The organism is Halomonas shengliensis (genome assembly GCF_900104135.1).
In the GTDB taxonomy this organism is placed as follows: Bacteria; Pseudomonadota; Gammaproteobacteria; order Pseudomonadales; family Halomonadaceae; genus Halomonas; species Halomonas shengliensis.
Window position 1 is genome coordinate 222,071 of record NZ_FNIV01000001.1, and the last position, 55,910, is coordinate 277,980.

52 protein-coding genes and 1 pseudogene (2 of these 53 running past the window's edge) are annotated in these 55,910 nt (G+C 69.7%); 26 read left to right on the forward strand and 27 right to left on the reverse strand.

Annotated elements, in window-relative coordinates; genetic code table 11:
• The 7 genes from BLP95_RS01040 to BLP95_RS01070 form a co-directional block, all read left to right on the forward strand.
• Positions 1 to 1,615, forward strand: partial view of a TRAP transporter permease gene (locus BLP95_RS01040; protein WP_089676342.1) — the 3' portion only. It extends 980 nt beyond the left edge of the window; 1,615 of the gene's 2,595 nt are visible here — the last part of the coding sequence; the start codon falls outside the window, past its left edge; the stop codon is at positions 1,613 to 1,615.
• Between the two features lie 13 nt (positions 1,616 to 1,628).
• A complete protein-coding gene (locus BLP95_RS01045; protein ID WP_089676343.1) occupies positions 1,629 to 2,057 on the forward strand; it encodes a universal stress protein in 429 nt (142 codons plus the stop codon).
• Between the two features lie 277 nt (positions 2,058 to 2,334).
• Complete coding sequence (locus tag BLP95_RS01050) at positions 2,335 to 3,162, forward strand: DUF2189 domain-containing protein (protein WP_089676344.1); 828 nt, start codon at positions 2,335 to 2,337, stop codon at positions 3,160 to 3,162.
• Between the two features lie 146 nt (positions 3,163 to 3,308).
• Complete coding sequence (locus BLP95_RS01055) at positions 3,309 to 3,806, forward strand: putative pterin-binding protein (protein ID WP_089676345.1); 498 nt, start codon at positions 3,309 to 3,311, stop codon at positions 3,804 to 3,806.
• A gap of 27 nt (positions 3,807 to 3,833) precedes the next feature.
• Complete coding sequence (locus BLP95_RS01060; RefSeq protein WP_089676346.1) at positions 3,834 to 5,978, forward strand: ATP-binding protein; 2,145 nt, start codon at positions 3,834 to 3,836, stop codon at positions 5,976 to 5,978.
• 77 nt (positions 5,979 to 6,055) lie between these two features.
• Positions 6,056 to 7,219 carry a nitric oxide-sensing protein NosP gene (gene nosP, locus BLP95_RS01065; protein ID WP_089676347.1) on the forward strand — a complete coding sequence of 388 codons (1,164 nt, stop codon included), beginning with the start codon at positions 6,056 to 6,058 and terminating at the stop codon, positions 7,217 to 7,219.
• Positions 7,197 to 8,537, forward strand: coding sequence for an ATP-binding response regulator (locus BLP95_RS01070; protein ID WP_245678646.1), 1,341 nt, complete (start codon positions 7,197 to 7,199; stop codon positions 8,535 to 8,537). The genes nosP and BLP95_RS01070 overlap by 23 nt, the downstream gene beginning before the upstream one ends.
• Here BLP95_RS01070 and BLP95_RS01075 read toward each other — a convergent pair.
• Complete coding sequence (locus BLP95_RS01075) at positions 8,510 to 9,190, reverse strand: response regulator (RefSeq protein ID WP_089676349.1); 681 nt, start codon at positions 9,188 to 9,190, stop codon at positions 8,510 to 8,512. The genes BLP95_RS01070 and BLP95_RS01075 overlap by 28 nt on opposite strands.
• A 133-nt stretch (positions 9,191 to 9,323) precedes the next feature.
• Here BLP95_RS01075 and exaC point away from each other — a divergent pair, with 133 nt between their 5' ends.
• Together exaC and adhP are read left to right on the forward strand one after the other, a co-directional pair.
• Positions 9,324 to 10,844, forward strand: coding sequence for an acetaldehyde dehydrogenase ExaC (gene exaC / locus BLP95_RS01080; RefSeq protein WP_089676350.1), 1,521 nt, complete (start codon positions 9,324 to 9,326; stop codon positions 10,842 to 10,844).
• 144 nt (positions 10,845 to 10,988) lie between these two features.
• On the forward strand, positions 10,989 to 12,014 hold the full coding sequence (adhP, locus tag BLP95_RS01085; protein WP_176760200.1) for an alcohol dehydrogenase AdhP: 1,026 nt from the start codon (positions 10,989 to 10,991) through the stop codon (positions 12,012 to 12,014).
• Positions 12,015 to 12,132: 118 nt separating this feature from the next.
• Here adhP and BLP95_RS01090 read toward each other — a convergent pair whose 3' ends face one another.
• From BLP95_RS01090 to BLP95_RS01150, 14 genes and pseudogenes are all read right to left on the reverse strand, one after another.
• Positions 12,133 to 12,555, reverse strand: a complete 423-nt coding sequence (locus tag BLP95_RS01090) for a TlpA disulfide reductase family protein (RefSeq protein WP_218118503.1) — start codon at positions 12,553 to 12,555, stop codon at positions 12,133 to 12,135.
• Positions 12,556 to 12,928: 373 nt separating this feature from the next.
• Complete coding sequence (locus BLP95_RS01095; protein WP_218118504.1) at positions 12,929 to 14,350, reverse strand: alpha-amylase; 1,422 nt, start codon at positions 14,348 to 14,350, stop codon at positions 12,929 to 12,931.
• Positions 14,351 to 14,456: 106 nt separating this feature from the next.
• Positions 14,457 to 14,615: pseudogene (locus BLP95_RS17025) on the reverse strand (sulfite exporter TauE/SafE family protein); the annotation flags it as partial.
• A gap of 5 nt (positions 14,616 to 14,620) precedes the next feature.
• The gene (locus BLP95_RS17030; protein WP_089676352.1) at positions 14,621 to 15,124 is read right to left on the reverse strand and encodes an integrase core domain-containing protein; all 504 of its coding nucleotides are present in this window, start codon (positions 15,122 to 15,124) and stop codon (positions 14,621 to 14,623) included.
• Complete coding sequence (locus BLP95_RS01105; protein ID WP_342670377.1) at positions 15,121 to 15,462, reverse strand: CreA family protein; 342 nt, start codon at positions 15,460 to 15,462, stop codon at positions 15,121 to 15,123. Before BLP95_RS01105 ends, BLP95_RS17030 begins: the two co-directional genes overlap by 4 nt.
• Positions 15,463 to 15,494: 32 nt before the next feature.
• Positions 15,495 to 17,246, reverse strand: a complete 1,752-nt coding sequence (dauA, locus tag BLP95_RS01110; RefSeq protein ID WP_089676353.1) for a C4-dicarboxylic acid transporter DauA — start codon at positions 17,244 to 17,246, stop codon at positions 15,495 to 15,497.
• 164 nt (positions 17,247 to 17,410) lie between these two features.
• Positions 17,411 to 18,082, reverse strand: coding sequence for a hypothetical protein (locus tag BLP95_RS01115; RefSeq protein ID WP_089676354.1), 672 nt, complete (start codon positions 18,080 to 18,082; stop codon positions 17,411 to 17,413).
• A gap of 92 nt (positions 18,083 to 18,174) precedes the next feature.
• Positions 18,175 to 18,888: a response regulator gene (locus BLP95_RS01120; protein WP_089676355.1), complete on the reverse strand. Its 714-nt coding sequence runs from the start codon at positions 18,886 to 18,888 to the stop codon at positions 18,175 to 18,177.
• Entirely contained in the window at positions 18,885 to 20,321 is a 1,437-nt protein-coding gene (locus BLP95_RS01125; protein ID WP_089676356.1) for an ATP-binding protein, read from the reverse strand. The genes BLP95_RS01120 and BLP95_RS01125 overlap by 4 nt, the downstream gene beginning before the upstream one ends.
• A gap of 91 nt (positions 20,322 to 20,412) precedes the next feature.
• Positions 20,413 to 21,339, reverse strand: coding sequence for a LysO family transporter (locus BLP95_RS01130; protein WP_089676357.1), 927 nt, complete (start codon positions 21,337 to 21,339; stop codon positions 20,413 to 20,415).
• 85 nt (positions 21,340 to 21,424) lie between these two features.
• Positions 21,425 to 22,165 carry a hypothetical protein gene (locus tag BLP95_RS01135; protein WP_089676358.1) on the reverse strand — a complete coding sequence of 247 codons (741 nt, stop codon included), beginning with the start codon at positions 22,163 to 22,165 and terminating at the stop codon, positions 21,425 to 21,427.
• 94 nt (positions 22,166 to 22,259) lie between these two features.
• Complete coding sequence (locus BLP95_RS01140; protein ID WP_089676359.1) at positions 22,260 to 23,633, reverse strand: nicotinate phosphoribosyltransferase; 1,374 nt, start codon at positions 23,631 to 23,633, stop codon at positions 22,260 to 22,262.
• The gene (locus tag BLP95_RS01145) at positions 23,630 to 24,208 is read right to left on the reverse strand and encodes an isochorismatase family protein (RefSeq protein ID WP_218118505.1); all 579 of its coding nucleotides are present in this window, start codon (positions 24,206 to 24,208) and stop codon (positions 23,630 to 23,632) included. Before BLP95_RS01145 ends, BLP95_RS01140 begins: the two co-directional genes overlap by 4 nt.
• Before the next feature lie 78 nt (positions 24,209 to 24,286).
• Complete coding sequence (locus BLP95_RS01150; protein WP_089676360.1) at positions 24,287 to 25,234, reverse strand: 2-hydroxyacid dehydrogenase; 948 nt, start codon at positions 25,232 to 25,234, stop codon at positions 24,287 to 24,289.
• A 259-nt stretch (positions 25,235 to 25,493) separates the two neighbouring features.
• Here BLP95_RS01150 and doeA point away from each other — a divergent pair, with 259 nt between their 5' ends.
• The 10 genes from doeA (at position 25,494) to BLP95_RS01200 (ending at position 38,998) form a co-directional block, all read left to right on the forward strand.
• Complete coding sequence (doeA, locus tag BLP95_RS01155) at positions 25,494 to 26,693, forward strand: ectoine hydrolase DoeA (RefSeq protein WP_089676361.1); 1,200 nt, start codon at positions 25,494 to 25,496, stop codon at positions 26,691 to 26,693.
• A gap of 201 nt (positions 26,694 to 26,894) precedes the next feature.
• Positions 26,895 to 27,908, forward strand: coding sequence for a N(2)-acetyl-L-2,4-diaminobutanoate deacetylase DoeB (doeB, locus tag BLP95_RS01160; protein ID WP_089676362.1), 1,014 nt, complete (start codon positions 26,895 to 26,897; stop codon positions 27,906 to 27,908).
• Between the two features lie 16 nt (positions 27,909 to 27,924).
• Entirely contained in the window at positions 27,925 to 28,401 is a 477-nt protein-coding gene (locus BLP95_RS01165; RefSeq protein ID WP_089676363.1) for an Lrp/AsnC family transcriptional regulator, read from the forward strand.
• Between the two features lie 173 nt (positions 28,402 to 28,574).
• Positions 28,575 to 29,444: a carbon-nitrogen hydrolase family protein gene (locus tag BLP95_RS01170; protein WP_089676364.1), complete on the forward strand. Its 870-nt coding sequence runs from the start codon at positions 28,575 to 28,577 to the stop codon at positions 29,442 to 29,444.
• A gap of 24 nt (positions 29,445 to 29,468) precedes the next feature.
• Entirely contained in the window at positions 29,469 to 31,052 is a 1,584-nt protein-coding gene (locus BLP95_RS01175; RefSeq protein WP_245678647.1) for a biotin carboxylase, read from the forward strand.
• Positions 31,053 to 31,083: 31 nt separating this feature from the next.
• Entirely contained in the window at positions 31,084 to 32,085 is a 1,002-nt protein-coding gene (locus BLP95_RS01180) for a C45 family autoproteolytic acyltransferase/hydrolase (RefSeq protein WP_089676366.1), read from the forward strand.
• A gap of 50 nt (positions 32,086 to 32,135) precedes the next feature.
• A complete protein-coding gene (locus BLP95_RS01185; RefSeq protein ID WP_089676367.1) occupies positions 32,136 to 34,913 on the forward strand; it encodes an aminotransferase class I/II-fold pyridoxal phosphate-dependent enzyme in 2,778 nt (925 codons plus the stop codon).
• Between the two features lie 209 nt (positions 34,914 to 35,122).
• Entirely contained in the window at positions 35,123 to 36,622 is a 1,500-nt protein-coding gene (locus BLP95_RS01190; protein ID WP_176760201.1) for an NAD-dependent succinate-semialdehyde dehydrogenase, read from the forward strand.
• A 124-nt stretch (positions 36,623 to 36,746) separates the two neighbouring features.
• Positions 36,747 to 38,174, forward strand: coding sequence for an aminotransferase (locus tag BLP95_RS01195; RefSeq protein WP_089676368.1), 1,428 nt, complete (start codon positions 36,747 to 36,749; stop codon positions 38,172 to 38,174).
• A gap of 140 nt (positions 38,175 to 38,314) precedes the next feature.
• Positions 38,315 to 38,998: a haloacid dehalogenase type II gene (locus BLP95_RS01200; RefSeq protein ID WP_089676369.1), complete on the forward strand. Its 684-nt coding sequence runs from the start codon at positions 38,315 to 38,317 to the stop codon at positions 38,996 to 38,998.
• Positions 38,999 to 39,097: 99 nt separating this feature from the next.
• Here the strand turns inward: BLP95_RS01200 and BLP95_RS01205 are convergent, their stop codons facing one another.
• The 3 genes from BLP95_RS01205 to BLP95_RS01215 all read right to left on the reverse strand — a co-directional run bounded on the left by BLP95_RS01205 (position 39,098) and on the right by BLP95_RS01215 (position 41,461).
• Complete coding sequence (locus BLP95_RS01205; RefSeq protein WP_089676370.1) at positions 39,098 to 40,054, reverse strand: sulfurtransferase; 957 nt, start codon at positions 40,052 to 40,054, stop codon at positions 39,098 to 39,100.
• A 140-nt stretch (positions 40,055 to 40,194) separates the two neighbouring features.
• Complete coding sequence (locus tag BLP95_RS01210; RefSeq protein ID WP_089676371.1) at positions 40,195 to 40,764, reverse strand: carboxymuconolactone decarboxylase family protein; 570 nt, start codon at positions 40,762 to 40,764, stop codon at positions 40,195 to 40,197.
• Positions 40,765 to 40,855: 91 nt separating this feature from the next.
• On the reverse strand, positions 40,856 to 41,461 hold the full coding sequence (locus tag BLP95_RS01215) for a TetR/AcrR family transcriptional regulator (RefSeq protein WP_089676372.1): 606 nt from the start codon (positions 41,459 to 41,461) through the stop codon (positions 40,856 to 40,858).
• Positions 41,462 to 41,611: 150 nt separating this feature from the next.
• Here BLP95_RS01215 and BLP95_RS01220 point away from each other — a divergent pair, with 150 nt between their 5' ends.
• The 4 genes from BLP95_RS01220 (at position 41,612) to BLP95_RS01235 (ending at position 45,561) form a co-directional block, all read left to right on the forward strand.
• Complete coding sequence (locus tag BLP95_RS01220; RefSeq protein WP_176760202.1) at positions 41,612 to 43,987, forward strand: PqqD family peptide modification chaperone; 2,376 nt, start codon at positions 41,612 to 41,614, stop codon at positions 43,985 to 43,987.
• A 98-nt stretch (positions 43,988 to 44,085) separates the two neighbouring features.
• Positions 44,086 to 44,406: a hypothetical protein gene (locus BLP95_RS01225; RefSeq protein WP_089676374.1), complete on the forward strand. Its 321-nt coding sequence runs from the start codon at positions 44,086 to 44,088 to the stop codon at positions 44,404 to 44,406.
• An 82-nt stretch (positions 44,407 to 44,488) separates the two neighbouring features.
• The gene (locus BLP95_RS01230; protein ID WP_176760203.1) at positions 44,489 to 45,070 is read left to right on the forward strand and encodes a DinB family protein; all 582 of its coding nucleotides are present in this window, start codon (positions 44,489 to 44,491) and stop codon (positions 45,068 to 45,070) included.
• Positions 45,067 to 45,561, forward strand: coding sequence for a DUF302 domain-containing protein (locus BLP95_RS01235; protein ID WP_089676376.1), 495 nt, complete (start codon positions 45,067 to 45,069; stop codon positions 45,559 to 45,561). Before BLP95_RS01230 ends, BLP95_RS01235 begins: the two co-directional genes overlap by 4 nt.
• Before the next feature lie 21 nt (positions 45,562 to 45,582).
• On the opposite strand, the gene BLP95_RS01240 is transcribed toward BLP95_RS01235, so the two are convergent.
• Positions 45,583 to 46,239: a DUF3047 domain-containing protein gene (locus BLP95_RS01240; RefSeq protein ID WP_089676377.1), complete on the reverse strand. Its 657-nt coding sequence runs from the start codon at positions 46,237 to 46,239 to the stop codon at positions 45,583 to 45,585.
• Between the two features lie 151 nt (positions 46,240 to 46,390).
• Between BLP95_RS01240 and BLP95_RS01245 the strand changes: the two genes are divergently transcribed.
• Positions 46,391 to 46,636: a hypothetical protein gene (locus tag BLP95_RS01245; RefSeq protein WP_089676378.1), complete on the forward strand. Its 246-nt coding sequence runs from the start codon at positions 46,391 to 46,393 to the stop codon at positions 46,634 to 46,636.
• 118 nt (positions 46,637 to 46,754) lie between these two features.
• Here BLP95_RS01245 and BLP95_RS17150 read toward each other — a convergent pair whose 3' ends face one another.
• The 8 genes from BLP95_RS17150 to BLP95_RS01285 form a co-directional block, all read right to left on the reverse strand.
• Positions 46,755 to 46,946, reverse strand: coding sequence for a zf-HC2 domain-containing protein (locus tag BLP95_RS17150; RefSeq protein WP_089676379.1), 192 nt, complete (start codon positions 46,944 to 46,946; stop codon positions 46,755 to 46,757).
• A complete protein-coding gene (locus tag BLP95_RS01255; protein WP_245678648.1) occupies positions 46,943 to 47,545 on the reverse strand; it encodes a sigma-70 family RNA polymerase sigma factor in 603 nt (200 codons plus the stop codon). The genes BLP95_RS17150 and BLP95_RS01255 overlap by 4 nt, the downstream gene beginning before the upstream one ends.
• A 71-nt stretch (positions 47,546 to 47,616) precedes the next feature.
• Complete coding sequence (locus BLP95_RS01260; RefSeq protein ID WP_089676380.1) at positions 47,617 to 48,246, reverse strand: TIGR04282 family arsenosugar biosynthesis glycosyltransferase; 630 nt, start codon at positions 48,244 to 48,246, stop codon at positions 47,617 to 47,619.
• Positions 48,236 to 48,937, reverse strand: a complete 702-nt coding sequence (locus BLP95_RS01265) for a TIGR04283 family arsenosugar biosynthesis glycosyltransferase (RefSeq protein WP_089676381.1) — start codon at positions 48,935 to 48,937, stop codon at positions 48,236 to 48,238. The genes BLP95_RS01260 and BLP95_RS01265 overlap by 11 nt, the downstream gene beginning before the upstream one ends.
• Positions 48,938 to 48,977: 40 nt before the next feature.
• Positions 48,978 to 49,610 (reverse strand): ATP-binding cassette domain-containing protein, encoded by a 633-nt coding sequence (locus tag BLP95_RS01270; protein ID WP_089676382.1) that lies wholly within the window; start codon positions 49,608 to 49,610, stop codon positions 48,978 to 48,980.
• Positions 49,607 to 51,304 (reverse strand): ABC transporter permease, encoded by a 1,698-nt coding sequence (locus BLP95_RS01275; RefSeq protein ID WP_176760204.1) that lies wholly within the window; start codon positions 51,302 to 51,304, stop codon positions 49,607 to 49,609. Before BLP95_RS01275 ends, BLP95_RS01270 begins: the two co-directional genes overlap by 4 nt.
• Before the next feature lie 37 nt (positions 51,305 to 51,341).
• Positions 51,342 to 52,616: an ABC transporter substrate-binding protein gene (locus BLP95_RS01280; protein WP_089676383.1), complete on the reverse strand. Its 1,275-nt coding sequence runs from the start codon at positions 52,614 to 52,616 to the stop codon at positions 51,342 to 51,344.
• 2 nt (positions 52,617 to 52,618) lie between these two features.
• Positions 52,619 to 53,698 carry a phosphotransferase gene (locus BLP95_RS01285; protein ID WP_089676384.1) on the reverse strand — a complete coding sequence of 360 codons (1,080 nt, stop codon included), beginning with the start codon at positions 53,696 to 53,698 and terminating at the stop codon, positions 52,619 to 52,621.
• 198 nt (positions 53,699 to 53,896) lie between these two features.
• Here BLP95_RS01285 and BLP95_RS01290 point away from each other — a divergent pair, with 198 nt between their 5' ends.
• Positions 53,897 to 54,499 (forward strand): hypothetical protein, encoded by a 603-nt coding sequence (locus BLP95_RS01290; RefSeq protein WP_143004389.1) that lies wholly within the window; start codon positions 53,897 to 53,899, stop codon positions 54,497 to 54,499.
• Between the two features lie 191 nt (positions 54,500 to 54,690).
• On the forward strand, positions 54,691 to 55,910 hold the 5' portion of the coding sequence (locus BLP95_RS01295; protein ID WP_245678649.1) for an NfeD family protein. Its footprint extends 229 nt past the window's final position; 1,220 of the gene's 1,449 nt are visible here — the first part of the coding sequence; the start codon lies at positions 54,691 to 54,693; its stop codon lies beyond the right edge, outside the window.

The following is a 55,910-nucleotide window of genomic DNA, read 5'->3' on the forward strand; positions in this document are numbered from 1 at the left end:
CCTGCCGGCGCTGATCTCCTATATCGCGCTGATCTATATCGTCCACCTCGAGGCGCTCAAGGCCAACATGCAGGGCCTGGAGAGCAGCAACCCGCCGAAGCCGCTGGTGCGCAAGGCGATCGGCTTCCTCGGTGGCCTGCTGCTGATGATGGCCACGGCGCTGGCGGTCTACTATGGCCTGGGCTGGCTCAAGCCGGCGCTGGGTGACGCCGCCGTCTGGGTGGTGGCCGCGGGCCTGGTGGTGATCTACCTGGCGCTGCTCAAGGTAGGGGCCCGTTACCCGGAGCTGGAGCTCGATGACCCCAGCCAGCCGGTCTACAAGCTGCCCCAGACCCGTCCCACGGTGATGGTCGGTCTGCAGTACATCCTGCCGGTGATCGTGCTGGTGTGGTGCCTGATGGTGGAGCGTCTCTCCCCGGGGCTCTCAGCCTTCTGGGCCACGGTGCTGATGATCTTCATCATGCTGACCCAGCGGCCGCTGATGGCACTGTTCCGCGGCAAGAGCGACATGGCGGCGGACATCCGCGAAGGCGCACTCGACCTGTGGAACGGCCTGGTGAGCGGTGCCCGCAACATGATCGGCATCGGCATCGCCACCGCCACCGCCGGCATCATCGTCGGCGCCGTCTCCCAGACCGGCGTCGGCCTGGTGCTGGCCGACGTGGTGGAGACCATCTCCATGGGCAACCTGCTGCTCATCCTGTTCTTCACCGCGGTGCTCAGCCTGATCCTCGGCATGGGCCTGCCCACCACGGCCAACTACATCGTGGTCTCGGCGCTGCTGGCGCCGGTGATCATCCAGCTGGGCGAGCAGAACGGCCTGCTGGTGCCGCTGATCGCGGTGCACCTGTTCGTGTTCTACTTCGGCATCATGGCCGACGTCACGCCGCCGGTGGGGCTCGCCTCCTTCGCCGCGGCGGCGGTCTCGGGGGGCGATCCGATCCGCACCGGTTTCCAGGCCTTCTACTACAGCCTGCGCACCGCGGCGCTGCCGTTCCTGTTCATCTTCAACACCGATCTGCTGCTGATCGATGTCTCGCTCTTGCAGGGCATCCTGATCTTCGTGGTGGCCACCATCGCCATGCTGATCTTCGCCGCGGCGACCCAGGGCTTCATGATCACCCGCAACCGCTGGTACGAGTCGATCCTGCTGCTGCTGGTGGCCTTCACCCTGTTCCGTCCCGGCTTCTGGATGGACCAGATCCACGATCCCTACCGGGAGGTGCCGCCGGCGCAGTTCGTCGAGGCACTCGGCAACGTCGACGAGGACAGCACCCTGCGCCTGCAGATCGCCGGCCTCGACGCCTTCGGCGACCCGATGACCACCTACATGACACTGCCGGTGCCGGAAGGGGAGACGGGCCAGGAGCGGCTGGACAACCTGGGGCTGATGCTGCTGATCGAGGACGACAAGGCCGTCGTCGACATGGTGACCTACGGCAGCCAGGCGGCCCAGCTCGGTTTCGAGTTCGACCAGGAGATCATCCAGGTGCTGGCCCCGGTCGATCGCTGGACCAAGGAGCTGATGTGGATCCCGGCCTTCCTGGTGTTCGGCCTGATCGTAGTGTTGCAGCGTCGGCGGCGTGATCGCACGGCCGCCGCGGCGTCAGCCTGAAGGAGAGAGCGTCATGTACCAGAAGATCATGTTGCCGGTGGACCTCAACGAGGAGGCCTCCTGGAAGAAGGCGCTGCCCACGGCGCTGGCCCTTTGCCACAGCTTCGGTGCCTCGCTGCATGTGGTGACGGTGCTGCCGGACTACCGCATGCCGCTGGTGGGCTCCTACTTCCCCAAGGACTTCGCCAAGAAGGCCCATGAGGCGGTCTCCGAGGCGCAGCATCGCTTCATCCAGGAGAACGTGCCCGAGGACGTGACGGTGCAGAGCGTGATCGTCGACGGCTCGCCCTGGGAGGCGATCGTCAAGGCGGCCAAGAAGCTCGAGGTGGACCTGATCGTGATGGCCTCCCACAACAAGCGCAAGTTCGCCGACTACGTGCTCGGCCCCAATGCCGAGCACGTGGTGCACCACTCGAAGGTATCGGTGATGATCGTGCGTTGAATGCGGCGACTCCGGCCGCCTCCCTTCCTTCCATCACCATCGCGTGACGGGCCCCGACCAGGCGTCGGGGCCCGTTTCGTCGTGGGCATCCGGCGTGAAAATCCCCAGCGTGAAAAAGGGCCAGTGGTATTGCCTGCAGAGTTGACCCGCATCAACTAGATTAAGGATGGGTTAACGACGAAATGCGCCGTTAACGTGTCTCGATGGGTCGGCCGAGCCGAGCCATTCGTGCAGCGCCTGCAACGGTCGGGCGGAAAACGGTGAAGAGAGGTGACACATGAATGCGGCAACCGCGAAAGCACGTCACGCGCCGGCAGCGCCGGGCGTCAGGATCACCATCCAGCCGGTGGGGATGGATCGCCCCCGGGCCTGGCTCGCCGCCGGCATCGAGGACTTCCGGCAGGCCACTGCGGTCAGCCTGGCCTACGGCATGTTCTGGGTCGGCCTGAGCATCGCGGTCACCGTGGGCGCCGTCTACCTCGGCCTCTGGCACTGGTTGCTGCCGCTGGTGGCAGGCTTCATGTTCATCGGGCCGCTGGTCGCGGTGGGCTCCTACGGCATCAGCCGCGCCCTGGAGGCCAATCGCGCCCCGCACCTGGGCGATGCCTTCGGCGCCTGGCGACCCCATGCCGGCCAGCTGGCGATGATGGGCGTGATGATGATGATCTTCTTCATGGCCTGGATCCGCGTGGCCACGCTGCTGTTCGCGCTGTTCTTCGGCTTCGAGGTGCCCAGCCCCGACGCCCTCTATGCGGCGCTGCTGACCACCCCCCAAGGCCTCGGCATGATCGCCGTCGGCACGGCGCTGGGCAGCGTGCTCGCCTTCGGCGCCTTCGCCATCAGCGTGGTGGCGATCCCCACCCTGATGGACCACGACCTCACCTTCATGGAGGGCATCGAGGCCAGCGTGCGGACCGTGGCGCGCAACTTCCGTCCGATGCTGCTGTGGGCCGCCATCCTCACCGGCTGCGTGCTGGTAGGCGTGCTGACCTTCTATATCGGCCTGGCGCTGATCCTGCCGGTGCTCGGGTTCGCCAGCTGGCATGCCTACGAGGAGCTGGTGGTGGTCAAGCCCGTGGAGGAGAAGCAGGAGTTCCACGGCTGACCAGGAAGACCCATCGATCGAGGGAAACGACCCGCGGGGGCGCCGAGGCGCCCCCGCGGCGTTTTGCCCGCGCCCATCGTCGAGCTGACCCCGCCGCCGGGATCGGTTAGGCTGGCCGCCCTAAGTTGCCTTCAAGGGTCCCTGTCATGCGCCTGTCGATCGCTGCCTTGCTGCTGGCCACGCTTCCTCTGTTCGCCGTCGCCGCGGCGCTGCCCGAGCCCGAGGGAGAGGTACTGCTGACCGTCAGCGGCGATATCCGCCATCCCAACGTCGGTGAGGTGGCGCAGTTCGACCGTGCCATGCTCCAGGACCTGTCGCTCGTGGAGGTCTGCACCCGTACCCCCTGGCACCGCGAGCACGGCTGCTTCGAGGGGCCGCTGCTGCGCGACGTGCTGGCGGCGGCCGGGGTCGAGAGCGACAGCGTGGTGGTCCAGGCGCTCAACGAGTACCGGGCGCGGATCCCCGTGGCCGAGCTTCGACGCTACGACGTCATCCTGGCCATGCGGCGCAATGGCGAGGCGATGCCGATCCGCGAGTTCGGTCCGCTGTTCGTGCTCTATCCCTTCGATGACCATCCCGAGCTGCACAACGAGGCGGTACGCTTCCGCTCGGTGTGGCATGTCGCCGAGATCCATGCGCCCTGAGGGCGCGCCGGCCCGGGGTGCGGTGCCATGCTGAAGCTGCCGCTGCGCCTGCGGCTGGGGGCCATCAGTGCCCTGGTGCTGTTCGCCGCCGCCCTGGTGGTGGTGGGGCTGGTCTCCTGGCGCCAGGACAGCCTGGCCGGGAGCGTCGGTGGCGACGCGGTATGGCACGCCTACAAGCTCGACCGTGATACCGTGCAGATGCGCAGCTATCTGGTCCAGCCGGACGCCAGCCTGTCCGGCCTGCGCCTGCGCTTCGAGCTCTTCTACAGCCGCCTGACCCTGCTGCGCCAGGGCGACGTCACCGAGCTGATCGCCCGGATCCCGGCCGCGGTGGGGCTGATCGACGAGATCGAGGCGCGCATCGAGGCGCTCGATGAGGCCATCGGCGGGCTCGCCGCCCTCGACGCGGACGCGCAGGACTCCCTGGAACAACGCCTGGAGGCGCTGGGCAACCGCACCGAGCGGCTGGTGATCGCCATCAACGGCCACCTGGCCGAGAGCACCACCCGCGAGCGGCGCCAGCTGCAACGCCTCTACGGCCTGCTGCTGGTACTGATCCTGGCGATGAGCTTCGCCGCGCTGCTGGTGGCGATGATGCTGTTCCGCGAGGCGCGCGACAACGCCGCCGCCCGCCGCGACCTCGAGACCCTGAGCCGGGAGCTCCAGGCCACCGCGCGGCGTGCCGAGACGGCCAGCCAGGCCAAGTCGGAGTTCCTGGCCACGGTGAGCCACGAGATCCGCACGCCCCTGAACGGGGTGATCGGCATGAGCGACCTGCTGCTGGAGGAGCCCCTCGAGGGGCGCGCCCGGGAGTACGCCGCCACCATCCATGACAGCGCGGGCCTGCTGCTGGGACTGATCAACGACCTGCTCGACTTCTCCAAGATCGAGTCAGGACGGCTCGAGCTGGAGTTCCAGCCGCTGGCCCTGGCCGAGCTGGTGGAGGGCGTGGTGACGATCTTCGCCGCCCGTGCCGAGGGGCGCGGCCTGCGTCTCGTGTCACGCATCGCCCCGGAACTGCCGACCCACGTCATGGGCGACGCGGCGCGGCTGCGCCAGGTGCTGCTCAACCTGGTGGCCAACGCGGTGAAGTTCACCGCCGAGGGCGAGGTGCGGCTGACGGCCACCGTCGGTGCCGACGGCAGCCTGTGCCTCGAGGTGCGCGACAGCGGCTGTGGTATCCCCCTCGAGCAGCGCGAGCGCATCTTCGAGCCCTTCCGCCAGGGGGATGCCACCACCGCGCGTCGCTTCGGTGGCACCGGGCTGGGGCTGGCGATCTCGCGGCGCCTGGTGGAGGCCATGGGCGGTGGCATCGAGCTGGAGAGCGAGCCCGGGGTGGGCAGCCGCTTCCGCTGCCGGCTGCCGCTGGTGGCGGCCGTCGCGCCGCCTTCGGCCGGGGAGGGCGTCGCGGCTCCGCGGCGTGGTGCCCCCCGTGTCGGCCGGGTGCTGGTGGTGGAGGACAACCCCGTCAACCAGCGGGTCGCCCTGGCGATGCTCGAGCGCCTCGGGTGCCGAGTCGCGCTGGCCGAGTCCGGCGAGGACGCGCTGGCCCGGGTGGCGCGGGAGCGTTTCGACCTGATCTTCATGGATATCCAGATGCCCGGCATGGATGGACTCGAGGTGACCCGGCGCCTGCGTGCGCAGCACGGCTGGCTCTCCCGGGTGCCGGTGGTGGCGATGACCGCCGGCGGCCCGGAGGGCGAGCAGGCGCGCTGCCTGGCCGCCGGAATGAACGGCTACCTCGCCAAGCCGCTGCTGCAGGGGCCGCTGCGCGAGGTGCTCAGGCGTCACCTGGGCGGCGACGAGGCGTCTGCGACACCCGCGTCCGGGGTGGGGCAGGAAACCCTGGTCGATCCGCTGATCCTCCATGGCCTGCGGTCCTCACTGGGCGAGGAGGGGCTGGCGCCGATGATCGCCCTCTACCGCGAGCAGGCGGGGACGCACCTCGAGGCGCTGGCGACCGCCCGCCGGGCCGGTGACGCCGGCCGCGCCCGCCAGGCGGCCCACCAGCTCAAGGGGGAGTCCGCGAGCCTCGGGGCGGTCAAGGTGGCCGGCCTCGCCGCCCGGGTCGAGCGCCTGGCGGTCGACGGCGACCTCGCGGCGGCCGACGCCGTCATCGCGGAGCTGCGTCGCTGCCTCGCCGCCACCCTGGCCCGGCTCGAGGCGGCCTGACCGCCCCGGCCGCCCGGCGTTGTGGCGGCGCCGCGCTCCGGCCTACACTGGGCCTTCGCCCGCCACCGGAGCCGAGGATGCGCCCTGACACCCCGCCACCGCCCGCGGCCGCCCCCCTGTGTCGCGCGGTCTCGCGCCATGCCGACCCCGAGGCCGCCGTGGCCGAGCTGGGCGAGGCGCTCGACCACCCCGCGCTCGGCGGCGTGCTCTTCTTCTGCAGCGCCGACTATCCGCTGGAGGGCCTGTCGCGGGCCCTGCGGCACACCTTCGGCGAGCTGCCGGTGGTGGGCTGCACCACCGCCGGCGAGATCAGCCCGAGCGGCTACGAGCGCGGCTGCATCGTTGCCATCGGCTTCGCGCGGGAGGACTTCGCCGTCGCCACCGCCCTGGTGGCCGACCTCGACCGCTTCGACCTGCTCGCCGCCCAGCGGCTGGTGGACGACCTGCTCGAGCGCTGTCGTCCGGGGGCCCCGGCGGGCGCCGAGCGCTTTGCCCTGACCCTGCTCGACGGCCTCTCCAGCCGCGAGGAGCAGGTGCTGGCCACCCTGGAGGCGGCGCTGGGGCGCATCCCCGGCTTCGGTGGCTCCGCCGGCGACGACAACCGCCTCACCCGCACCCATGTCTACGCCGAGGGGCGCTTCCACTCCCAGGCGGCGGTGGTGGTGATGGTGGCGACCGCGCTCCCCTTCGAGGTCTTCACCACCCACCACCTGCGCCCGCTGGACCACAAGCTGGTGGTGACCCGGGCCGACAGCGCGACGCGCCGGGTGCTCGAGCTCAACGCCCTGCCCGCCGCCGAGGAGTATGCGCGCCTGGTCGGCGTGCCGGTGGCGGCGCTGGACGCCGAGGCCTTCGCCCTGCACCCGCTGGCGGTGCGCATCGCCGATGCCCACTACGTGCGCTCGGTGCAGCGGGTCAATCCGGACGGCAGCCTGAGCTTCTATTGCGCGGTGGAGACCGGCATCGTGCTCACCGCCATGCATCCTGCGCCCATGCTCGAGCAGCTGGAGGCGGTCCTCGCCGGCCTGGCCGGCCGCCTCGGTGACCCGGCCCTGGTGATCGGCTGCGACTGCTTCCTGCGCCGCCTGGAGCTGGAGAGCCGCGGCGAGCTGGCGGCGGCCTCGCGGCTGCTGGCCCGGGGCAGGGTGATCGGCTTCAACACCTACGGTGAGCAGCACCATGGCATGCACCTCAACCAGACTTTCACCGGAGTGGCCATTGGATCCGCGCCGCCCGCCTGAGCCCGGCGCCTCCCCCGAGGCGCTGGCCGCCGAGAACGACCGGTTGCGCCGCATCTGCGCCGCCCTGATAGAGCGCGTGGAGGCGGGCGGCGTGCCCCATGGCGGCCCCTACGGCGCCTTCGAGCACTCGGTGCTGCTCGCCGAGCAGGTGCGCGAGCGCACCGAGACCCTGCAGCGCACCCTGGCGGCCCTGGAGCGCTCCCGCGCCGAAGCGGAGGCCGCCAACCTCTCCAAGACCAAGTTCCTCGCCGCGGTCAGCCACGACCTGCTGCAGCCGCTCAATGCCGCACGGCTCTTCGCCAGCGCCCTGGAGGGCCAGGCTCTGCCCGCCTCGTCGCGGCGCCTGGTGGGTAGCATCGGACGCTCGCTGAAGGACGTCGAATCGCTGATCGGCAGCCTGGTGGACATCTCGCGGCTCGATGCCGGGGTGCTCAGGCCAGACGTGGCCAGCTTCCCTGCCGAGGAGCTGCTCGGGGTGCTGGCCGAGGAGTATCGCCAGCTGGCCGCCAGCCGCGGCCTCGAGCTGCGCTATGTGCCGACCCGGGCGGTGATCGCCTCCGACCTGGCGCTGCTGGCGCGGGTGGTGCGCAACTTCCTGAGCAATGCGATCCGCTATACCCAGTCGGGACGGGTGCTGCTCGGCTGCCGCCGTCGTTCCGAGGGGCTCGAGATCCTGGTCGGCGATACCGGGCCGGGCATCGCCCCGGCCCAGCAGCGGCTGATCTTCGAGGAGTTCCGTCGCCTCGGAACGGCCGAGGAGGGCGACAACCGCGGCCTGGGTCTGGGGCTGGCCATCGTCGAGCGCATCGGCGGCATGCTCGGCCACCCGCTCGGGCTGGTCTCGCGGCCCGGGCACGGTGCGCTGTTCTCGGTCACCGTGCCCTACGGCGAGCGCGCCGCCCCCGGGGCGGCCGTGCGCGACGAGGCGCCGGAGCCCCTCGCGGGGGCGCGGGTCTGGGTGATCGACAACGACGCCGATATCCGCGACGGCATGGCGGCACTGCTCGGCGGCTGGGGCTGCCGGGTGGCGTGCGCCGCCTCCCCGGAGGCGCTCTCGGGGCCGGCGCCGGCGGCGCTGCTGGTGGACTACCATCTCGGCGAACGGCGCCCCGACGGGCTGGCGGTGGCCCGGGGGCTGCGCGAGCGCCATCCCGGGCTGCCGGTGGTGGTGATCACCGCCAACCACGATGCCGCCCTCAAGGCCCACATCCGCGAGGCGGGCTTCGAGTGCCTGCTCAAGCCGCTCAAGCCATTGCGCCTGCGCCTGCTGCTGGGGGCGCTGCTGGAGGCTCAGCGACCGCGGCGTTCGGCCCGGTAGGCGGCGAGGTCCAGCTCGCCGGCGAGCAGCACCGCCTGCACCCGGCTCTTCACCCCCAGGCGACGCAGGATCGCCGAGACATGGGTCTTCACCGTGGTCTCGGCGATGTCGAGCTCGCGGGCGATGCCCTTGTTGGAGGCGCCGCGGTGCAGGCGCTCGAGCACCTCGAGCTGCTTGTCGGTGAGGCGCGCCAGGCGCGTCTCCAGGGAGGCGGGCAGCGAGCGGTCGGTAGCTGGAGCAGGGGACGGGGGCCGGCGCATCACCTGGGGCGGCAGGTAGAGGTCGCCTTCCAGGATGCGTTCGAGGGCCGCCAGCAGGTCCTCCCGGGGCGTCGACTTGGGGATATAGCCCACCGCGCCGAGCTCGATCGCCTCGAGCACGGTGCGCCGGTCCTGCTCGGCGGAGAGGATCGCCACCGGCAGCCCGGGCAGGGCCTGGCGCAGTCGCGCCAGGCCCTCGAGGCCGGCGGCATCGGGGAGTCCCAGGTCGAGCAACAGCAGGTCGAGGTCGGCCTCGAGCCGTTCGGCCAGCTGCATGGCCTGGGCCAGGCTGTCGGCCTCCAGCAGCCGGCTCTCCGGCAGGCCGGCGGCGATCACCGCGGCGATCGCCTCGCGGAACAGCGGGTGGTCGTCGGCGACCATCAGGGTGGTCATGGGGCTCTCCTGTCCTGGCCCTCCTACCAAGGGAGGAGGGCGTCTCATGCCACCGGAGTATGTCCCAGATCGTGGTGGCGACCAAGACTGGAGAGGCATAGCGATCATAACCACAACACTCAGGAGCCATGCCATGATCTACGCCAATCCCGGCGAGTCCGGTGCCGTCATCACCTTCGAGCAGCGCTACGGCAACTACATCGGTGGCGAGTTCGTGCCGCCGGTGAAGGGCGAGTACTTCGACAACGTCAGCCCGGTCAACGGCCAGGTGTTCTGCCAGATCCCGCGCTCCACCGCCGAGGACATCGACAAGGCGCTGGACGCCGCCCACGCCGCCGCGCCCGCCTGGGGCAAGACCTCCGCCACCGAGCGCTCCAACATCCTGCTCAGGATCGCCGACCGCATCGAGCAGAACCTCGAGATGCTGGCCGTGGCCGAGACCTGGGACAACGGCAAGGCGGTGCGCGAGACCCTCAACGCCGACCTGCCGCTGGCCGCCGACCACTTCCGCTACTTCGCCGGCTGCATCCGCGCCCAGGAGGGCACCGCCGCCGACATCGACGCCAACACCGTCGCCTACCACTTCCACGAGCCGCTGGGCGTGGTGGGGCAGATCATCCCCTGGAACTTCCCGCTGCTGATGGCCACCTGGAAGCTGGCGCCGGCGCTGGCCGCGGGCAACTGCGTGGTGCTCAAGCCCGCCGAGCAGACCCCAGCCTCGATCCTCGAGCTGATGAAGCTGGTCGGCGACCTGCTGCCCCCGGGGGTGGTCAACATCGTCAACGGCTACGGCGCCGAGGCGGGCCAGGCGCTGGCGACCAGCAAGCGCATCGCCAAGATCGCCTTCACCGGCTCCACCCCGGTGGGCGCGCATATCCTCAAGTGCGCCGCCGACAACATCATCCCCTCCACCGTGGAGCTCGGCGGCAAGTCGCCCAACATCTACTTCGCCGACATCATGAACGCCGAGCCGGAATTCATCGACAAGGCGGCCGAGGGCCTGGTGCTGGCCTTCTTCAACCAGGGCGAGGTGTGCACCTGCCCGTCGCGGGCGCTGATCCAGGAGTCGATGTACGACGCCTTCATGGCCAAGGTCATGGAGAAGGTGGGCCAGATCACCCGTGGCAACCCGCTGGACACCGATGTCCAGGTGGGCGCCCAGGCCTCCCAGGAGCAGTTCGACAAGATCATGTCCTACATGGAGATCGCCCGCGACGAGGGTGCCGAGGTGCTCACCGGCGGCGACAAGGCGAGCTTCGATCCCGCCTACGACAACGGCTTCTATATCCAGCCGACCCTGCTCAAGGGCCACAACAAGATGCGGGTCTTCCAGGAGGAGATCTTCGGCCCGGTGGTGGCGGTGACCACCTTCAAGGACGAGGAGGAGGCCCTGGCCATCGCCAACGACACCGAGTTCGGCCTGGGCGCCGGGGTGTGGAGTCGCGATATCAACGTCGCCTTCCGTATGGGCCGCGGCATCCAGGCCGGCCGCGTGTGGACCAACTGCTACCACCAGTACCCGGCCCACGCCGCCTTCGGTGGCTACAAGAAGTCCGGCGTCGGCCGCGAGACCCACAAGGTGGCCCTCGAGCACTACCAGCAGACCAAGAACCTGCTGGTCAGCTACGACACCAATCCGCTGGGCTTCTTCTAGGCCCTGGGCTTCGGGGGCAGCGCCGTGCAGGGCCGCTGCCCCCTCAGGACGCATCAGAATGTGCGGCTCCACCGCTTTCGCCCCCTGGCGAGACATGGTGAGACGGACGTCATCCGGTCGTCCGACCTATCGAGGAGAGACAGCATGGACAACACGATGAAGGCCGCCGTGGTACGTAAGTTCGGCGAGCCGCTGGTGATCGAGGAGGTGGCGGTGCCGCGTCCGCAGCAGGGGGAGATCCTGGTGAAGGTGGCCGCTTCCGGCGTCTGCCATACCGACCTGCACGCCGCCCACGGGGACTGGCCGGTCAAGCCCAACCCACCCTTTATCCCCGGCCACGAGGGCGTGGGCCACGTGGTGGCAGTGGGGGCGGGCGTCTCCCATGTCAAGGAGGGTGACCGCGTCGGCGTGCCCTGGCTCTATTCCGCCTGCGGCCACTGCGAGCACTGTCTCGGCGGCTGGGAGACCCTGTGCGAATCGCAGCAGAACACCGGCTACTCGGTCAACGGGGGCTTCGCCGACTATACCCTGGCCGATGCTGGCTACGTCGGGCGGTTGCCGGATAGCGTCGGCTTCCTGGAGATCGCGCCGGTGTTGTGCGCCGGGGTCACCGTCTACAAGGGGCTGAAGATGACCGATGCCCGTCCCGGCCAGTGGGTGGTGATCTCAGGCATCGGTGGCCTCGGGCATATGGCGGTGCAGTACGCTCGCGCCATGGGCTTCAATGTGGCCGCGGTGGACGTCGATGACGCCAAGCTGGCCCATGCCGAGCGGCTGGGAGCGGCGGTCACCGCCAACGCCTTGAAGACCGATCCCGCGGCCTACCTGAAGCGCGAGATCGGCGGCGCCCACGGCGCGCTGGTCACGGCGGTGTCGCCCCAGGCCTTCGACCAGGCCCAGCGCATGCTGCGCCGCGGCGGTACCCTGGTGCTCAACGGGTTGCCCCCCGGCGACTTCCCGCTGCCGATCTTCGACACCGTGCTCAACGGCATCACCGTCCGCGGCTCCATCGTCGGCACCCGCCAGGACCTGCAGGAGGCGCTGGACTTCGCTGGCGAAGGCAAGGTCAAGGCCACGGTGTCCACCGATCGCCTCGACAACATCAACGCGGTCTTCCAGCGCATGATCGACGGCAAGATCGAGGGCCGCGTGGTGCTCGACATGGCCTGAGTCACGCCATCCGGGAGGAAGCCAAGGGGCGCGACGATCGTCGCGCCCCTTTTTATGGTGTTTATGGCGTTTACGACCCGCGCGACTCGACGGCGCCCGCCTGTCAGGCCCGGGGGCTTCACCGCGGTGCGTCTGCTGCGCCCTCGACCTCCTGCAGAAGCCGGCCCAGGCGCACGCCCAGGGCCAGCTCCTCCTCGACGCCGAAAAGGCGGTGGCGTAGCCGGCCGTGGGCGTCGATCAGCAGCGTGGTGGGGGTGCCCTCCAGCGCCCAGGCGCGCATCGTGCGTGGCCGAGGATCACCGTCGGCGCTGGCGGCGTCGATGGACACCGGGAAGGTATAGCGGTACTCGGCCAGAAACGCCCCCAGCGCCAGGGACGTCATCGCCGCGTGGTGCTCGAACACGCTGTGCAGCCCTATCACCGTCAGCGGGGCGTCGACCAGCAGTCGCGTCACCCGCTGGGCCTGGGGCAGGCCGTGCATGGCGCAGCCCGGGCACAGCATCTGGAAGACATGGATCATCACCACCCGGCCACGCAGCATGCCCAGGGTCAGCGGCGTGTCGCAGTTGAGCCAGCGGCTTACCTGCTAGTCGGGCAGTGCGGTCATGGGCTCGCCTCGTCAGCGATCGATAGCTTCGTTTCACTATGGACGAGGCGGCGCCCCGGTGCCATGCGGTGTTGCCCACGGGCAGCATCAGCACGCGCCGTCGGCGGCGGCCAGCCAGCGCCTGGCCAGGCGCAATGCCTGGTCCAGGTCGCCCACCATCGCCAGGCGCCCGGCGCGGCGTTTAGATCGGCGGGCAGCCGCAACTACCTCTGTTGCTAAGGTGATTTAACTGCATGGTCAGGTTTGCCAGTCGGTCCATAGCGTCTCTTTGAAGGGCTCTGCTGGCAGAGCCCGCTATATGACTAAGTTATGAGGCTGGGCAAGGAGCACCGACGTGCAGAGCCGCCGCAGACATGGCGGGGATATTCAGCGTGAGCTGACCATTCTCCACCGTGATACATTGCTCTTCAGCCGCCACGTTTTGATAGCGGCCATCTGCCATATCGGTTTGAAAAGTGTGGGTGAGCGCTTGCTGCTCCCGGTTAATCGCAATAAAGCCCTGGGCTTCGCGGCTGAAGGCGATTTGATTATGGCCATTATCCCACCAGTGGGTGACCTCTGCGCCGTCGGCTTGTTGGCGAAACGCGACCATATTGGCAATCTCGGGCCAGCGGTGTTCGCATACCCAGGCTTCCCCACATTGGGCCTCGCCCTGCTGATAGACGGGGGCTTGCGGTGGGCCTTGGTCGCTATTAGAAAAAGCGTAGCTTGACATGACTTTCGGGTAACCATAAGGCCATGCCAACATAAACATGTTGGCTAAGCGATAAAGCGCGTCATCTCGATGCGTCAAAATATTGCTGCCGCCCGCACCGTGGCCACGCTGGTTATCGTGGTTGTCGGTAAATACGACGGCTTGTTCGCTCGGCAGCAGGGCAGGCGATTCGCCAAACTGCTGAAGGTTGGCAAGGGTTTGATTGTTGAAAATATCACCAAGAGACGCGCCGTAGCGAAACTCGGTGATATCCGCCGTGCCTTGATACTCCGTGGCACTGATCGCTTCGCCCCCTAGGTCAATCACTTCCTGAAAGGCATAAAGCGGAGCGTCTACCTGCGCCAGAATTTCCGCAATATCGCTGGGTGCCATATGCTTGGCTGCATCGATCCGAATACCTCTTACACCCAGTGCTGCCAAGGTATCCAAGTAATCCGCAATACGGCTCTGCACGGTGGGGTCGCTCGTGTTCAGATCGGGCAAGCCAACTAACTGACATTGTCGAACGCTTTCGGCATTTTGCGCATAGTCGCTCTGTTCGATGCCGCAGGGTTCGTGGAAGTCGTCGCGTTGATAATGGGGATAGCTCAGTGCTTCACTGTCATAAGAGGAGCCTGCAATGCCCTGGCCCTTGCCGTGGGCAACATGGTTAATCACCGCATCCGCATAAACATCGACCCCCGCTGCGTTACAGCGCTGCACCATATCAGCAAATGCTTCGCTGGAGCCGCTGCGGCTTTCAAGTTGATAGCTGACCGGTTGGTAGCGAGTCCACCAAGCATCACCCTGAATGTGCTCTTGTGGGGGCGAGACCTGTACGGCTTTAAATCCTTTTGGGCCTAGCCAATTTTCGCACTCCTGGGCAACATCCTCCCACTGCCACTCAAATAAGTGTACGAACGTGTCGGCGCTAGCAGGTTGCGCGGAAAGCCCTATGCTCAGTGTCGCGCTGGCAGCCAGGGCAACGGAGTATTTCGCAAACATGAGATCACCTTTGTTGGCATTGTTGCTCATAACATGACGGTATGCAGGGTGACTCAAATCCTCCTCGCGAGCCTGTTAAGGGGCGTAGATAAGAGGAGGAGGGCGCCTACTTGTGGAAAACGTCAGTAATAGGGGGCTAGCTCACGGCCTGCCACACCAAGTTAACCCCCACTAAGAACATGGCCAGAATGACTAAGCGGTAAAACAGCTTTTCATTGACGCGACTCTGTAGCCAGAGGCCGTTACGCACCCCGATCCAAGCAACGGGCACAATCAGCAGCGAGGCCCAGGCGGAACCTGTCAACCTGATTCAGACAGCTTGTTAAAAATTAATGTCGATTTCGTCGCGGTGTCGCTTGCCACCGGCAGGGTCGGGAAGTTCACCACGCTGTAGGGTGCCGGGTCGTCGTCATCGGGCTGTACCGGATTGATCGAGACGCTGGCCGGCGGCATCGCCACTTTGGGGCGCCCGCGCGCGAACCGCTCGGGATGCGCCTCGAAGCTGTCATCGAGCGCTCGCTGGCGGATCTCTGCAATCTCGCGGTATCGGCCAGTGAAGACCTGCTCTGGCGTGAAGCCAGCCAGCCCGCTGTGATGGTGCTGCAGGTTGTACCAGTCGACGTAGGCGCTGTACCACTGCCGGGCATGGACGATGCTCTCGAAGCGCCCGGGATAGTCGGGCTGGTACTTGCTGGTCTTGAACTGGCTTTCGCTGAACGGGTTGTCATTACTCACCCTCGGGCGGCTGTGGCTGCACGTCACCCCCAGCTCCCCCATGAGGTCCAGGTAGCTGCGTGCGATCATCGGCGAGCCTCCACGCTCTTGGAGCGGCGGTAGAGCAGCTCGCCGCTCGGCGAGGTGTCGATGTCGGCCAGCATGTCCGGCGTGATGGGGCCGGTCTGGCGGCAGGCGAGGCTGCTGTCGGAGGGATCCGCCAGGTCCAGGTCGGCATCGATATTGCTGAGGTGGCAGGTCACCCCGGGGATCTTGGGGTCCGTGAGGCTCTCGATCTTGATGTCCTTGGTCGTGAACAGGCCCAGGGAGACGTCGCCGACCTCGTTGTCGCTGTCGCAGCCGGCGAGCAGGAGCGAGGTGGCGGTCAGGAGCAGGGCGAACAGGGAGCGGCGGCGAGCGCGTGGCATGGGGTGTCCTTCAGGGATCGCGCGGGTTTCCATCATGATACCCGCTTCTCCAGGCTGGCCAGCCAGCGCTCGGCCAGGCGCCGGGCGTGGGCCGGGTCGCCCACCATGGCCAGGCGTCCGGCCCGGCGGCGCAGGCCCGCGCGGCGAAGCTTGAGCACCAGGCGCGCCGGCAGCCCCACGAACACCAGGCCGATGCCCTCTGCCTCGAGCTCCTCGGCCAGCGTCTGCAGGGCGACGATGGCGGTGGCGTCGAGGCTCGGCACGTCGCGCATGTCGAGCAGCATCACGCGGATCTCCGGGTCCACCAGCCGCAGCGAGGAGACCGCCTTCTCGGCGGCGCCGAAGAACAGCGGGCCGTCGATATCGTAGAGCGCCACCCCGGCCGGCAGGTCGCCGCGGTCCGTCTCGTGTGGCGCGTCCAGCCGCCGTGTCTCGGTCACCTCGGCCATGCGGCGGATGAAGAGCGCCGCCGCCAGACCCATGCCCACCGCCACGGCCAGCACCATGTCGAAGATCACCGTCAGGGCGAAGCAGATCACCAGGATCGCCGCGTCGCTGGCCGGGGCGCTTCTCAGCGTATGCAGGAAGTGGCGTGCCTCGCTCATGTTCCAGGCGATGATGAACAGCAGCGCGGCGAGTGCCGCCATGGGCACCAGGGCCAGCACGCCCGCCAGCAGCACCACGGCCAGCAGCACCACCAGCGCATGGACCACCGCGGCGACCGGCGAGACGGCGCCGCTGCGGATGTTGGTGGCGGTACGCGCGAGTGCCGCGGTGGCGGTGATGCCACCGAAGAAGGGCGCGGCGATGTTGCCCAGCCCCTGGCCCAGCAGCTCGGCGTTGGGGTCATGGCGGGTGCGGGTCAGGCCGTCGGCCACCACCGCGCAGAGCAGCGACTCGATGGCCCCCAGCATGGCGATGGCCAGGGCCGGGCCGAGCAGCTCGCGGATCAGCGCGAAGTCCACCGTCAGCGGGGTGCCGTCGGGGCCCGGCAGCTGCCAGGGCAGCACCAGGCTCGGCGCGAAGGGCGGGATGCCGCTGCCGCTCTCGCCCTGCAGGCTCCAGCTGAAGCGCGAGGCGATGGTGTCCACCTCCACGCCCAGGGGCGTCACGGCCAGCGCCGCCAGGGTGCCCACGGCGAGCCCCACCAGCGGCGCGGGAATCGGCAGGCGCAGGCGCGGCCACAGGATCAGGGTGGCCAGCGTCACCAGGCCGACGCCCAGCTCGGCGGGGTCGAGGGTCGCGAGTGCCCCGCCGATGGCGGCGGCATTGCCCAGGGTGCTCTCGCCGAGGGCCACCTCGAGGCCCAGGAAGTCGGGGAGCTGCAGCAGGGCGATGACCACCGCGATACCGGCGGTAAAGCCCAGCACCACGGGGTAGGGCACAAACTGGATCAGGCTGCCCAGCCGCGCCAGCCCCAACGCCACCAGGATCAGCCCGGCCATCAGGGTGGCGATCAGCAGTCCGCCGATGCCGTGGTTGGCGACGATGGGGAACAGGATCACCACGAAGGCGGCGGTGGGGCCGGAGACGTTGAAGCGCGAGCCCCCGGTGAGGGCGATGATGGCGCCGGCGACGATGGCGGTGTAGAGGCCGTGCTGGGGCGGTACGCCGGTGGCGATGGCCAGCGCCATGGAGAGGGGAACGGCGACGATGCCGATGGTCAGGCCGGCGAGCAGGTCGCGGCGCAGCTCGGCCAGGCCGTATCCCCGGCGCCAGGTGGCCAGCAGGGCGCTGCCGGGCAGGGGAAGGCGGTAGCCGGCGTCATCGGAGGCGCGTGACATGGCAACTCCTTTGCTTGCTAAAGAGCGAGGCCATGACGTTACGCCGCCGCCGACGCCGCCGCAAGGCGGCCAAGGTCGCAGCCGCGGCGTGTCGCAGCAAAGACACAGACGAGGACGCCCGGCACGGGGCCGGGCGTCGCGAGTGGCGGAGGGGGAGGAGTGGGTCAGTCGGCGCGGCCCTGGCCGTCGCCCTTGCCGCCCTTGGGCTCCTTGACGTAGGCCTCGCGGGCGGTCTGGCGCATCTCCTCGAGCTGCTCCTCAGTCAGCAGCTCACCCAGCGCGGCCTGGTGCTCGTCGCGCAGGGCCTGGAAGGCCTCGCGGCGCGCCTCGCGGGAATCGAAGTCGCGGTCGCGCAGCTCGGCCATCGCCGCGTAGTGCTCCCGGCGCAGCTCGCCGAGGGCCTCGCGCTCCTCCTCGGAGAGGTCCCAGCCGTCGACCATCTCGGTCATGCGCCGCTGCAGGGAGGTGGCGCGGCGCTGGTGCCGCTCGGCCTGGGACTCCTGGTGCATCTCCAGGCGCGCCGCCTTCAGGGCCTCGCGCTGCTCATCGCTGAGCAGCGCGTCGATGCGCTCGCGATGCTCCCGGCGCAGCTCGGCCATGGCCTCGCGGTGCTCGCGGCTGGCGCTCTCCAGGGCCTCGCGGGTCTCGGCGTCGATGCCGGCGCGCTCGAAGAGGGCGGCGCGCCGCTCGGCCTGATGCTCGGCGCGGGCCTCGAGCCACTGCTCGCGGGTCTCGGCGCCATCATCGGGTGCGGCGGTGGCCGTGAGCGCCACGGGGGCGATGGCCAGGGCGAGCAGGGCGGCGGCCAGCGTCTTGCGGGGGAATCGGGTCTGCATGGGGAAGCTCCTTGGGCCTCGGGTTGACCCCTGTCACTCTGCGCCGCCGGCGTGCAAGGTCGATGCAGCGACGGTGCAACGAGGGTGCAGGTTCACGCCTCCGGCTGGTACTTGTAGCCGACGCCGTAGACCGAGCGGATCACCTCGCGCTCCGGCCATGCCTCGGCGATCTTGCGGCGCAGCTTCTTGACGTGGCTGTCCACGGTGCGCTCGGAGACGATGCGATGGTCGCGGTACATGTGATCCATCAGCTGGTCGCGGGAGAAGATGCGCCCCGGGGCGTGCATCATCACCTTGAGCAGCTGGAACTCCACGGCGGTGAGGCCGAGGTCGTGGCCGTCGGCCAGGGCGCGCCAGCCCTCCTCGTCGAGCACCAGGTCGCTTCCGGCAGGGTCGGGTTCACCGGCCAGCTGGCTGCGGCGCAGCACCGCCTTGACCCGAGCCACCACCTCGCGGGGGCTGAACGGCTTGCAGATGTAGTCGTCGGCGCCCAGCTCCAGGCCCAGCAGGCGGTCGACCTCCTCGACCCGGGCGGTGAGCATGATCACCGGCAGCGCCGGCCAGCGCTGGCGGATCTCGCGGCACAGGGTCAGCCCGTCGGTGCCGGGCAGCATCAGGTCGAGCAGCACCAGGGCCGGCCCCTCGCCGGCCTGGCGGGTCTCCTCCAGCCATGGGATGACGGCATCACCGTGGTCCAGGTGATGGGGCTCGAAGCCGCTGCCGGCCAGGTAGTCGGCCACCAGGCGGGCGATCTTGGGTTCGTCCTCGACGATCAGGACGCGCGGCGGCCGTTCGGTGTGGGTCATGGGGTCTCCTCCCTGAGCGTGGCGTCATCGAGTGGGGGAAAGCGCAGGGTCCAGCGTAGCCCACCCAGCGGCGAGGCGGCGGCCGTCATCTCGCCGCCGTGGGCCTTGACCAGGGCAGTGGCGATGGAGAGCCCCAGCCCGCTGCCGCCACTGGCGCGACTGCGCGAGCCCTCGACCCGGTAGAGCCGCTCGGTGAGCCGCGGCAGCACCGCGGCGGGCACCCCGGGAGCGCTGTCCTCCCAGGTCACCACCGGGCCACCGGCGTCGCGGGCGAGGACGACGCGCAGCCGGCCGGGGGCCCGGGTATAGGCGCAGGTGTTGTCGAGCAGGTTGCTCCACAGCTGGCGCAGGCGGCTGGCGTCGCCGCGGATCCAGGCCGGCCCCTGGATCGCCTGCTCCAGGGCGATGCCGCTGTCGTCGAGCCAGCCGCCGGCCTCCTCTAGCCGCTGGGCCAGGCTCTCGGCCAGGTCGATGGGGGCGAGCTGTACCTCCAGGGCCCCGGCGTCGCTCTGGGAGAGCAGGCGCAGGTCGGCCACCAGGCGCTCCAGCTGCCCGACCTCCTGGGAGAGGGAGTGCAGGCTGTCCGGGTCCAGCGCGCGGATGCCGTCCTGCATCGCCTCGATCTCGCCGCGCAGCACGGAGAGCGGGGTGCGCAGCTCGTGGGCGATGTCGGAGACCCAGCGGCTGCGTGCCTCGCGGCTCGCCTCCAGGGTGGCGGCGAGCACATTGAAGTCGCGGGAGAGGCGCGCGAGTTCGTCGCGGCCGCGTTCCGTCAGGCGGGTGCCGTAGTCGCCCTCGGTGAGCCTTCGGGTGGCCAGCGCCATGCCGCGGGTGCGTCGCCCCAGCCACCAGGAGAGGCCGCCGGCGAGCAGCAGCGAGGCCAGGCCCAGGGCGCCGATGATGATCCCCAGGTTGCGCTGCTGGCGGCTGAGGAAGATGCGCTCCATGCGCGCCATCAGCTGTTCCGGCGGTCGGTAGCCCAGGGTGCCGACCCGCTCGCCCTTGTGCTCGATGGGCAGCCAGCGCAGGGTGGCCGCCTCCTCGTCGTCATCCGGCGGCAGGCCGATCACCGGCAGCCCCGTGCCGTCGTGGAGCACGAAGTCCCTGGGGTCGCCCAGCTGGCGCTCGATGCCCACCGGCGCCGGGCCGGCGCCCGGCCACAGCTGGCGGCGCACCAGGCGGTGCCAGGCGCGCGGCGACTCGCGCAGCCACTGCCAGTCGCCGCGGCGTGCCCACTCCTCGGCGAGCCCGGCGGCCAGGGTCTCGGCGCGCTGGGTCTGGGTCTGGTCGAGGTAGTCGATGAAGCCCTGGTCCAGGCTGCGCGACACCCCCAGGAACACCAGGCCGGAGATGGCCACGTTGACCACCAGGATCACCGCGAACAGCTTGATGCCCAGCCGGGAGATGGCGGGGCGGGGCAGGGTCAGGCGCATGGGCGTCTCGCCGCGAGCAGGGTGGTCCGCCAGGGTCGCCCCCGGGCATGCAGCCAATGGTCAGCGAATGTGCAACTCGCGTGCAAGCGCCTCACAGCGTGAGCAGGAAGAGGATCAGCGGCGGCGACAGCAGGGAGAGCAGGAAGCCCGACACCACCGCCACCGGGACGCAGCCCACGCCGCCATGCTGCTGGATCACCGGCAGGGTGAAGTCCATGGAGGTGGCGCCGCCGTAGCCGATGGCCAGCGCCGCGTGGCGGCGGATCACCAGCGGGATCAGCACGAAGGCGACCAGCTCCCGGGTCAGGTCGTTGAAGAAGGCCACCGCCCCCAGCGCCGGCCCCAGGGCATCGCCCACCAGGATCCCCGAGAGCGAGTACCAGCCGAATCCCGCGGCCATGGCCAGCCCCTCGTTCCAGCGCAGCTCGAGGAAGGGCGCGGCGATCAGCCCGCCCACCAGCGAGGTGGCGGCCAGGGTGGTGGCGATGGCCAGGCCATGGCGGTTGAGCAGGATCTGGCGCAGCGGCATGCCGGAGTTGCGCAGTTGGCAGCCGATCAGCGCCAGCAGGGCGTAGAGCACCCACTCGGCCAGGGTCTCGGCGCCGGCGTGGATCGGCGTGGAGGCGAGGCGGGAGGCGGCGAGTCCCAGCGCCACCCCCAGCACCACCACGCCGACCAGCGCCAGGGAGCCGGCCATGGCGGCGAGCTTGCTGGTGGGGGCGCCAGGCACCGCGCGCCGGGGGTCGGCGGCCAGGCGCAGGCGGTGCGAGAGCCACCACAGCCCGGCAAGGTTGCAGGCCGAGGTGGCCAGGAACAGGGTCAGCGCCTGGCCCCCCATGCGCGACAGCTGCCCGCCGAGGTCATCGAGCCCCGCCAGGCCGATCCCCATCAGCAGCAGGATCACGTAGACCGAGGCGTTGACCCCGTGGTTGATCGCCGCCAGGACGGCGGGGTGGCGAACCGGCACCAGGTAGCCCAGCACCAGCGGCAGCAGCACGATCACCAGGCCGCTCAGCATGGAGATTCCCTTCTCTCGGGCGCCGCCTGGCGGCGCGTGAAAAGCGGCTACTCTAGCAGCCGCGGGGAGCCTTCCCAAGCGGGGGTTACTCGAGCACGGTCAGCTCGCTGAGCGCCAGGTGGCTGCGCCGCTCGTCGCCACGATGGTAGTCCGCGGAGAGCAGCAGGCCGGGCAGCTCCGGGTGGAAGCGGAATACCAGGCGGCGGTCGGGCTTGTCGCCCTCCACCGCCTCCACGCGGATCGCCTCGAAGGTGCCGGCGGGCAGGCTCACCGAGCCTTCGCCCAGGGTCCGCACCTCCAGGGTCTCCTCGCGCCCCTTGTGGTCCAGGTAGGTGAGGCGACAGGGCGTCGCGGCACAGTCGCCGCCGATGACCCGCCGCGAGAGCATGAACAGCGCGGTCTGGCGATCCGGGTGGGGCGTCAGGATCTCGGCGCCGAGCTGGTAGCTGTCGCCGACCCCCAGCAGCGAGTAGCCGCTGGCGTAGTAGATCGAGCGGACCTGCCCCGCCTGGATCAGGAAACGGCTGCGCTCGCTGCCCCGGGCGATGCGGATGCCGGTCTCCATCAGGCTTTCCCAGTAGTCGCCCTCATGGCTGAGCCGGTGGTCGACGTAGGCCGCCGGCCAGCCCTTGACCTCCAGGCGATAGCGCGCGGCGAAGGGGCGCGGGGTGGCGCTGTTGGTGGCGGCGCGATTCTCGGCGGTGCGCTGGGCCGGCGGCGGCGCGGCCGAGGGGGTCTCGGCACTGGCCACCAGCGGCAGGCCGGCCAGCAGCCAGGGCAAGAGGGACGCCGCGAGTCGGCGGGACCACTTGGCGGGGCATGACATCGTCGCTCTCCGTGACAGGGTGGGGCCGGCAGGCCGCCCCTCTCCCTCGACGATGCCATATTTCCTGCCCCCGGGCACCCGGATGTGGCGGGGCTCAACCCTGCTCGCGCAGGCGCTGAAGGGCCGGGGAGAGGGTCACCGGGTAGTCGCCGGGCCCCGGGTCGAGCCGCCGCAGCGCCTCCGGCAGCCGCCCCAGGGCATCGGCGACGCGCTCCCGGGCCTCGCCGGCCAGGGCCATCTCCTCGGCGGCGAGCCGTCCGCCGCGCACCAGGGGACGCAGCAGCGCCTCCCCCTCGATGCCGGGCTCGTCGCGCAGCGCGATGACGTCGCCGACGAAGCGGCCCTCGGCGTCGTGCCGGCGGTAGAGCTGCTTGCGGCAGGGCAGGTTGACCTTGCCGGGGGAGTGCTTGAGGCGCGGCGTGCCGGCGTACTCCACCAGCTTGTAGGAGAGGTCGATCACCGGGGCGTCGGAGGACACCCCCATCTCGGTGCCCACCCCGAAGCCGTCGATGGGGGCGCCGCCCTCGCGCAGGGCGGCGATCTGCCACTCGTCCAGGCCGCTGCTGGCCACGATCTTCACCTCGGGATTCCCCGCGTCGTCGAGCAGCGCGCGGGCCTCCCGGGCCAGGGCACCGAGGTCGCCGGAGTCGAGGCGCACCGCCCCCACCCGGAGGCCGGGCTCGGCGTCCATCAACGCGATCACCTTGCGCACCCCTTCGGGGGTGTCGTGGGTGTCCACCAGCAGGGTGGTGCCGGGGTAGCGGCGGGCGAAGGCGCGGAAGGCGGCCTCTTCGTCGTCGTGGGCCAGCACGTAGCTGTGGGCCATGGTGCCGGAGAGCGGCAGGTCGTGGCGCAGCCCGCCGAGCACGTTGCTGGTGCCCGCCAGGCCCGCGGTGCGGTAGGCGCGCACGCCGCGCACCGCGGCGTCGACGCCGTGCATGCGGCGCAGGCCGAAGTCCATCACCGGGCGGCCCTCGGCGGCGAGCACCACGCGTACCGCCTTGGAGGCGATGACGGTCTCCAGCTGCACCAGGTTCATCACCAGGCTCTCCAGCAGCTGTGCCTCGACGATGGGGGCATCCACCTCCATGAAGGGTTCGTTCTCGAACACCGGGGTGCCCTCGGGCAGGGTCCAGATGTCGCCGGTGAAACGCCAGTCGCCGAGCCACTCGAGGAAGGCGTCGTCGAACAGGCCGGTCTCGGCCAATGCGGCGAGGTGGGCGTCGCGAAAGCGCAGCCGGGTGGCCAGCTCGGCGGCGTGCTGCTGGCCACAGGCGAGCATGAAGCGGCGGGTCTCGGGCAGGCGGCGGAAGAACAGGCTGAAGGTGGCACGCTCGCGCATGCCCTCGCCCCAGTAGGCCTGCAGCATGGTCAGCTGGTAGAGGTCGGTGAGCAGCGCCAGGTCGTCGTCCTGGACGGCATAGGGCGGGATGGCATGGGGAGGGAGGGTGCCGGACGCCTGGGTCATGAGCTCGCCTCGCCATCGATCGCCACGCCGGCGTCGCGGAGCTCGTCGAGGACCGCCGGCGTGCCCTGCGGGTCCACCGCGGCGGTGAGCGGTGCCAGCAGCCGGGTGGCGAAGCCCTCGCGCCGGGCCTCCAGGGCGGTGGCCTTGACGCAGACATCCAGCGCCAGGCCGCAGACCACCACCCGGCTGACGCCCTTCTCCCTGAGGTAGCCACCGAGCCCCGTGCCGTCGAAGGCGGAGTAGGCGTCGGCGTCGAAGGCGGTGGCCTTGCTCACCCGTATCGCCTCATCGGGCAGCGCCAGGTCGGGGTGGAAGGCGGCGCCTTGGGTGTCCTGCACGCAGTGCACCGGCCAGGGGCCGCCGCGATGGGTGAAGCTCGCGTGGTCGACCGGGTGCCAGTCCCGGGAGGCGACCACCAGGGCACCGGCGGCACGGGCCGCGGCGATCTCGGCGTTGATGCCCGGCACCAGGGCGGCGCCGCCGGCCACCGCCAGGGCGCCGCCCTCGCAGAAGTCGTTCTGCATGTCGACGACCAGCAGGGCGTCGTCGGGGCCGTACTCCAGGTTCATGCGCATCGCCTACCTCCTCGCAGGGCGTCGGGTTCTCCTGCCTTCAGCGTAAGGCCTTCCCGGGGCTCGTGACAGGGGCGGCGCTCAGTAGCCGGCGTCCGGGTCGACGGTGTCCTGCGCCTCGCCCGCCTCGAAGGCGCGCAGCGCCTCGGCCACCTGGTCCAGTGCCGCGCCGAGGGGCGTGGGTCCCGCCATGTGCGGGGTGACCCACACCCGTGGATGGACCCACAGCGGGCTCGCGGCGGGCAGTGGCTCCTCGGGGAAGGCATCGAGCAGCGCCCCGCGCAGCCGGCCCTCGGCCTCGTCGTCGCCCTCCGCGGGGCCCAGCGCCGCCAGCAGGGCCGCCTCGTCGATCAGGCTGCCGCGCCCCGGGTTGATCAGGCTGGCACCCCGGGGCAGCCGGGCGAGGGCCTCGGCGTCGATGAGATGCCGGGTGGCCGGGGTATCGGGCAGCAGCAGCACCAGGCTCTTGACCTGGCCGAGCAGTGCCGCGAGGCCGTCGTCGCCGTAATGGCAGGTGATCCCCTCGAGGGCCTTGGGCGAGCGGCTCCAGCCGTGCACCGGGAAGCCGTCGGCGGCGATCCTGGCCGCGACCTTGGTCCCGATGGCGCCGAGCCCCAGCACGCCCACCGGCCAGTCGGCCTTGTCCACCGGCGCATGCTCGCGCCACACCCGGGCGTGCTGCTGGCGCCGGTAGCGGTCGAAGTCGCGCTGGAAGTGCAGCAGGCCATAGCGCACGTAGTCGGCGATCGGCTCCGCCATGCCGGCGTCGCGGAGCTTGACGATGGGCACGCCGGCGGGCAGGCCGGGGTTGTTGAGCAGGGCGTCCACCCCGGCGCCCAGGTTGACGATCCCCTTGAGGTCGGTGGGCTCACGCAGCAGCTGCTCCGGCGGCTTCCAAACGGCCAGGTAGTCGGCCTCGCGACGCTGCTCCACGGGCGCCGCCGAGGTGATCACCTCGGCCTCGGGAAGGCGTCGCGCCAGGGCCTCGCGCCATCCTTCGGCGTCGTCGATATGCACCAGCACCTTCATGTCGTCTCCTCGTGTTGGCATGCCGCCATCATGGGCCTGACGGCGGGCGATGAACAAGTATGAGCAAGGGGCCATGAAATGCTTGACCGGCTACCGTGGGTTGGCAGTAACCTCCCCTACGGGGGTCCTCCCCCACTGCCCGGTGCGACTGATCGGCGCGTCACCCGTTCAGGCATCTCGTCAGTGACCGTGACCCTGGCCCGGCCTTCTCCTCATCGAGAGGGCCGATTTTCTAGATGTTGCTTTGGCGAGTGGCCCAATGACCCAGGTAAACCTGCCCTTCACTCGTGAGGAGTATGCCACCCGGCTGTGGAAGGTCCGCGCCGAGATGGCGAGTCGGGGCATCGACGTGCTGATCGTCAGCGATCCCTCCAACATGGCCTGGCTCACCGGCTACGACGGCTGGTCGTTCTACGTGCACCAGTGCGTGCTGGTGGGGCTGGAGGGCGAGCCGGTGTGGTATGGCCGGCGCATGGACGCCAACGGGGCGCTGCGTACCTGCTGGATCGATCCGGACAACATCACCTACTACCCCGACTACTACGTCCAGAACCCCGACATGCACCCCATGGAGTACCTGGCCCAGTCGATCATGCCGGACCGCGGCTGGCACCAGGGCGTGGTGGGCATGGAGATGGACAACTACTACTTCTCCGCCAAGGCCTACCAGAGCCTGCTGCGCGAGCTGCCCCATGCGCGCTTCATGGATGCCAACTCGCTGGTCAACTGGTGCCGGGCCATCAAGTCCCCCCAGGAGATCGCCTACATGCGGGTGGCGGCGAAGATCGTCGAGGGGATGCACTCGCGCATCCTCGAGGTGATCGAGCCCGGGCTGCCCAAGAGCAAGCTGGTGTCGGAGATCTACCGGGTGGCCATCGAGGGTTGGCGCGACGAGCGTGGCCAGGTGTTCGGCGGCGACTACCCCGCCATCGTGCCCATGCTGCCCACCGGCAAGGACGCCGCCGCGCCCCACCTGACCTGGGACGACACCCCCTTCCGCAAGGGCGAGGGCACCTTCTTCGAGATCGCCGGGGTCTACAAGCGCTACCATGCGCCGATGTCGCGCACGGTGTTCCTGGGCAAGCCCCCCCAGGAGTTCGTGCGCGCCGAGTCGGCGCTGCTCGAGGGCATCGAGAACGGCCTGGCCGTGGCCAAGCCGGGCAACCGCACCGCGGACATCGCCATGGCGCTGGGCGCGGCCATGGACAAGTACGGCTTCGACCGCGGCGGCGCCCGCTGCGGCTACCCCATCGGCATCAGCTACCCGCCGGACTGGGGCGAGCGCACCATGAGCCTGCGTCCCTCCGACGAGACCATCCTGCAGCCGGGCATGACCTTCCACTTCATGCCGGGCCTGTGGGAAGAGGAGTGGGGCCTGGAGATCACCGAGAGCATCCTGATCACCGAGACCGGCTGCGAGACCCTGGCCGACTTCCCGCGCCAGCTCTTCGTGCGCTGAACATACAGAATCCAAGATTGCTGCAATGAACAACGAGGGGCGCTGGCGGCAGATCGTAGAGGGGGTCCTACGCCAGGGATGGCGTCGGTAGCGCCCAGGGACGGGTTCACAGCGCCCCCTCGAAGATCTGTCGCCAGATCAGCCCCGAGTGGCATCAAGGCCACCATGCCGACGCCCTATGAGAACAAGGAGTGGTACCCCATGACCAAGCGTCCCAGCCCCATCAGCGCCACCGTCGACTTCGACGCCGATGGCGTCCAGCACGGCTTCCTCAAGCTGCCCATCTCGGTGGACGACTCCGCCTGGGGGGCGGTGATGATCCCGGTCACCGTGGTCAAGAACGGCGAGGGCCCCACCGCGCTGCTCACCGGCGGCAACCACGGCGACGAGTACGAGGGCATCACCTCGCTGCTCAAGCTGTCGAGCGAGCTCAGGGCCGAGGAGGTCAGCGGCCGGGTGATCATCGTGCCCTGCATGAACACCCCGGCGGTGATGGCCGGCAAGCGCACCTCCGGCCTCGACGGCGGCAACCTCAACCGCAGCTTCCCGGGCGACCCCGACGGCAGCGTGACCGAGAGGATCGCCGACTACTTCACCCGGGTGATGGTGCCGATGTGCGACGTGGTGCTCGACCTGCATTCCGGCGGGCGCACCCTGGACATCATCCCCTTCGGCGCCTCCCATGTGCTCGATGATCCCGAGCAGCAGCGCCAGGCCCTCGAGGGCGCCAAGGCCTTCGGTGCCCCCTACGCCATGATGATGTTCGAGCTCGACGCGGCGGCGCTGTTCGACACCGCGGTGGAGCGCCAGGGCAAGGTCTTCGTGGCCACCGAGCTCGGCGGCGGCGGCACCTCCACCCCCGAGAGCATGGCCATCACCGAACGCGGCGTGCGCAACTTCCTGATCCATTACGGCCTGCTCCAGGGCGAGGTGGCGATGCCGGCCGAGCCCCAGGTCTACCTCGACATGCCCGACGCCAGCTGCTACGTGCAGAGCGAGCACTCCGGCGTGCTGGAGCTCTGCTTCGCGCTGGGCGAGCGGGTCGAGAAGGGCGAGGTGGTGGCCCGGGTCTACGACATGACCCGCAGCGGCACTCCCCCGGTGGCCTACCGCGCGGCGCGCAGCGGCGTGCTGGCGGCGCGGCGTCACCCGGCGCTGGTCAACATGGGCGACACCATCGCGGTGATCGCCGATATCGTCGACTCCCTGGGATGAGGCGGCCGGCAGCACGATGAAACTCGACCGCTACGACCTGAAGATCCTCGAGATCCTCTCCCATGACGGGCGCATCACCAAGTCGAAGCTGGCCGAGGCGATCAACCTCTCGGTCAGCCCCTGCTGGGAGCGGGTGCGCCGGCTGGAGAAGGCCGGCATCATCGAGGGCTACAGCGCCCGCATCAACGCCTCGGCGCTGGTGCGCCGCACCCCCGTGTGGGTGCAGATCGAGCTCAAGGCGCACAACGCCGAGAGCTTCGCCCGCTTCGAGGCGCTGGTGCAGGAGACCCCCGAGGTCACCGAATGCGTCGCCGTGGGCGGTGGCGTCGACTACCTGATCAAGGTGGAGGCCGACTCCATCGACGCCTACCAGCGCCTGATCGACGCCTGGCTCACCGGCGAGGCCGGCATCGAGCGCTACTTCACCTATATCGTTACCAAGAGCGTCAAGCGTCCGGCGGCGGGCTTCACCCGCGACGACTTCGTCGGCTGAGCCGCGCGGCCATCGCGAGTAGAGCGTTGACGGCGCTGGACCTCGTCCGCCTAAGCTGGTAATCATCGAGGGAGGGCGGATGCCCGACGGCCGGGCGATCTTTCCGGCACCGCAGTGCCGGACCAGATGCAGTGCCCACGCAATACCAGGATCGCCTGACGAGAGAGACGACGATGTCCTACTTCACCATTGCCGGGGTGCAGATGAATGCCCTGCACCACGGCGACAACACCGAGGCCATGCGCCACCGGATCGACGTGCTGATGAGCCGCTTTCCCCAGGTGCAGATGGTCCTGTTCAGCGAGCTGATGCCCCTGGGGGCCTCGCCGCACCATGCCCAGCCGATGCCCAGCCACGCCGAGCAGATGTTCTGCCAGCTCGCCGAGCAGCATCGTATCTGGCTGATCCCGGGCTCGATGTTCGAACACACCGACGAAGGGATCTACAACACCCTCTCGGTGATCAATCCCCACGGCCAGGTGGTGGCCCGCTACCGCAAGATGTTCCCCTTCCGTCCCTACGAGGCGGGCGTGGAGAGCGGCAGCGAGTTCGTGGTCTTCGACGTGCCCAACGTGGCGCGCTTCGGGGTCTCGATCTGCTACGACATGTGGTTCCCCGAGACCACCCGGACCCTCGCCGCCATGGGTGCCGAGGTGATCCTCCACCCCACCATGACCGACACCATCGACCGCGACATCGAGCTCTCCATCGCGCGCACCAACGCCGCGGTCAACCAGTGCTACTTCTTCGACATCAACGGCGCCGGCGCCCTCGGCAACGGCCGTTCCATCGTGGTCGGCCCCTCCGGGGACGTCATCCACCAGGCGGGCACCGGCGAGGAGGTGATGCCCATCGAGGTGGACCTCAACCGCGTGCGCCGCGAGCGCGAGACCGGCCTGCGTGGCCTGGGCCAGCCGCTCAAGAGCTTCCGCGACCGTGCCGTGGACTTCTCGCTCTATCGCAGCGAGACCGGCTCCTCGCCCTTCCTCGACACCCTGGGGCCGCTGGCCAAGCCCCAGCGCGCCGATATCGAGGAGTACTGACACCCCCACCCGGAGGGCCATGCCATGCTGGAGTCCCTGAAGCGCACCCTGTGCCGGCTGTTCGGCCGCGGGGGCTCCACGCCCCGTCACCCCACCCGAGATGCCGCCCGAAACACCACCGTTGGAGCGACCACAATGAACAAGATCACCAGCATCGCCGACGTCCGCCGCCACTTCCTCAACAACAAGGAGCCGATCTACTTCATCTCGGCGACCAACTTCAACCTGCTCGGCATCGGTGACTGGGTGGGCAACTTCCGGCACATCAACTACATCGACTGCTTCGAGGGGCAGCAGCGCAACGTCTTCGTACCCAAGGAGAAGTTCCCCCGCGACTTCGAGAGCATCGAGGACATCAACAACTACCTCCTCGAGCACAAGGAGGTGATCGACTTCATCCAGTCGAGGGCCGACGGCGAGAAGGCCGGCACCGCGGCCTTCCTGATGTTCGACGAACACACCGAGGAGGTGTGCGAGCAGCTCGGCCTGCGCATCGCCTTCCCCCCGGCGGCGCTGCGCCAACGCATGGACAACAAGATCGAGACGGTGCGCATCGGCAACAAGGCCGGCGTCCCCAGCGTGCCCAACGTGCTGGCGAAGGTGGGCAGTTACCAGGAGCTCTGCGAGGTGAGCCGCGACCTGGGTGACGACCTGGTGGTGCAGACCGCCTTCGGCGACTCCGGCCACACCACCTTCTTCATCTCGAGCGAAGAGGACTACTACAAGCACGCCGAGGAGATCGAGGCCGAGGCCGAGGTCAAGATCATGAAGCGCATCAACTGCCGCGGCTCGGCCATCGAGGCCTGCGCCACCCGCTGCGGCACCGTGGTGGGGCCGCTGATGACCGAGCTGGTCGGCTTCAAGTCGCTGACCCCCTACAAGGGTGGCTGGTGCGGCAACGAGATGTTCGCCGGTGCCTTCACCCAGGAGATCCGCGACAAGGCCCGGGAGTACACCTTCCAGTTCGGCGAGGCGCTGCGCGAGGAGGGCTACCGCGGCTACTTCGAGCTCGACTTCCTGATCGACATGGACAACGGCGAGGTCTACCTGGGCGAACTCAACCCGCGGGTCACCGGGGCCAGCTCGCTGACCAACGTGGCCGCCTTCGCCCACTCCGACATCCCACTGTTCCTGTTCCACCTGCTGGAGTTCTCCGACGTCGACTTCGAGCTCGACATCGACGAGATCAACGAGCGCTGGTCCCACCCCGACAGCGTCGACAGCTGGAGCCAGCTGGTGATCAAGCACACCGACGAGAGCGTCGACCTGCTCACCGCCGCGCCGCGCACCGGGGTGTGGAGGATGGGCGCCGACGGCGGCATCGCCTACGACCACTACAGCTACCATCCCCATGCCGCCGAGAACGAGCAGGAGGGCTTCTTCCTGCGCATCAGCGGCGCCGGGGACTTCCGCTACGAGGGCGCCGACCTGGGCATCCTGATCACCCGCGGACGGCTGATGGACGACGACTTCCAGCTCAACGAGCGGGCCAAGGCCTGGATCGAGGGCATCCGTGGTCAGTACGCCGGGCAGTCGCTGCAGGACCCGGTGGTGGAGGAGGTCGCCGTGAGCCACGCCGTCGGCGGTGGCAACTTCAAGATCCTGTGAGCGCGGCGAGTCCCAGGTGTCGGGAAGCGTGATGGATGACAAGACGCTGCACTTCCGCAGCCTGAGCGAGGCGGTGCCGGGCCCCAAATGGCGGTCGCTGTTCGATACCCACTGGCCCGCCTACGAGGCCTGGTACCTGGCCGAGGGGGAGCGCGAGCGCCCCGGCTACCTGGCCTGCCTCAACGCCCTGCGGCGGCACATGCCGGAGCTGCTGCCCACCTACCGCACCCTGTGCGACCTGGCGGGCGGCGGCGACCTCGCCGCACGCTTCCTCAGCCTCTACCAGCCGCCCCCCTACATCACCGGCTGCTCCCAGGCGGTGCTGGCGCGCGCCGAGGAGACGCTGCTGGCGCGCAACTACGACTACCCGCCGGAGTTGTGCGAGGGCACCATCCTCCTCACCCGCTGGAACGAGCGGCGGGTGATCGCCATGTCGGACTGCCTGTGGGGGGTGCTCGACGGCATGAACGATGGCGGGCTCGCCGTGTCGCTCTCCTTCGGCGGGCGCAAGGCGGTGGGCGACGGCTTCGGCGCGCCGATCATCCTGCGCTACCTGCTGGAGTTCTGCGACACGGTGCCCGAGGCCGCCGAGGTGCTGGCCCGGGTGCCCACCCACATGGCCTACAACATCACCCTGGCCGACGCCGCCGGACGCTACGTGACGGCGATGATCGGCCCGGACCGGCGCGCCAGCATCCGCCGCGTGCCGGTGGCCACCAACCATCAGAAGAAGATCGAGTGGTACGCCCACGCCCTGGCCTCGGAGACCCTGATCCGCGAGCGCCAGCTCTCCATCCTGGTGGACGACGAGGCCACCGACGCGGCGCGCCTGGAGGCCGCCTTCAAGGCGCCGCCGCTGTTCCGCCACGACTATCGCCGGGGACTGGGCACCATCTACACCGCCTTCTATCGGCCCGGCGAGGGTCGGGTGCGCTATCACTGGCCGGGCCTCGACCTGGACCTGGGCTTCGACCACTTCCCCGAGGAGTGGGTCAGCGTGCGCTACGGCGTGCGCGAACGGCTCGGGGGCTGAGCGGGCGGCTTGCATCCACAACGACAATCACCACCCTTGAGGGTAGCGCCATGCAAGAGAGCCATACCGAAACGCCCTACACCGCGCTGGGCTTCTACCACAAGATCTCCCAGTTGCGGGCCGACACCTGGAACGCCCTCAAGCGCGACCTGGGCCAGCTGATCCGCCAGGAGGCGGGCAGCCCGCGGGCGCGGACCCTGGTCAAGGCGGTGGACGTCAAGCTGACCCGTCTGGAGATCATCGAGGACTACCACGCCTTCCCTTCCAAGGAGGATTTCCGCCACCTCTGGTCGCTGTTCGACCGCGAGGAGTACGCCCTGCTGGAGAAGGTGGTCAAGCGCCTGGTGCGGGCGCTGATCAGCGAGTCCTACCGCCGCCGCCACGTCGACCTCTCCGAGACCGACGCCGACGCCGAGGACATGGAGACACTCGACGCCCTCAACCAGCTGCGTCGCGGCCACCCCGCCTCCAACAGCTCCGCCCAGCCCTACTTCGAGCTGCTGATCGTCGACAACCTCTCCCTCCAGGAGGAGGAGGTGGTGCGCGAGGCCTTCCACAACCTGCGCCGCCCCGAGGACCGCTTCGTCTACGACGTGGTCACGGTGCGAAGCTTCGAGGACGCCCTGATCGCGGTGCTGGTCAACCCCAACATCCAGGCCTGCCTGATCCGCTACGAGTTCCCCTACAAGTCGAAGTACAACCTGAGCGCGCTGCGCAACTACCTCGAGGGGCTCTCCGAGCAGGAGCTGGAGAACCAGTCCGAGGCCGACCGCAGCATCCTGCTCAGCTCGATGATCCACGAGCTGCGCCCGGAGATCGACCAGTTCCTGGTCACCAGCGGCGACGTCGAGGCCACCGCCAGCCGCGATATCCGCCACTTCAACCGGATCTTCTACCGCGAGACCGACTACATCGAGCAGCACCACACCATCCTGCGGGCCATCGACAACCGTTACCGCACCCCCTTCTTCGATGCCCTGCGCGAGTACAGCAGGAAACCCACCGGGGTCTTCCACGCCATGCCCATCTCGCGGGGTAAGTCGGTGACCCGCTCCCACTGGGCGGGCCACATGATCGACTTCTACGGCATCAACATCTTCCTGGCCGAGACCTCGGCCACCTCCGGGGGGCTCGACTCGTTGCTGCAGCCCTTCGGGCCGATCAAGAAGGCCCAGGAGTACGCCGCCCGGGCCTTCGGCGCGCGCCAGAGCTTCTTCGTCACCAACGGCACCTCCACCGCCAACAAGATCGTGGTGCAGGCGCTGGTCAAGCCCCGCGACATCGTGCTGATCGACCGCGACTGCCACAAGTCGCATCACTACGGCATGGTGCTGGCCGGCGCCCACGTCAGCTACCTGGACTCCTATCCGCTCAACGACTACTCCATGTACGGCGCGGTGCCGCTCGCCGAGATCAAGAAGACCCTGCTCGCCTACAGGCGCGCCGGCGAGCTCGACAAGGTCAAGATGCTGCTGCTCACCAACTGCACCTTCGACGGCGTGGTCTACAACGTGCGCCGGGTGATGGAGGAGTGCCTGGCGATCAAGCCCGACCTGGTGTTCCTGTGGGACGAGGCGTGGTTCGCCTTCGCCAGCTTCAACCCCACCTATCGGCCGCGCACCGCCATGCACGCCGCGCGTACCCTGCGCGACCGCTACCGCAGCGAGGCCTACCGCGAGGAGTACGCCGCCTGGAAGGCGGAGTTCGACGCCCTGGACCCCGACGACGACGCCACCTGGCTGGAGCGTCGGCTGCTGCCCGACCCCGACGCGGTGCGCATCCGCGCCTACGCCACCCACTCCACCCACAAGACCCTGACCTCGCTGCGCCAGGGCTCGATGATCCACGTCTACGACCAGGACTTCCGGCAGCGCGTGGAGGCCCCCTTCCACGAGGCCTACATGACCCACACCTCCACCTCGCCCAACTACCAGATCCTCGCCTCGCTGGACGTGGGCCGGATGCAGGCGGAGATGGAGGGCTTCGAGCTGGTCCACGCCCAGGTGGAGGCGGCGCTGTCGCTGCGCGAGCAGCTCTATACCAACCCGCTGCTGCAGAAGTACTTCCGGGTGCTCAAGAACAGCGACATGGTGCCCGAGGCGTACCGCGAGTCGAAGGTGGAGTCCTTCTACGACCCGGTGACCGGCTGGAACCAGATGGAGGAGGCCTGGGCGCGGGACGAGTTCGTGGTCGACCCGACCCGGGTGACCATCGCCATCGGCGCCACCGGGGTGGACGGCGACGCCTTCAAGAACGAGTACCTAATGAACAAGTACGGCATCCAGATCAACAAGACCTCGCGCAACACCGTGCTGTTCATGACCAACATCGGCACCTCTCGGGGCGCCATCGCCTACCTGCTCGACGTGCTGATCAAGCTGGCCAAGGAGTTCGAGGCCCGCTGGGAGGAGAGCAGCCGGCCGGAGCGCAAGATCATCGAGCACCGCGTGCACTCCCTGACCCAGGAGCTGCCGCCGCTGCCCGACTTCAGCCGCTTCCACGATGCCTTCCGCCAGTGCGCCGACACGCCCCAGGGCGACATCCGGCGCGCCTACTTCCTGGCCTACGACGAGGAGAACACCGAGTACCTGCGCTTCGACAACGGCGCCTTGCAGGCCGAGATGCGCCAGGGCCGCGACGTGGTCTCGGCGAGCTTCGTGATTCCCTATCCGCCGGGCTTCCCGGTGCTGGTGCCGGGGCAGGTGGTCAGCGAGGAGATCCTCGCCTTCCTGCAGGCCCTGGACGTCAAGGAGATCCATGGCTACCGCCCGGAGCTGGGCTTGCTGGTGTTCACCGAGGCCGCCCTGGTCGACCCCGCGGCGGGCTGACCCGCCCGGCCAGGCGCGAGGGCCACAGAAAAACTTCGCGTCACGCCGACGAGGACGAAAAAAAGCCCATTCGCCTCGTCGGCTAACGAAAACTCCCGCCGCGCCATCTCCCCTACCATGTCCCCATCGAGCCGCCCGCAGGCGGCTCGCCCGTTTCTTTCGTGCTGGCCCACCACGTCAATCCGGCCAGTGCTCAGGGGAGGTGCCGCATGAACATGAAGCTGTCCAGGACGCTGTCCACCATGCTCGACGATCCGCGTCTGTTCCGTCAGTACGCCTATGTCGACGGCAAGTGGACCCACGGCGACGGTGGCCGCGAGGAGGCCGTGATCGATCCCGCCACCGGCGAGGTGATCGGGCATATCCCGTGGCTCGAGGCCGACCAGATCCGTGCCGCCGTGGACGCCGCCGACGCCGCCTTCGTGCACTGGCGCGCCCTGCGTGCCGACGAGCGCTGCGAGCGTCTGCTGGCCTGGTACGACCTGCTGCAGGCCAATCGCGAGGACCTGGCCACCATCATGACCCTGGAGCAGGGCAAGCCGCTGCCCGACGCCCGCGGCGAGGTGGAGTACGGCGCCAGCTTCGTGCGCTGGTTCGCCGAGGAGGGCAAGCGCACCTTCGGCGAGACCATCCCCAGCCACATCCCCAACGCCGCCCTGGGTACCATCAAGGAGCCGGTGGGCATCGCCGCGCTGATCACCCCGTGGAACTTCCCGCTGGCGATGATCACCCGCAAGGCCGCCGCCGCCATGGCCGCCGGCTGCCCGGTGATCGTCAAGCCCGCCGGGGAGACCCCCTTCTCGGCGCTGGCGCTGGCCGAGCTCGCCGAGCGCGCCGGCATCCCGGCCGGGGTCTTCAACGTGGTGCTGGGCGAGCCCGCCGAGGTGTCGAAGGTCCTGTGTGCCGAGGATCGCGTCAAGGCGCTCTCCTTCACCGGCTCCACCCGGGTCGGCCGACTGCTGCTGGAGCAGAGCGCCAACACCGTCAAGCGTGTTTCCCTCGAATTGGGAGGGAATGCTCCCTTTATCGTCGGCCCGGACATGGATCCCAGGGAGGCGGCCTTCGCCGCGGTGGCGGCCAAGTTCCAGACCGCCGGACAGGACTGCCTCGCCGCGGACCGCATCCTGGTCCACGAGTCGATCCATGACGCCTTCGTCGAACACTTCGCCGAGCGCATGGCGGCGCTGACCGTGGGCAATGGCCTGGAGAGCGAGATCGACCTGGGCCCGCTGATCCACCGCCAGGCGGTGGAGAAGGCCGCGGCCATCGTCGACGACGCCCTGGCCAAGGGCGCCACCCTGGTGGCCGGCGACCAGAGCCAGGCGCCGGGCGAGAACTTCTTCATGCCCACCCTGCTCAGCGGGGTGACCCATGACATGAAGATCTGGCACGAGGAGAGCTTCGCCCCGGTCGCCGGCATCACCGCCTACGCCGACGACGACCAGGTGATCGAGATGGCCAACGACACCGAGTACGGCCTGGCGGCCTACATCTACACCCACGACATCCGCCGCATCTGGAAGATCATGCGCGCGCTCGAGTTCGGCATGGTCGCGGTGAACTCGGTGAAGATGACCGGCCCCCCGGTGCCCTTCGGCGGCGTCAAGCACTCCGGCCTCGGCCGCGAGGGCGGCATCACCGGCATCGACGAGTACCTCGAGACCAAGTACTACTGCCTCGGCGCCCTCGGCTCCGTATCCGGTAGCTAAGATCGGCCCCTGTGGGAGGCCGGCTCTGCCGGGTGAAGGCGCCGATAGGCGCCCCGACGAAGAAACGATAGAGAAATCTCTCCCCGGCGGGACGCCGGGGAGTCTTGCTAACAGAGAGAACGACATGAGCCAGCAGCACCAGGACCTGATCGACCGCGACCGCAAGGTCACCTTCCACGCCTCCAGCCACCTGCGCGACTTCGCCCATGGCGACGCGCCGGGCCGCGTGATCACCGGCGGGCAGGGCATCACCATCCGCGACAAGGATGGCCGCGAGTTCATCGATGGCTTCGCCGGGCTCTACTGCGTCAACATCGGCTACGGCCGCACCGAGGTGGCCGAGGCGATCTACCAGCAGGCCCTGGAGCTCTCCTACTACCACACCTACGTGGGCCACTCGAACGAGCCGCAGATCGCTCTCTCCGAGAAGATCATCGACCTGGCCGGCCCCGGCATGTCCAAGGTCTACTACGGCCTGGGCGGCAGCGATGCCAACGAGACCCAGCTCAAGATCGTGCGCTACTACAACAACGTGCGTGGCCTGCCCAGGAAGAAGAAGGTCATCTCGCGCCTGCGCGGCTACCACGGCTCGGGCCTGGCGACCGGCTCGCTGACCGGCCTCAAGGCGTTCCACGACCAGTTCGACCTGCCCTTCGAGGGCATCCTGCACACCGAGGCGCCCTACTACTACCACCGCGCCGCCGAGCAGGAGGGCATGACCGAGCGCGAGTTCTCCGCCCACTGCGCGCAGAAGCTGGAGGAGATGATCCTGGCCGAGGGGCCGGAGACCGTCGCCGCCTTCATCGGCGAGCCGGTGCTCGGCACCGGTGGCATCGTGCCGCCGCCGGAGGGCTACTGGGCGGCGATCCAGGCGGTGCTGGCGAAGTACGACGTGCTGCTGATCGCCGACGAGGTGGTGTGCGGCTTCGGGCGCATCGGCGCCGACTTCGGCAGCCACCACTACGCCATCCAACCCGACCTGATCACCGTGGCCAAGGGGCTGACCAGCGCCTACCAGCCGCTCTCCGGGGTCATCGTCGGCGACCGCGTCTGGCAGGTGCTCGAGCAGGGCACCGGCCAGTACGGCCCCATCGGCCATGGCTGGACCTACTCCGGGCATGCCCTGGGCTGTGCCGCGGCGCTGGCCAACCTCGAGATCATCGAGCGCGAGAAGCTGACCGAGAACGCGCGCGATACCGGCGCCTACCTGCAGCGTGCCATGGCGGACGCCTTCGGCGACCATCCCATCGTCGGCGACGTGCGCGGCGTGGGCATGCTGGCGGCCCTGGAGTTCTCCGCCGACCCCGAGAAGCGTGCGCACTTCGATCCGGCGCTCAAGGTGGGCCCGCGCATCGCCGCCGCGGCCCTCGACGAGAACCTGATCGCCCGCGCCATGCCCCAGGGCGACATCCTCGGCTTCGCGCCGCCGCTGATCGCCACCCGCGATCAGGTCGACGAGATCGTCGCCCGCGCCCGTCGCGCCGTGGACAGGGTCACCGACGCCCTGGTGCGCGAGGGTGCCCTGAAGGCGGTGACCGCCCCCGTCGCCTGATCCGGCGTTCCTCCTCGGCCTTCGGGCCCTCTCGTCGCCGCGGGCCCGCCCCGCGGCGACGTCGTTGAGACGTCACGCTTGCCTTGCCGTCCCGGCTGGCACACCCTCCAGGCATCGACACCCGTGAAGGAGCGCTTCCCATGGCAGAGGTCCTGGCCTTCGACGTCTACGGCACCCTGATCGACACCCACGGGGTGGTCACCGAACTGGAGCGGCGGCTCGGCGCCCTGGGCAAGGCCGAGCTGGCGCCGGAGTTCTCGCGGCGCTGGCGCGACAAGCAACTGGAGTACAGCTTCCGCCGCGGCCTGATGGGCGCCTATGCGCCCTTCGGCCGCTGCACCGAGCAGGCCCTGGTGTTCACCGACCGCGCGCTCCAGGCCGGCCTCTCCGAGAACGACCGCGACCACCTGATGCAGGTCTACGCCGAGCTGCCGGCCTTCGCCGAGGCCGAGGGCGCCCTGACGCGGCTGGCGCAGGCCGGCGTGACCTGCGTGGCCTTCTCCAACGGCACCGCGGCGGCGGTGGAGGGGCTGCTCGAGCAGGCCGGCCTGCGCCGCCACTTCAGCGAGGTGGTCAGCGTCGACGAGGTCAGACGCTTCAAGCCGGATCCCGCGGTCTACGCCCACCTGCGCCACCGTCTCGAGAGCGCTCCCGGCGATACCTGGCTGATCTCCAGCAACGCCTTCGATGTCATCGGCGCGCGCTACGCCGGCCTCCACGCCGCCTGGGTGCGGCGCAGCCCGGAGGCCCCCTTCGACCCCTGGGGCATCGAGCCCGACCTCACCGTCACCGACCTCGACGCCCTGGCCGAGCGACTCGGCTGAGTCGGTCAGTGCGAGGGACGCAAACGGCGAGGCCCCGCGAGCTCAGGCTCGCGGGGCCTCGGGGTTCTGGAAGATATTGCCGTGGTGGTCGGCCTGCGATCAGTCGGCCAGCTCACCGACGGTGACGGTGCCGCGCTCGGCCAGGTGAAGGGGCCGGTCGTCGTCCCGGGTCCACTCGGCCATGGAGCCGTCGTACATGCTGACGTTCTCCAGGCCGCCCACCTCGCTGAGCTGGAACCAGCCGCTGGCGGCCCAGTGGCCGGTGTTGCAGAAGGCCACGGTGGGGGCCTCGGGGGCCAGGCCCAGCGCGTCGATATTGGCCTGCAGTGCCTCGGCGTCCAGGTAGTAGGCGCCGTCGCGCTCGACCAGGGCGTCGTGGTGGGGCAGGTTGACCGCGCCGGGGATGGTGCCGGGGGCGCGCGCGGCGGGCGACTGGGTCTCGCCGCGATAGAAGTCCACCGGACGTGCATCCACCAGCGCCGCGTCACTCTCTCGGGCGGCCTCGACCTCGGCGGTGGTGGCCAGCAGCTCCTCCTGCAGGCGGCCCTCGAAGTCGCTGGCGGCGATGGCCTCCGGGGCGCCCGAGGCGACCTCGTAGCCCTGGGCCTGCCAGCCGGCCACGCCGCCGTTGAGGATGGCCACCTCGTCATGGCCCAGCGCCTTGAAGGTCCAGTAGACCCGCGCGGCGCTGCCGAAGTCGGTGGGCCCGGTGCCGGCCGCGGCCACCACCACGGTGTCGTCGTTGTCGATGCCCAGCTCGCCGATCAGCGTCTCCAGCGCCGCCACCTCGGGCATCAGCCCGGCCACGCCGTCACGGTTCTCGCGCCAGCCGGCGTCGGTGTAGCTGGAGTAGCGGCTGCCCGGGATGCGCGCCGACTCGAAGCTCTCGCGGTCGCCGCCATCGTCGATGGAGGAGCGCACGTCCAGCACCACCAGGTCCTCCTTGCCCAGCTGGTCGTTCAGCCACTCGGCCTCCACCAGGGGGGAGGGGTGCAGGGCGTGGGCCTGGCCGGCTACCGCCAGGGCGCCGGCGGCGATGATCAGTCGGGATCTCATGGCGGATCCTCCTCGTCGGGGATGGGGAGACCGTCAATGCTGCAACGGAGTAGCGCTCCCTCGCCAAGAAGGTTTCCTGCCATCCCTAGTGCCTAAGGTTATATAGAAGGTATCTTTTAGCTCGAAAAATCCTCTCGGTCTCAGCCTTGCCAGGCATGGCCGGCGAAGGCGTCGTCCACTTCCGGATGGTTGAGGTGGTTGGCATAGTTGGAGAGCGTCTTCACCGCCAGGGCCAGCACGACCTGCAACACCTGCTGCTCCTCGAAGCCCGCTGCCAGGAACGCCTCCACGTCCGCCTGTCGCGGCATGCCGCGGCTCTCGAACATCACCCGGGTGAACTCGGCCAGCGCCGCCAGGCGCGCATCGGGAATTGGCTGACCGTTGCGGATGGCGTCAAGCACCTCGGCCGGCACGCCGGAGACCTTGTCGGCCAGCATGCTGTGGGCGGACATGCAGTAGCCACAACCGTTGAGCCGGCTGATGGTCAGGAAGACCACCTCCTGTTCGGCCGGAGTGAAGCCGGAGTCGTTGCGGAACCACTCGTAGCCGTGCAGGTAGGTGCTCAGCACCCCGGGTGCCTTGGCCATGCCTGCGTACATGTTGGGTACGAAGCCCATCTTCTCGTTGGCCCCCTCGAGCAGCGGCTTGGCCTTGTCATCGGCGGTGTCGAGGGTCTTGGGTGCCATCTGGATCTGATACTCGGCTGCCATGGTACGTCCTCCTTCGTCGTATGGTTCGGGTGATCGTGGATGCCGCGATACGCCATATATGGAACGATCGGTCCATATATGGCAAAAAAACTCAGCCCTCCGGTGGGGAGCGCTTCAGGGTCTCCAGCAGCAGGTCCACCGCCTGGCGGGCCTGGCGAGCGTCGGCCCCGCTCTTGAGCAGGGTGCGTAGCCCGGCCATGCCCATGGTCAGGTAGCCGGCCAGCGCCGCGGCATCGCGCTCGGGGTCGATATCGCCCTCCGCCTGGGCCTGGACGATCGCCCGCTGGAAGAAAGTGGAGATGGTGGCGAGGCTCTCCCGGGCCTGCTCGGCGGGCGGGTCACCCCGCTGGCCGAGCTCGGTGGCGGAGTTGAAGATCAGGCAGCCCAGGGCGGCCCGGTCGCTGCCGGCCTCATCGGCGGTGTCGCCGAACAACGCCTCCAGGAACGCCATGGCCGAGGGGGCCGCGTCGAGGCGTCGTTCGAGGCGTGCCAGCAGCGCCTCGCGATAGCGGCGCAGGGCCTCGAGGAACAGCCTCTCCTTGTTGCCGAAGGCCTGGTAGAGGCTGCTGCGGGAGATAGCCATGGCCTCGAGCAGGTCTCGGGTCGAGGCGGCCTCGAAACCATGGCGCCAGAACACCTGCATGGCGGCGCTGGCGGCCTGGTCGGGGCTGAAGGCGAGGGGGCGTCCACGTGTCATGTGTTGAATTTAGTATCGGTCGATCCATAATTCAAGGGGCGACAGCGTCGCCTCGACTTGCTATGGCTGTAGAGAATGCCGTAAGGGATGCCGCGTTCCGGCGACCCAACCCTAGAGGCCGCCGATCGGCCCCACAGAAGGAGAGTCCGCATGCCCCGAGAGACCAACCCGGCGGGTGCCCCGCGCCGCTTCTGGCTCAGCGGTCGCCGTGCCGCTGAGCAGGACCGTTTCTTCCGTGAGGCGCTGGAGGTGCAGGGCTGGGAGGAGGGCGACGAGACCCACTGGGACGCCGCCTGGGTCACCGGCATGCCGGCCCCGGAGCAGTTCCGCCGCGCCGCGCCGCGGCGCAAGCTCAACCACTTCCCGGGCAACGCCGCCCTGACCGTGAAGAGCCGCCTGCACGATAGCCTCGCCGCGCTGCGCGCTCGGCTGGTCGACGGCTACGGCGCGGCGCATCCGCTGACCGCCCGTCTCGACTTCTTCCCCCGCGCCTGGGCCATGCCCCATGACGTCCAGGCGCTGCAGCTTGCCGCCCTGGCGGCCCCTGCGACCCGCTGGATCGAGAAGCCCACCAACGCCTCCAAGGGCAAGGGGGTGCGGGTGCTGCGCGATGTGGCCGAGGCGACGACGGCGCGGGATCACCTGGTCCAGGCGTACCTGGACCGCCCGCATACCATCCGCGGCCACAAGTACGTGCTGCGCCTCTATGTGCTGATCAGTTCGCTCACCCCGCTGCGGCTCTACCTCTACCGCCAGGGGTTCGCCAAGCTGGCCTCGGAGCCCTGGGATCCCGAGGATGCCGACAACCCCTTCAGCCAGCTGACCAACCCCGACATCAACGCCCTCAACACCCGCGCCGAGGTGCCGGTGGAGTTCATCGACCTCGCGCGCTACCGCGCCTGGCTGCGTGATCAGGGCCATGACGATGCCGGGCTGTTCGCGCGCATCGAGGATCTGGTGGCCCTGACCGCCATCTCCGCGGTGGACGACCTGCGCCGCCGTGGCCAGGAGGTGGGTGCCGATCCCCGTGGCGGCTACGAACTGCTGGGGCTCGACTGCCTGGTCGACGCCGACCTCAAGCCGTGGATCCTGGAGTGCAACCTCAGTCCGTCGCTGGGCACCTGCGCCGCTCCCGAGGATGGCGGCCGGGTCGAGGCGCGCATCAAGGGCGAGCTGGTGCGTGACATGCTCGCGCTGGTGGATGTCGCCGGCGATCACCCGCCGGTCGAGGGCCGCGACGCCGCGACCCTGCTCGCCGAGGCCCGGGCCGAGGAGCGCCGGGCCGGCGGCTTTGAGCGGCTGCTGCCGGCGGATGATCCCGAGCGCTACCTGCCCGCCTTCTCGCTGCCGAGCCTGGCCGACCTCACCCTGGCCGAAGCGGTGGCGGGGCGCGCCCTGCCGCGTCCGCGGCTGGTGCGTCGCCGTGTGGCGGAGTTCCATGAGGAGGATCGCCTGGCCCTCTTTGCCGAGGCGAGCGGGCGTCTCTATCGCCCCAACGACGCCGCGGCGCTGATCTGGCTGCTGGCCACCGAGGGGCTGGACCCCGACGCCATCGCCGCGGCCCTCGCCGAGGCGAGCGAAGCGCCGGCGTCGCTGGAGGCGCTGCGCGACACCGTGTGGTCGACCCTGGGGGAGTGGTGTCGGGAGGGGCTGCTCTGCCAGGGCCAGCAGCAGACCCAGGCCCTGGCCCAGGAGGCCGAGGAGCAGGGAGGCGAGGCACCCGCCGAGGCGAGCCCCTCCCACTGGCGGCTGCGCTGCGATGACCTCGACGCGGTAGTGATGCTGCCTGACGCCGCCGTCGAGCGGCGCCTGGCAGAGGCCTTCGGCGAGCGGCTCTCTCCCGCCTCGTCGGAGGCGTCGGCCGCTGTGACAACGGTGCACCTGGCGGTGCTGGTGTCGCCGAGCGGCTATGCGCTGGCGCAGGACGCACGCCTGGTGGCGAGCCGGCTGACCCTGGCCGAGGTGGTGCCGGCGCTTGGCACGCGGCTTCTGCGCCGTGTCGCCCGCGCCGAGGCGCCGGTGCTGGACCTGGTCTGGTGGTCTCCGGCGCCCGGCCAGGCGACGCTGCTGGCCCTCGGTGAGACGGCCCAACGCCTGCCGACGGACCTGCCCGGCGAGGCCTGCCGCGGCGTGCGCCTGGTGGTCGAAGGCGGGCAACCGCGCCTGGAACCGCTGGGCCTGCCCCTGGTGGGACACCCCGCCGCGGCCACATCCGCGCGGGGGGCGGCCGACGTGCCGCTGGTGGTGATCCAGGGCGATGGCGAGGGCGGGGAGGCCGGCCCGCCTCGCCCGCTCTCCCGGCTCGAGGCCCTGGCCGCGCTGCTGCCACTGACCCATGGCCCCGGCGAGACGACGCCGTCGGCCGCGGCGATGGCGGGTCTCGATGCCTGGCTGGAGGAGGTCGCGCGCCATGAGGTTGCCCCGACACTGAGTCCGGAGCGCCTGGCCGCCTGGCGGCTGGCTCGCGGCGGCACCACCCGCGAGGAAGCGAACGATGCAGCGGCCGATGCCTCGGTCGATGCCTGAGCAGCGGGAGCCCGACTCCCCTGTCGAGGAGGCATGCCGCCTTCTCGCCCGAGGGCAGGGAGTGACCCTGCCCGCGACACCCTGACGGAGGTCATGTCATGACGGAAGCAGACCATCAACGCAAGACCCTGATCGAGCGGCTCGGCCGTCGGCTGGGGCATGCCGCGCCCGCCCTGGCGCTGGTCGCCAGCGGTGCGGCGATGCAGGCGGTAGCCGATGCGCCTACCGAGCCCGCTTATACCAGCGGCCAGGAGGCCCCGCTGATGCTCGCCGAGGCCCATGCCGAGGGCGGCGCGGAAGGTGGCGCCGAGGCCGGTGGCCACGACGACGAGGAGGCCCAGGGCGAAGGCGAGGCCGAGGGCCAGGGTGAAGGTGAGGCCGAAGGGGAAGCCGAGGCCGAAGGCGAAGGCGCCTCCTGACGCCGCCCCTCTCGAGACCACCCAGGCGCCGTGCCGGTCCACGGGGCCGGCGCGGCGTCACCATCACCGGAGGTGTATGTCCATGAGCCACACCCACGCGCCACCCTGCCTCGACCCCCTGGTCGAGGAGGGTCTCTGGAGCCTCCAGCAGCTGGAAGCCTTCCTGGCCTGCCTCTCTCCGGCGCAGTATCGACACCCCTTCGACGCCGAAGGGAAACAGACCCTGGGGCGCCACCTGCGCCATATCCTCGACCACTACCAGGCCCTGCTGGAGGGCATCGGCGCCGGGCGCATCGACTACGAGAGCCGGGCGCGCGACCCTCGCCTGGAGCGCGACCCGCAACGGGCACTGGAGCGCCTCGCCGAGATCCGGCGCGGCCTGGCGCGCCTCACCGAGCCCTCCTCCACGGCGCTGTCGCTGACCTATCCGGTCGCGGAGGGGAGCGTCAGCCAGTCGCTTGCCACCAGCCTGGCCAGGGAGCTGGCCTTCCTGACCAGCCACACGGTGCACCACATGGCGCTGCTGGGGCTGCTCGCCGAGCGGCTCGGGGTGGTGCTGCCGGAAGATTTCGGCGTCCACCCCTCGACCCTGCGCCACTGGCAGCGCCAGCAGGGCAAGGCCACCTCCCCGCAGAGTCTCGATCCAAGGAGGCAAACGGCATGAAGACACGATTTCCCCGCGTGGCGGCCATCGGCATGACCGCGGCACTGCTCGCCACCCCGCTGGCCGCCGAGACGTCGTGGCCGCAGCAGGGCTGGGAGGTCCACCCGACCGCGATGTCCTATACGACGCTGCTCGACGAGCTCAAGGCCGCCGTCCGGGCGGAGGGGATGTTCGTCGTCACCGAGGCCGGCCCCACCGAGGCCGCCGCGAATCGGGGTGTCACCATCCCCGGCAACCGGGTCGTCGGCGTGTTTCGCAACGACTACGCGGTGGAGATCCTGCGCCTGAGCGTGCCGGCGATGATCGAGGCGCCGATGCGCTTCTATGTCACCGAGGAGGCGGATGGGAGTGCCACCCTGTCCTGGAAGGCCCCCAGCCATGTGCTCGCCCCCTATGTCGAGGAAGGCGGTGAGGGACTGGTGGAGATCGGCGAGGAGCTCGACGCCATCTTCTCGACCATCGCCTCGCGGGTGACCGAGGAGAGTCGCTGACTGGGAGAACGGGCGATGGCGTCACGGACAATCCGGCGGCTGGGGGCTGGACGAAAAGCCCAGTCGCGAAAACCAGGCGCTAGCGTCGACGCCGGCATTGTCGCCATCGCTCATCAGCGCGACGCCATCGACCCGGCCGGCCCTCTCCCCGAAGAGCCGTTCGAAATCCTCCGCAACGTGACGGACTTCCGCTACCCACTCACCGACGCGTGATTCACCACTCTGCAGCGCCAGAAGACGGGCGCGCGAGGTGAAGGCGTTGGGCCAGTTCGCCCCCTTGGGCTGGCTCGACGCCCAGACATAGTTCACCGACTGAACCTGCCAGGGAAGGAGGCCCGTCTTGCGTGCCACGTAGACACGGGCCGGGTAATCGTCCCCGTTCCGTGTCGTTTCATCCAGCCCCTGGTGGATGCCGGAGACCTGCCAGCACCAGCGGAGGTATGGGGTACGGTCGAGGTCAACTTCCCTCTCCAGATACTTCGCCGAGGCCTGTGTCTTCGACCTGGCCTGCAGCACGCGTGTGCCCCCCTTTTCGACGACTCGGTACTCCGTTTCCCCTGCGAAGGAGCGTGTTGGCCAACCCATGATCTCGGAGGGGGAGAACTCCAGGTTGGAGGCGTCGGCGGTGACATGCAGGGATAGTATCCCTATGGCTGTGATCAGCAGGTTACGTTTCATTTGGACCTCTCTTCTGTCGATTGCCGTCCCCGTGGTGATGCTTTCGTGCAGGTTGATGGAAGCGCTTCATGTAATGGAAAAGGCGCTGATGACACTAAAAGTCAAGACCTGAAAGTCAGGTCTTTCAACCATCAACAGATGAGGTGACGTCATGAATAAGGTTATAGTCTCAATGGTTGCTACTGCGCTACTGGCGGGGCCCGTTGCCGTGATGGCGATGGACTCGGAGTTTCTGGAGAAGAAGCGTGAGCAACTGCAGGAGCAGCAGGAGAAGAGTCACGACCAAGATCAAGGTAAGTCTTCATCTAGTGAAAGGAACCCAGATAGGACTGTTGCCAGCATGGCGGGGGAGGGTGAACTCCTTACCCAGAAGGCTCTTCGCTATTGGTGGATGTGAGCACCTTTCCCGGTCGATAGCCAAGGACAAGGGGAATGGCCGACTCCTGATGCGGGAGTCGGCCATGTCCTGCTGGAGGATGGGGATCAGGGGGTGGGAATGCATGAAGTCGGGGGCCCTACTGGTCTGATTTTTCCATGTCGGAGCGGACCTTCTCTCCCGCCCTGTGCAGCAGGGTGAATTGTTTGTCACACTCCCTGCAGGCGCCACACATCGCAAGATGAAACCTGAGTGATAGTTTCTCGCGTGGTGTCAAAGGTTGCTCCAGCCTGAGTGACATCAAACGTGTTGCCTCTTTGCACATCATCATCGTGAGTCTCCTTTGAGCCAGCCTTCCTCGATACACTGACGAAGGCGTAAGCGGGCGCGATGAAGTATCACCCAGCAGTTGTTTTCCTTTATCTCTAGAATTTCGCAAATTTCGTCGGTACTGAGGTCCATCAGTTCGCGCATGGAGAAGACTCTGGCGATCTTGTCAGGAAGAGCGACCATGCAGGCGTCAAACACCTTCCAGAAATGCTGGTTATCGAGCAGGGTATCGGGGTTCCCCCACCTGTCAGGTCGTGAAGCGTCATTCCACCGGCCATTCAGCTGAAACTGTCGATCCACAGCATCATCGTCACTTTCATCCTCGAGAGGCTGCAAGCGACCCTGTCGTTTCTGATGACGCATGATGTCGAGGATCTTGTACTTGAGGATGCCGAAGACCCAGGTCTCGTAACCCGATCGTCCGGCGAAGGTGGCGTCCTTCTCGATGGCGGCCATCAACGCCTCCTGCACGGCATCTTCGGCCATGGCATTGTCGCGAAGGTGCATCCTGGCAAAGGAAAGCAGCCGGGGCCGCAGCGTCGAAAGGCGCTGCATGCGAGTGGTCCCGGGCGCCACGTCCCGGGAAGTGTCGTCGGTCATCGGCGTCGGTCTCCGCTTCGGGTGACGGTTCGGGATCGAGCCCTGCCTTGGTCGTCGTGATGCGCCTGGCCTTACAAGTGTGGTATCCCGGTCTTGCTTCGCCGCCAGCGCTCGAGGTCCTCGGGGCGGTCGAGGTCCCAGGCGGTGGCGGGGCAGGCGAGCCGCCAGCCCAGGGCCGCGAGGCGTTCACGGGTATCGGCCATGACCGTCTCGCCGCCCCAGGCGATCTCCGTGAACAGGCTGGGGTGGGCCTGGTGCAGGCCGAGCAGGGCGTAGCCGCCATCCTCGGCGGGCAGGCAGACGGCGTCGTGGGTCGCCAGCGCCTCGCCGCAGCGCTTGAGCAGCGCCGGGGTCAGCACGGGACAGTCGCTGCCGATCACCATCGCCGGCCCCGGCGTCAGCGCCTGGCGCATGCGCTCGCCGAGGTCACCCTCGGGCTGGTCGCGGCGGGCGATGGTGTGGCGCGCGGCCAGCTCGACGAACAGCGGGTGGTCGTGCGCCAGCGCCGTCCACAGCGTGATCCGCGCCGCCGGCAGGGCGGCGGCCGCCACCGCCAGGGTGTGGCGCAGCAGCGCCGCGTGGACCCGGGCGGCCTCCTCGGCGCCGCAGGCGGGGATCAGCCGCGTCTTGACCCGCCCGGGCAGTGGCGCCTTGGCGAGGATGGCCAGCCGTACCGCGGGATGACTCGCCTCAGCGCACATGGCGGTACTCCCGCGCCAGCGCCTCCGGGGCCACGCCGCGCCAGTAGCGAAGGCGCAGCCGCCACATCCGCCACACGGTGCGCCAGGGGCCTTCGCTGTCCCAGCGCCGCCCGCTGCTCGTCACCCGCTGGCGCAGGCAGGCGGGCGGCGAGCGACGCTTCAGGCGACGCGACACCTCGATGTCCTCCATCAGCGGCTGGTCGGGGAAGCCGCCCACCGCGGCGAAGGCCTCGCGGGTCATGAACAGCGCCTGGTCGCCGGTGGCGATGCCGGTCAGCCGCGAGCGCAGGTTCATGGCCCGGGAGATCACCGGCAGCAACCGGCTGTGTCCTGCCAGGCGGATATCGAAGCGTCCCCAGCAACGCCCGCTCGCCAGGGCGCGGGCGACATGCGCCTCGGCGCCCTCGGGCAGCCGGGTGTCGGCGTGCAGGAAGAGCAGGGTATCGCCGCGGGCCGCGGCGGCGCCGAAGTTCATCTGCCGGGCGCGCCCGGCGGGGGAATGCAGCACCCGGGAGCAGAGCGGCGCGGCCAGTGCCGCGCTGTCGTCGCGGCTGCCGCCGTCCACCACGATCACCTCGACGCCGCGCCGGCGCAGCGGCGCCAGGGCGGTGAGGGTCGCCTCCAGGGTGGCGGCCTCGTCCAGCACCGGCAGGATCAGGCTGAGCGTCGTGTTGGCTGTCGTGGCGGGCATGCAGTCTCCTGGCACCGGTTGGCTTTCGTGTCGAGGCGCGTCACTCGAGGATGATGACGGGACCGCCGGCGGCCTCGGCGTCCTCGTGGTCATGGGTCACCAGCAGGCAGGGCAGGCCCGCCTCGGCGAGGCGCGCGAACACCAGCCGGCGGGTCTCCCCGCGCAGGGCGCGGTCGAGGCGCGAGAAGGGCTCGTCGAGCAGCGCCGCCGCCGGTCGCGAGAGCAGCAGGCGCAGCAGCGCCACCCGGGCCTGCTGGCCACCGGAGAGGGTGGCGGGGTCGCGCTCGCCGAAGCCGGCGAGCCCCACCTCGGCCAGGGCCTGGTCGATGCGGGCGCGCTTGTCGGCCTCACGACGCGGCATGCCGAAGCGCAGGTTGCCCGCCACCGAGAGGTGCGGGAAGAGCAGCGGGTCCTGGAACAGCAGCCCGACCCTGCGCGCCTCGGCGGGCAGGGTGGTGAGTTCGCGGCCTGCCAGGCTGACCCGCCCGCCGGCCGCGAAGGCGGGATCGAGGAAGCCGGCGATGAAGGCCAGCAGGGTCGACTTGCCCACCCCCGAGGGGCCCATCAGCGTCAGCACCTCGCCGGGGCCGATCTCGGCGTCCACCTCCACCAGCAGCCGGCCGGCCAGGGCGATGCGCACCTGTTCCAGGCGCAGGACGGTTGGCGTGTTCATGGGGTTCCTCGCAGGCCGCGACGGTTCGACCATAGCAGCCGCGGCAGCCCCAGGGCGACGATGAAGCCGAGCAGCGGCAGGGCGGCCTGCACCAGCGCCCAGACCCCGATCACCCGGCCGTTGCCGCCGCCGGCGAGGGCCACCGCCTCGGTGGTCACGGTGGCGACGCGCCCGGCGCCGGGCAGCAGGGTGGGCAGGTACTGGCCGATGCTCACGGCCAGCCCCACCGCCGCGGCGGTCAGCAGCGGGGCCAGCAGCATCGGCAGGCGCACCCGCCAGAAGACGCCGGCCGGGGAGTGGCCGAGGCTCAGGGCGAGCCTCGCCCAGCGCGGGTCGAGGCGCCGGTAGGCCTCGGCCAGCGACAGGAACACGTAGGGCAGCACGAACAGCAGGTGGGCGAAGATCACCAGTCCCAGCCGGGCGCGCAGCCCCAGGCCCTCCAGCAGCACCACCAGGCCGAACAGGAAGGCGATCTGGGGCACGATCAGCGGCAGGTAGAGCAGCGTCAATGCCGAGCGCAGCCGCCCCTGGGCGGGACGCCGTGCGCCGCGCTGCTCGTTCTCCAGCGCCGCCAGCGCCAGCACCAGGGCCGGCAGGGTGGCCGCCACCGCGATCAGCAGGGTGGTGGTGACGGGGCCGCCCAGGGTGGGCAGGGCGCGCTGCCAGTGCTGCAGCGTGAAGGGGTCGGGCAGTGCCGCGGGGAAGCGCCAGAAGCCGGCCAGCGAGGCCAGCGCCAGGCCGACCAGGCCCAGGCCTGCGGCCAGGGTGTTGGCGAGCAGGATGCCACGTCCGGCCAGGCGCAGCAGGCGATCCCCCCGCACCCGCGCCCCGTTGACCAGCCAGCGCTTGCCGAGGCGGCGCACCAGGCACTCCAGGGCCCACCACAGGGCCAGCGCGGCCAGTGTCACGCCCAGTTGCAGCACGGCGCCTGCCGCGGCCAGGAAGCGCATCGAGAGGTCCGGGTCGTTGAACCACTCGAGGACCGCCACCGCCAGGGTCGGCGGCAGGGTGGGGCCCAGGATCAGCGCCACGTCCACCACCGAGGTGGCGAAGGCGATCACCGCATAGACGGGCAGCCGGATCAGCGGGTAGAGCGCCGGCGCCACCGTCTTCAGCCAGGCGATCGTCGGGCGATAGCCCAGCGAGCGGGCCATGGCGACGCGGCGGGGGGCGTCGAGCTGGGGCAGGGCGGCGAGGCTCATCAGCAGCAGGAAGGGGATCTCCTTGAGGATCAGCCCCGCCATCAGCGAGAGGCCCCAGGGGTCCTGGAGGATCACCAGGTCCGGCGGGCGCTCCCAGCCGGTCAGCCCGGGGGAGAGCAGCCGGGCGATCAGCCCCGAGGGGGCGATCAGGAAGGCGAGGCCGAAGGCCGCCGCGGCGTGGGGCAGCGACAGCAGCGGCGACACCGCCCGCCGCAGCCAGCGGTCGAGCCGGGTGCCCGCGGCGCCGGCCAGGAACAGCAGCACCGCGGCCAGCGACACCGCGGTGGTGACGAGGCCGACGGCCAGGCTCAGCCCCGTCGAGCGCGCCAGCCCGGGCTGGGCCAGCAACTCTCGCCAGGGCGCCAGGCTCAGCGATTCGCCGCCCAGCGCCGGCAGGTAGCCGAAGGCCGGCAGCAGCGCCATCGCCAACCCGGCCAGGATCGGCCCCACCAGCAGGGTGACGATCAGTGTCGGGGTCAGCCGCAGCAGCATGGCAACCGATGCCTCCCGAATCCCTGCCCGTGTCGCCTCACCGCGCGGTGTAGCGTGCCTGCCACGCCGCCTGCAGCGCCGTCATCCAGCTCGGGTGCGGCTCGGCCAGGGTCTTGTGGAGCGCCTCGGGGGCCAGCATGGCGGGGTTCTCGGCGTCGATGGCGAACAGCGAGCGGGTCGCCTCGTCGAGGTGGGCGACGTCGAGCACGGTACGGTCGCCCCATACGGTGAGGTCCTGCTTATGGGCCTGGGCCTCGGGGGAGAGCAGGAAGTTGGCGAGCACCAGGGCGCCGGCCTTGTGGGGCGAGTTGAAGGGGATTGCCACGAAGTGGACGTTGCCCAGGGTGCCGTCGTCCAGCACGTAGCTGCGGGTGCTCTCGGGCAGCTCGAAGTCCGCCACCGCGGCGGCCGGTTCCGAGGGGTAGAAGGTGAAGGCCAGGGCCAGCTCGCCGTCGCCCATCAGGCCGCGCAGCGCCGGGCCCGAGTCCGGGAACTGGCGGCCGTCCCGCCACAGGTGGGGGTGAAGGGCGTCCAGGTACTCCCACAGCGGGGCGGTCACCGCCGCGAAGTCGCTCTCTTCCACCGGGGCGTAGAGCGCCTCGCGCCGATCGGTCAGGGCGATCAGCGCCTGCTTGAGGAAGGTGCTGCCGGTGAAGTCGGGGATGCGTGGGTAGGTGAAGCGCCCGGGGTGGGCCCGGGCCCAGTCGAGCAGCGCTTCGATGCTGCCGGGCGGCTCCGCCACCCCCTCGCCGTCCCCGCGGAGCTCGTCACTATCCCCGCGGAGCTCACGGCTGTCATAGTAGAAGGTGATCTGGGCCTTGCCCCAGGGCGACTCGTAGCCCTCGGTGGGCAGGGTGAAGTCGGTGACCACCTCGGGGTTGGCCTCGGGGCGGGTCAGGGCGAAGTTCGGCAGCGCCTCGGCGAAGGGGCCGTAGAGCAGCTCCCGCTCCCGCATGGCGGCGAAGTTCTCGCCGTTGATCCAGATGAGGTCGATGCTGCCCTCGTCGACGTTACCCGCCGCCTTCTCCGCCACTACCCGGGAGACCGCGGTGCCGGTGTCGTCGAGCTTGACGTGCACCACCTCGACGCCGTGGCGCTCGGCCATGCGCTGCGCCACCCAGGCGATGTAGCCGTTGGTGCGGGTGTCGCCGCCCCAGGCGTTCCAGTAGACGTTCTGGCCGCGGGCCGCGTCGCGCACGGCGCCCCAGTCATCGAGGTCGGGGGCGGCGCTGGCGGCGAGGGGAGCGGCCAGGGCCAGGCCGGCGAGCAGGGGGGCGAGCCGGGCGGCGGGTCGAGAGAGGGGATGGCGCATCGTCAGGCGTCCTTGTTGAGGGCATGGGCCAGCGCGTCGAACTCGCGCCGGACATGGTTGAGGGTGGCAAGCGACAGGTAGTGGTCGACCCGGTCGCGGACATGGGCGATCAGCGCGGCGTCGCTGAGCTCGGCGGACCAGTCCTCGCCGCGGGCCTGGGCGTCGCGGGCTCGGGACTGGCGGGCGCGCCACTTGGCACACCAGGTCAGCGACCACAGCCACATGGCGCGGCGACAGGCGAGCTGGGTATCGACCGAGTGCCGGCCGGTGCGGGCCATCCAGCGGCGGTGGAAGTCGGCCAGCGCCGGCGGTGCCAGCACCGCGTGGCTGGCCGGGTCCCAGGTGGTGGAGGTGTAGAGGCTGGCGTGGGCCAGGTCGAAGCCGGGCAGGCCATAGCGGCACTTCTCCAGGTCCACCAGCATGGCGCGGCCGTCGTCGCGAACCAGGAAGTTGCCCGGATGGGCATCGAAGCTGATCAGCCGCGGCTCGGCCGTGGCATCGTCGCCGAGCCGGGCGGGCAGCGCCGTGAGCTCCTCGCGCAGCGTGGCGATGACCTCGGGCGACAGGCCGGCGTCGTCGAGGTGCTCGGCCTGGGTGGTGACCTCGTCGCGCATGGCGCGCCAGGGATCGGCGGGGGCCAGCAGCGGCGCACGCGCCTCGGGGGCGGGCAGCGGCAGGGCGTGCAGGGCGGCGAGCGCCTCGGCGATGGCCGGCAGGTCCTCGGGGAGCCGCGCCGGGCGGCCGCGCACGGCCTCCACCAGCAGGCCACCGCGGGGCAGCGCCGCCGAGGGCGGCAGCACGCCGTGCAGTGCCGGGGCATGGCCGCCCTCGGCGGCCCGCGCGAAGCAGGCGGCCTGGTAGGCGAGGTTCTCCCGGGGGGACAGGTCCATCTGGCTCTGCTTGGGCAGCCGGGCCACCCAGTCCTCGCCGTCGCGCACGAGCCAGACGTGGTGATGGGCCAGGCCGGTGTCGGCCATGGGGCGCAGCGCGGCCACCCCGCGGTCATGGCCCGTCTCGGTAAGCGCTCGGGTCAGCGCCTCCTCGAGCGAGTCGGGAAGGGTGACGGGGGGAATCGACGTCATCGGGCTCCTCGCGGTTGGCATCGTCATGGAGGCATTGTCGGGCCAGGCGCTGGCACCTTACAGCCGGCGGGGCGGGAACGTAAGGATCCGCCGCGTCGCCAGACCAAGCCCTATCGCCGCATGCCGGCGGCAGGGGCGGGCGATACGCCCCGACTCGAGCAAGCCAGGGTATCCCCGACGTGATGAAGGAGAGTGCAGATGACACACGATAACGACAAACGCCGTCGCCTGCTCGGCCGGCTGCGCCGCGGCCTGGCCGGAAGCGTCCCCATCCTCGCCCTGGCGGCGGGGGGCATCTCGCTGGTGGACGACGAGCACGCCCTGGAGTCCCGGGAGGGAGCCTGGTTCCTCGCCAGTGCCCATGCCGAGGGAGAAGCTGAAGCCGAGGGAGAAGCCGAAGCCGAGGGCGGTGACAGTGCCTCAGTGGCAAGGCCCGAGGAGTATTCGCCGGCCTACAGCGAGACCGGCGACAACCCCCGGGAGATGCTGGCCCGCGGCGAGGCGCTCTACTATGACACCTCGCTGAGCGGCAACGGCCTGGCCTGTGCCAGCTGCCACGGCAGCGACGGCAACGATGTCGGCTACCAGGCCACCTTCGCACAGCCCTTCCCGCACGAGGTGGCCATGGCGCGCGACCGCTTCGGCATGAACCAGGTGCACGCCGACGAGATGGTGCAGATCTGCATGGTGGCGCCTATGGAGGCCGAGCCGCTGGCCTGGGGCAGCGAGGCCTTGACCTCCTTGGCCGCCTACATGGTCGAGGTGCAGAAACGAGTCGCCGGCGAGTCCCACGACCTTTAGGCCGGTGCCTGCCCTCGGCATCCCGCCGGGCGCGACAGGCTGTCGCGCCCGGCGACGGGGGTTTGCCAGCCCGTTCGCCCGCCGCCTACGCTGAAGTCACAGACGGCGCGCCTTGCCCAGAACCCGGCGGCGCGCCGGGACTCTCATGCCATGAGCCTCCTCCACTTGGGGGCACCGCCGGGATGATCGCCATGATGCCACGCCTTGCCGCCCTGCTCGGGCGTCGCCTGCCGCTGTTCAGCCTCGCCTGCCTGGCGCTGGGCGTGCTGCTGCTGGCCGGCCAGGCGGCGGTCCAGGCACAGCAGGGCGAGCGCACGGCGCTGGTGATGACGGTGGAGGGGGCCATCGGTCCCGCCATCGCCGACTACTTCCGGCGCGGGCTCTCGCGTGCCGCCGAGGCGGACGCCGAGCTGGTGGTGGTGGAGCTGGACACCCCCGGCGGCCTGGACGCCGCCATGCGCGACATGATCCGCGACATGCTCGCCTCCGCGGTGCCGGTGGCGATCCACGTCACCCCGGCCGGCGCCCGGGCGGCCAGCGCCGGCACCTACCTGCTCTATGCCAGCCATGTCGCCGCCATGGCCCCGGCCACCCATCTGGGCTCGGCGACGCCGGTGCAGCTGGGCGGCGGCGGCCTGCCGGGCCTCGGCGGCGGCGAGGGCGACGAGGCAGGCAATAGCGGGGAGGGGGAGGCGGCCGAGGGCCTGCCGCAGTCTCCCGACGGCGAGGCGAGCGACGCGCCCCGCCGCGGCGAGACCGCCATGGAGCGCAAGGTGCTCGAGGACGCCGTGGCCTATATCCGCGGCCTGGCCGAGCGTCACGGCCGCAACGCCGACTGGGCCGAGGCGGCGGTGCGCGAGGCGGTCAACCTCACCGCCGAGGCGGCGCTCGAGGCGAACGTCATCGACGTGATGGCCCGGGACCTCGACGAGTTGCTGGCGAAGATCGATGGGCGCACGGTGGTGATGGAGGCGGGCGAGCGCACCCTCGCCACCGCAGGACTCGCCATCGAGCGCTTCGCTCCCGACTGGCGCACCGAGCTGCTCTCGGTGATCACCGACCCCAACGTCGCCTACTTCCTGATGATCATCGGCTTCTATGGGTTGATCTTCGAACTGGCCAACCCGGGCAGCCTGGTGCCGGGCACCATCGGCATCATCTGTCTGCTGCTGGCGCTCTTCGCCTTCCAGGTGCTGTCGGTGAACTATGCCGGCCTGGCGCTGATCCTGGTGGGGCTGGCGCTGATCGTGGGCGAGGCGCTGATGCCCAGCTTCGGCATCCTCGGTATCGGCGGCATCGCCGCCTTCGTGATCGGATCGGTGATTCTGATGGACGCGGAGAACCTGAGACTCTCGCTGCCGCTGATCGGCGGCGTGGCACTGATCGCCTCGGCGCTGATGCTGTGGGTGCT

Coding starts and splice junctions, on each gene's coding strand:
- BLP95_RS01045 (WP_089676343.1), top strand. CDS start 1,629: ATGTACCAGAAGATCATGTTGCCGGTGGACCTCAACGAGGAGGCCTCC.
- BLP95_RS01050 (WP_089676344.1), top strand. CDS start 2,335: ATGAATGCGGCAACCGCGAAAGCACGTCACGCGCCGGCAGCGCCGGGC.
- BLP95_RS01055 (WP_089676345.1), top strand. CDS start 3,309: ATGCGCCTGTCGATCGCTGCCTTGCTGCTGGCCACGCTTCCTCTGTTC.
- BLP95_RS01060 (WP_089676346.1), top strand. CDS start 3,834: ATGCTGAAGCTGCCGCTGCGCCTGCGGCTGGGGGCCATCAGTGCCCTG.
- nosP (WP_089676347.1), top strand. CDS start 6,056: ATGCGCCCTGACACCCCGCCACCGCCCGCGGCCGCCCCCCTGTGTCGC.
- BLP95_RS01075 (WP_089676349.1), bottom strand. CDS start 9,190: ATGACCACCCTGATGGTCGCCGACGACCACCCGCTGTTCCGCGAGGCG.
- exaC (WP_089676350.1), top strand. CDS start 9,324: ATGATCTACGCCAATCCCGGCGAGTCCGGTGCCGTCATCACCTTCGAG.
- adhP (WP_176760200.1), top strand. CDS start 10,989: ATGGACAACACGATGAAGGCCGCCGTGGTACGTAAGTTCGGCGAGCCG.
- BLP95_RS01090 (WP_218118503.1), bottom strand. CDS start 12,555: ATGCTGCGTGGCCGGGTGGTGATGATCCATGTCTTCCAGATGCTGTGC.
- BLP95_RS01095 (WP_218118504.1), bottom strand. CDS start 14,350: ATGAGCAACAATGCCAACAAAGGTGATCTCATGTTTGCGAAATACTCC.
- BLP95_RS17030 (WP_089676352.1), bottom strand. CDS start 15,124: ATGATCGCACGCAGCTACCTGGACCTCATGGGGGAGCTGGGGGTGACG.
- BLP95_RS01105 (WP_342670377.1), bottom strand. CDS start 15,462: ATGCCACGCGCTCGCCGCCGCTCCCTGTTCGCCCTGCTCCTGACCGCC.
- dauA (WP_089676353.1), bottom strand. CDS start 17,246: ATGTCACGCGCCTCCGATGACGCCGGCTACCGCCTTCCCCTGCCCGGC.
- BLP95_RS01115 (WP_089676354.1), bottom strand. CDS start 18,082: ATGCAGACCCGATTCCCCCGCAAGACGCTGGCCGCCGCCCTGCTCGCC.
- BLP95_RS01120 (WP_089676355.1), bottom strand. CDS start 18,888: ATGACCCACACCGAACGGCCGCCGCGCGTCCTGATCGTCGAGGACGAA.
- BLP95_RS01125 (WP_089676356.1), bottom strand. CDS start 20,321: ATGCGCCTGACCCTGCCCCGCCCCGCCATCTCCCGGCTGGGCATCAAG.
- BLP95_RS01130 (WP_089676357.1), bottom strand. CDS start 21,339: ATGCTGAGCGGCCTGGTGATCGTGCTGCTGCCGCTGGTGCTGGGCTAC.
- BLP95_RS01135 (WP_089676358.1), bottom strand. CDS start 22,165: ATGTCATGCCCCGCCAAGTGGTCCCGCCGACTCGCGGCGTCCCTCTTG.
- BLP95_RS01140 (WP_089676359.1), bottom strand. CDS start 23,633: ATGACCCAGGCGTCCGGCACCCTCCCTCCCCATGCCATCCCGCCCTAT.
- BLP95_RS01145 (WP_218118505.1), bottom strand. CDS start 24,208: ATGCGCATGAACCTGGAGTACGGCCCCGACGACGCCCTGCTGGTCGTC.
- BLP95_RS01150 (WP_089676360.1), bottom strand. CDS start 25,234: ATGAAGGTGCTGGTGCATATCGACGACGCCGAAGGATGGCGCGAGGCC.
- doeA (WP_089676361.1), top strand. CDS start 25,494: ATGACCCAGGTAAACCTGCCCTTCACTCGTGAGGAGTATGCCACCCGG.
- doeB (WP_089676362.1), top strand. CDS start 26,895: ATGACCAAGCGTCCCAGCCCCATCAGCGCCACCGTCGACTTCGACGCC.
- BLP95_RS01165 (WP_089676363.1), top strand. CDS start 27,925: ATGAAACTCGACCGCTACGACCTGAAGATCCTCGAGATCCTCTCCCAT.
- BLP95_RS01170 (WP_089676364.1), top strand. CDS start 28,575: ATGTCCTACTTCACCATTGCCGGGGTGCAGATGAATGCCCTGCACCAC.
- BLP95_RS01175 (WP_245678647.1), top strand. CDS start 29,469: ATGCTGGAGTCCCTGAAGCGCACCCTGTGCCGGCTGTTCGGCCGCGGG.
- BLP95_RS01180 (WP_089676366.1), top strand. CDS start 31,084: ATGGATGACAAGACGCTGCACTTCCGCAGCCTGAGCGAGGCGGTGCCG.
- BLP95_RS01185 (WP_089676367.1), top strand. CDS start 32,136: ATGCAAGAGAGCCATACCGAAACGCCCTACACCGCGCTGGGCTTCTAC.
- BLP95_RS01190 (WP_176760201.1), top strand. CDS start 35,123: ATGAACATGAAGCTGTCCAGGACGCTGTCCACCATGCTCGACGATCCG.
- BLP95_RS01195 (WP_089676368.1), top strand. CDS start 36,747: ATGAGCCAGCAGCACCAGGACCTGATCGACCGCGACCGCAAGGTCACC.
- BLP95_RS01200 (WP_089676369.1), top strand. CDS start 38,315: ATGGCAGAGGTCCTGGCCTTCGACGTCTACGGCACCCTGATCGACACC.
- BLP95_RS01205 (WP_089676370.1), bottom strand. CDS start 40,054: ATGAGATCCCGACTGATCATCGCCGCCGGCGCCCTGGCGGTAGCCGGC.
- BLP95_RS01210 (WP_089676371.1), bottom strand. CDS start 40,764: ATGGCAGCCGAGTATCAGATCCAGATGGCACCCAAGACCCTCGACACC.
- BLP95_RS01215 (WP_089676372.1), bottom strand. CDS start 41,461: ATGACACGTGGACGCCCCCTCGCCTTCAGCCCCGACCAGGCCGCCAGC.
- BLP95_RS01220 (WP_176760202.1), top strand. CDS start 41,612: ATGCCCCGAGAGACCAACCCGGCGGGTGCCCCGCGCCGCTTCTGGCTC.
- BLP95_RS01225 (WP_089676374.1), top strand. CDS start 44,086: ATGACGGAAGCAGACCATCAACGCAAGACCCTGATCGAGCGGCTCGGC.
- BLP95_RS01230 (WP_176760203.1), top strand. CDS start 44,489: ATGAGCCACACCCACGCGCCACCCTGCCTCGACCCCCTGGTCGAGGAG.
- BLP95_RS01235 (WP_089676376.1), top strand. CDS start 45,067: ATGAAGACACGATTTCCCCGCGTGGCGGCCATCGGCATGACCGCGGCA.
- BLP95_RS01240 (WP_089676377.1), bottom strand. CDS start 46,239: ATGAAACGTAACCTGCTGATCACAGCCATAGGGATACTATCCCTGCAT.
- BLP95_RS01245 (WP_089676378.1), top strand. CDS start 46,391: ATGAATAAGGTTATAGTCTCAATGGTTGCTACTGCGCTACTGGCGGGG.
- BLP95_RS17150 (WP_089676379.1), bottom strand. CDS start 46,946: ATGATGATGTGCAAAGAGGCAACACGTTTGATGTCACTCAGGCTGGAG.
- BLP95_RS01255 (WP_245678648.1), bottom strand. CDS start 47,545: ATGACCGACGACACTTCCCGGGACGTGGCGCCCGGGACCACTCGCATG.
- BLP95_RS01260 (WP_089676380.1), bottom strand. CDS start 48,246: ATGTGCGCTGAGGCGAGTCATCCCGCGGTACGGCTGGCCATCCTCGCC.
- BLP95_RS01265 (WP_089676381.1), bottom strand. CDS start 48,937: ATGCCCGCCACGACAGCCAACACGACGCTCAGCCTGATCCTGCCGGTG.
- BLP95_RS01270 (WP_089676382.1), bottom strand. CDS start 49,610: ATGAACACGCCAACCGTCCTGCGCCTGGAACAGGTGCGCATCGCCCTG.
- BLP95_RS01275 (WP_176760204.1), bottom strand. CDS start 51,304: ATGCTGCTGCGGCTGACCCCGACACTGATCGTCACCCTGCTGGTGGGG.
- BLP95_RS01280 (WP_089676383.1), bottom strand. CDS start 52,616: ATGCGCCATCCCCTCTCTCGACCCGCCGCCCGGCTCGCCCCCCTGCTC.
- BLP95_RS01285 (WP_089676384.1), bottom strand. CDS start 53,698: ATGACGTCGATTCCCCCCGTCACCCTTCCCGACTCGCTCGAGGAGGCG.
- BLP95_RS01290 (WP_143004389.1), top strand. CDS start 53,897: ATGACACACGATAACGACAAACGCCGTCGCCTGCTCGGCCGGCTGCGC.